The sequence below is a fragment of the Parafrankia sp. EUN1f genome (genome assembly GCF_000177675.1).
Taxonomy (GTDB): Bacteria; Actinomycetota; Actinomycetes; order Frankiales; family Frankiaceae; genus Parafrankia.
Genome location: NZ_ADGX01000041.1, coordinates 1 through 57,671, shown reverse-complemented (window position 1 = coordinate 57,671; position 57,671 = coordinate 1). Strand labels below are relative to the sequence as shown.

Here is a 57,671-nt window from a genome sequence, read left to right as displayed (position 1 = left end):
GGCCTGCATCAGCGGGGACGCCCGCTACGCCGACGTCGCCGCCGCCCACCGGGCCCGCGCGACGATGGTCGTCTGCTCCCGGGCCCTGCTGGGGCTGGCCCGCGGGCTGGAGGAGCGCTACGACATCCCCTGGTTCGAGGGCAGCTTCTACGGCGTCCGGGCGATGAACGACACGCTGCGCCAGTTCGCCCGCCTGCTCGGCGGCGGCGCGCTCGCCGAGCGCGCCGAGGAACTCATCGAGCTCGAGCAGACCGCCGTCGACCTGGCCCTGGAGCCCTACCGGGAGCGGCTCGCCGGCAAGCGCGCCGTCCTCTACACCGGCGGGGTCAAGAGCTGGTCGATCGTCGCCGCGCTGCAGGACCTCGGGATCGAGGTCGTCGCGAACGGCATCACCAAGAGCTCCGACGGGGACGTCGAGAAGATCTCCGAGCTGCTCGGCCCGGATGCGAAGATCGTCTCCGAGGGCAGCCCGCGCGAGCTGCTGCGCATCGCGGACGAGACCCGCGCGGACATCCTGGTCGCCGGTGGCCGCAACATGTACACCGCGCTCAAGGGGCGGCTGCCCTTCCTGGACATCAACCAGGAGCGGCACATCCCCTACGCGGGCTACCGCGGCGCCGTCGAGCTCGCCCGCCGCCTCGACCTGGCCCTGACCAACCCGGTGTGGGAGCAGGTCCGTGCCCCCGCACCCTGGGACGTCGCCAGCACCTCAGCGGGGGTGGCGTGATGGCGCGGGTCGTCACGAGCAGCCGGCGGGCCGGCCTGGACCCGCTGAAGTTCAGCCAGCCCCTCGGCGGCGCCCTGGTCTTCCTCGGCCTCGCCAGCTCCATGCCGGTGATGCACGGCTCGAAGGGCTGCGCCTCGTTCGCCAAGGCGCTGCTCACCCGGCACTTCAACGAGCCCGTTCCGCTGCAGACCACCGGGATCACCGAGGTCACCGCGGTCATGGGCAGCGGTGAGGAGCTCGTGGTGCACCTCGACGCGATTCGCGCCAAGCAGCGCCCCGAGATCATCGGGCTGCTTACCACCGGGGTCACCGAGGTCAGCGGCGAGGACGTCGCCGGCCAGATGCGCCAGTACATCGCGATGATGGAGCACACCACTCCCGAGGGCGCCCCGCTGATCGTGCGGGTGTCGACGCCTGATTTCGTCGGCGGCCTGTCGGACGGCTGGTCGGCCGCGTTGCGGGCGCTCGTCACGACGGTGCCGTTCGACGGCCCCGACCCTGACGGGCCCGACCCTGACGGCCTCGAGCGTGAGACCACGGTCGCGGTGCTCGTCGGCCCGTCCCTGACCGCCGCGGACCTCGACGAGCTGAGCGCGCTGATCCGCTCGTTCGGGCTGAGCCCGATCCTCGTCCCGGACCTGTCGGGCTCGCTGGACGGGCACCTCGCCCCGGCCTGGCAGCCGACGACGACCGGCGGGACGGACCTGACCCGGCTGCGCCGCCTCGACCGCGCGGGCCTGGTGATCACGGCCGGGGCGACCGCGGCCGCCGCCGGTGCCGACCTCGCCGGCCGCACCGACGCCGATCTCCTGCGCTATGACCACCTCAGCGGCCTGCGGGCGGTGGACGGGCTGGTCAGCGACCTGATGGCCCGGTCCGGCCGCGGTCCGTCCTACGAGGTGCGCCGGGCCCGGGCCCGCCTCGCCGACGGCCTGCTCGACACCCACTTCTACCTGGGCGGCGCCCGGGTCGCGCTCGCGATGGAGCCCGAGGCGCTGGTCGCCGTCGGCTCGCTGCTGTGCGACGTCGGCGTCGAGATCGTGGCGGCAGTCTCCCCGACGGACGCCCCCGTGCTGGCCACCGCCCCGTGGGACGAGATCGTCATCGGCGACCTGGTCGACCTGGAGGAGCGGGCGGTCGAGGGCGGTGCGGAGCTGGTCATCGGGTCCAGCCACACCCGGGCGGTCGCCGACCGCATCGGCATCCCGCACCTGCCGGTCGGCTTCCCGATCTATGACCGGCTCGGCGCGGCCCTGCGCACGACCGCCGGGTACAGCGGCAGCCTGCGGCTCCTGGTGGACGCGGCGAACCGGCTGCTCGACCACCACCACCAGCACGCAGAGCACCAACACGCAGAGCACCCGAACGCGGAGCACCAGCACATAGAGCACCAGCACATAGAGCACCAGCACGCCGACCACCGCGCGGAACCGCACCGGGACGACCCGGGCCACCGCGCCGAGCGCAGCGACGTCGACGTCAGCCCGCACCCGATCCACCCGTTCGACGAGCTCGACGTTCTGTGCGAGGAGCCCTCATGTTGAAGATCGCCTTCGCGACCGGCGACGGAAGCGCCGTCGACCAGCACTTCGGCTGGTGCCGCCGGTTCGACGTCTACGAGGTCGGACCGCAGGGCTACCGACTGTTCGAGACCCGTGAGCTCGGGCCCGCCGAGGAGGACGAGGAGGACAAGATCGCCTCTCGGCTGGCCGCCGTCACCGACTGCGCGATCCTCAACGTCTCCGACATCGGAGGGACCGCGGCCGCGAAGGTCATCAAGGCCCAGATCTACCCGATGAAGGTCGCCAAGGGCACCGCGATCGACGGCCTGCTCACCAAGTTCGTCGACGTGCTCGCCGGCAGCCCGCCGCCGTGGCTGCGCAAGATCCTGCGGGCGCACAGCCCCCAGGAAGCTCCCGCCTGGACGCCGGCCACGACCGGTTCGTCCGCCTCGGATTCGGCCACGTCGACCCCGACAACCATGGGAGGAACGGCATGACCGCATCGACATCCGCGGCGAACGGGAAGGTCGAGGGGTTCCTGAAGGACCTCGCAGACCAGCTCCGCGCCGGCGACACCTACGGCAAGCTCGACAAGTTCTCCGACGAGGCGATGCTCGCCCCGTTCGTCCTCACGAAGGAGCAGCGGCGCCAGATCTCGGTGGCCTGCGACATCGACGCGGTCATCGAGGCCCGGGTGCGCTCCTTCTACCAGGCGGTCGCCGCCGCGGTGGAGAAGGCGACCAGGGCAGAGACGACCACGGTGCTCGACCTGAACCACGAGGGGTTCGGCCGGGTCGTCATCTTCGCGGGACGGCTCGTGGTGCTCTCCGACGTCCTGCGTGACGCCCAGCGCTTCGGCTTCAACTCCCTGGAGGACCTCGCCGCCCGCGGCGAGGCCTTCGTGACCGCCGCCGCCAAGTACGTCGACCAGTACCGGGAGGCTGCCCGCGATGACTCCTGACACCAGCGCCGGCACCGACGTCGCCGCCATCCAGACCCGGCTGCGCAAGATGAACAGCAAGGCGTCCCAGCTCAAGCTCGACCTGCACGACCTCTCCGAGGAGCTGCCGCTCGGCTGGGAGGGCATCCTCGACGTCGCCCGCCGCACCTACGACGCCTACGCCGAGGTCGCGGTGCTGGAGAACGAGCTGCGCGCGGCGAAGGAGGCGGCGAAGTGAGCGCCGCCGGCCAGGTCGACGAGCAGCTCGCCGAGTTCCGGCGCTGCTCCACCGCCGAGCAGTACTTCGAGCTGCTCGACGTCGATTTCGACCCGCGGGTGGTGGCCGTCAACCGGCTGCACATCCTGCGCTACTTCGCGGGGGAGATCGCCGGCCTGCATGCGGCGGACGCCTCGCAGTCGCCGGAGGAACTGCTGCGCGACTACCGCCAGGCCCTGATCCGCTCGTACGAGGCCTTCACCACAGCGACGGCGCTGGACCACCGGCTGTTCAAGGTCCTCAAGGACCGCGCGCCGGAGCCGGAGGCGTTCGTCCCGGTTTCAGAGATCACCATCGAGCGTTCCGCGACCGCGGGCCCGCAGGGGAAGGAGCAGAGCTGATGAGGTCGGCCTTCGACGTCGGCGATGTCGTCGCCACCACCAAGGCGCTGCGCCAGGACGGGACCTTCCCGGACCCGGACATCCCCACCGGCCAGATCCTGGTCGAGGAGGGCACCCGCGGCGAGGTCATCAACGTGGGTCTCTACCTGCAGGAGCACATCGTCTACGCGGTCGCCTTCGAGAACGGGCGCGTCGTCGGGGCACTCGAGCGGGAACTGGAGGCCGCGGGCCGCGAGTTCCGGCCCGGCACGCCCGGCCACGCCGACCACACCCAGGACGGGGAAACCGTCCACGCCACGAGTTCCGCGGCTGACAGCAGCGTCGCCGTGACCAGCGGGACCACCGATGAGGAGGAGGGGCTGTCGTGACCAACGAGCCCGTCGCGCTTCCGGTGCTGTCCACCGCGCCGGCGGCGCCCCTGTCGATTCAGCCCGGCTCGGCCGGCCAGGCCGCCGCCGCGCCGGCTACGCCCGGCGGTGGCTGCGCGTCGAAGAAGAGCTGCGGCAGCAGCGCTCCGGCGACCGACCCGGAGATCGCGGAGAAGATCGCGAACCACCCGTGCTACAGCTCCGAGGCGCACCAGTACTACGCCCGGATGCACGTGGCGGTGGCGCCCGGCTGCAACATCCAGTGCAACTACTGCAACCGCAAGTACGACTGCGCGAACGAGAGCCGGCCGGGCGTCACCAGCGACCTGCTCACCCCCGAGGACGCCCTCGCCAAGGTCAAGCTGGTCGCCAGCGAGATCAAGCAGATGAGCGTGCTGGGCATCGCCGGCCCGGGTGACCCGCTGGCCAACCCGAAGCGCACCTTCCGCACCCTGGAGCTGGTCGCCCGGGACTGCCCGGACATCAAGCTGTGCCTGTCGACGAACGGGCTCACCCTGCCCGACCACGTCGACCGCATCGCCGACCTGAACGTCGACCACGTGACGATCACCATCAACATGATCGATCCCGAGGTCGGCGAGCGGATCTACCCGTGGGTCGCCTACAAGGGCAAGAAGTACACCGGCCGGGAGGCGTCGAAGATCCTCTCCGAGCGTCAGCTCGAGGGGCTCGCGATGCTCGCCGAGCGCAAGATCCTCGCCAAGGTCAACTCGGTGATGATCCCCGGGGTCAACGACGAGCACCTCGTCGAGGTCTCGCAGACCGTCCGCGGACTCGGTGCCTTCCTGCACAACGTGATGCCGCTGGTCTCCGCGCCCGAGCATGGCACCGTCTTCGGGCTCGCCGGCCAGCGCGGGCCGACCCCGCAGGAGCTCAAGGCCCTGCAGGACCGCTGCGAGGGCGTCGACGGCGCCGACATGAACATGATGCGGCACTGCCGGCAGTGCCGGGCCGACGCCGTCGGCCTGCTCGGCGAGGACCGCGGCGACGAGTTCAGCCCGGAGACGTACCAGGGCCGCGAGATCGCCTACGACCTCGAGGGCCGCCAGGCCGCGCACGCCCAGATCGAGCGGTGGCGCGAGGAGAACCGCGCCGAGCGCGAGACGCTGAGCATCACCAGCACCGGGAGCAAGCCGGAGGACACCGTCCTGGTCGCCGTCGCGACCAAGGGCAGCGGTGTGGTGAACCAGCACTTCGGGCACGCCACCGAGTTCTGGATCTACGAGGCCGGGCTCAACTGGGCCCGCCTCGTCCAGACCCGTGACGTGCAGCGCTACTGCGAAGGCGCGACCGAGTGCGGGGACGGGGCCTCGGTGCTCGACAAGACCATCGCGATGCTTTCGGACTGCGCCGCCGTGCTGTGCAGCAAGATCGGTCCCGGTCCGTATGACGCCCTCGAGGACGCCGGCATCGAACCGGTCGAGGTCTACGAACTGATCGAGAAGGCTGTCGCCACGACCGGCGCCCGGATCACGGCCCGGGCCGCCGCCGACCAGGCGGCCGGCTCCGACGACGCCGGTACTTCCCCGACCGACGTCGTCGCCGAGCTGGACCTCGACGTGCTGGGGGGCGAGCTGGTCGACGTCGACCTGCTCGACCCGGACCTGATGGACGAGGACCCGTTCGAGTTCGCGGTCACCGTCCGCCCCGGCTCCTGCTCCGGCGGCGCCGGAAAGGGTGGAAAGGGTGGTGGCTGCTCGGGCGGACCACGTCACGCCGAGGCCGGCCCGGGCCAGGCCGTGTCCGGGCGGCTGACCGAGCCCGCTGGCGACGGAAGCGGTCAGACCCGCCCGGACACGGGCTCTCCCGCCGACAGCCCCCGAATCGCCAGCTCCCGAGCCGACAGCTCCCGAGCCGACAGCTCCCGCACAGCTGCCTCACGCAGTGTTGACGCCGACGCCGACCGATCCCACTCGGTCGGTGCCCGCGCCGAAGGTCCCCGTCTCGAAAGCGCCGCCTCCGACGGCGCCGACCTGGAGGTAGCCCGGTCATGACCCTCGCCCCGAGCACCATCGAACTGACCGAGCGCGCCAGGAAGCAGGTGCGCACCCTGATCGGCGGCAGCGCCGAGACCGCGGGCTTCGGTCTGCGGGTCGGGGTGAACCCGGGCGGATGCTCCGGCTTCACCTACACCCTGGCCCTGGCTCCGGGCGCGGAGAGCGACGACATCGTCATTCACGAGGACGGCTTCGACGTGTTCGTCCACACGTCGATGATCGGCCACCTGCGGGGCCTGCTCGTCGACTACGTGGAGTCGCTGACCTCGTCCGGCTTCACCTTCACCAACCCGAACGCCACCAGATCCTGCGGCTGCGGCAACAGCTTCGGCACCCCCGAGGAGCCCGAGCGGGCCGAGGCCGACGCGAAGCTGCGCGCGCAGGTCGAGGACGTCATGGCCGAGATCCGGCCGTTCCTGCAGGGTGACGGCGGCGACGTCCAGGTGGTCACCGTGCTCGCCGGCAACGGGCAGCCCGGCACGGCCGAGGTCCACATCCGCCTCGTCGGGGCCTGCAACGGCTGCTCCAGCGCCTCGGCGACCGTCACCGCGGTGATCGAGAAGCGGATCAAGGAGAGCCTGCCGGAGATCGGGCGCGTCGCGCTCGTTCCCTGACCCGCCTGACGGCAACACCACCAGACCGATCACGCCACCGAGCAGAGGGGGCCTTCATGGACAACGACATGATCGTTACCTCGTGCGAACCTGAGCAGGCGTTCGCCCCAGTGGCGCCGGTGACGCCGGTGGCCCCGGCTCGTCCGGCTCGTCCGGCTCGTCCGGCCGATGTCGGCGGGGCCGCCGCGCGGGCGGAGAACGCGCCGCCGCAGCAGCGGACCGCCCGCCACGACCTGCCAGGCCTGTTCGACCGCCAGCTCGGCATTCCGGGCTTCGGGCCGCAGGCCCAGGAGCGACTGAGCCGGGCGACGGTGCTCGTGGCGGGAATCGGTGGTCTCGGTGGTGCGGCGGCGACCTACCTCGCCGCCGCCGGTGTCGGTCGGCTGCTCCTGGTTCATCCGGGCGTGCTGGAGGAACCCGACCTCAACCGGCAGACCCTCATGCGCCCCGAATGGATCGGTCGCTCCCGGGTGGCCTGCGCGGAGCAGACCCTGCGCGCGCACCACCCGGGAGTCGAGATCGTCGGCTTCGACCGTGAGCTGGCCGACCTGCCCGAGCTGGGTCAGCTCGTCGCCGCGGCGGATGTCGTCGTGGACGCCCGGCACAACTTTCCCGACCGGTACCGGCTCAACGACCTGTGCGTGGCGACCGGAACCCCGGCGGTCATCGCCGCGATGAACGCCACCGAGGGCAACGTGCTGGTCGTCGAGCCGGGGACACCCTGCCTGCGCTGCGTGTTCAGCGAGGGCGACCCCACCTGGGAACCGCTCGGGTTCACCGTGCTCGGCGCGGTGTCCGGGCTGGCCGGCTGCCTCGCGGCGATGGAATCCATCAAGATCATCGCTCGTTTCGGTGAGCCCGCGAGCGGCCGGCTGCTCCAGTACGACCTCTGGGACATGGACTTCCGGTCGCTGCGGGTCCGGTCCGACCCGACCTGCCCAGCGTGCGCCCGGGCCGGGCCCGGCGGCAGCCCGAGGAGCCGAGGTGATCTACCTCGACCACAACGCGACCACGCCGGTGGACCCGCGCGTGCTGGAGGCGATGCTGCCGCTGCTCACCGAGCAGTTCGCCAACCCGGCGAGCAAGCACGGGCCGGGCCAGGAAGTGACCCGCATCGTCGAGCGGGCCCGCCGCGAGGTCGCCACGCTCGCCGGCGCGCGGGCCCGTGACGTGGTCTTCACCTCCGGCGCCACCGAGGCGGCCAACCTGGCCATCGGCGGGGCGCTCGCCGCCCTCATCGCCGCCGGTTCCGACCGGCGCCGGGTGCTCGTCGGGGCGACCGAACACCCTGCCGTGCTCGGCGCCGCCGACGCCGCCGCCGCGGCGGCCGGTCCCGGTGCGGGCTCCAGCACCCTCGCCGAACGCATCGCCGTCCACCCGGACGGCACCATCGACGTCGACGACCTGCGCCGCCGGCTCGGGCCCGACGTCGCCCTCGTCGCCGTCATGGCGGCGAACAACGAGACCGGGGCCGTGAACGACCTGCGGCCCCTGGTCGAACCCGTGCACGCGGCCGGTGCGCTGCTGTTCAGCGACATCACCCAGGCCCTGGGCCGGATCCCGGTCAGCCTCGACCGGACCGGCGTCGATGTGGCCGTCGCGTCCGCGCACAAGCTGTACGGCCCCAAGGGCATCGGTGCGCTGATCGCGTCGAAGGACGCCTGGGCACGCATCGCGCCACAGACACACGGCGGAGGCCAGGAACATGGCCGGCGTCCCGGCACCCTCAACACCGCCGGGATCGCCGGCTTCGGCGCGGCCGCCCGCCTCGCGGCCGCGTCGATGACCGACGACGGAAACCGCCAGCGTGCGCTGGTGGCGCTGCTGACCGAGCTGCTCGTCAAACGGCTCGGCCGGGGCGCCGTCGAACTGAACGGCCCGGTGCGGGCCAGGCTGCCGAACACGGTCAACCTGCGTTTCGTCGGCGCGGGCGCCGACGAGATCCAGGCCTGCCTTCCGCACGTCGCGGTCTCGGCTGGATCGGCCTGCAGCGGCGGTGGGGACACCCCGTCGCACGTCCTGCTGGCCATGGGCCGGACCGCCACCGAGGCCCGGGAGAGCCTGCGCTTCAGCCTGGGCCGCGCCACGACCCCCGAGGAAATCCGCACCGTCGCGGACCAGGTGGCCCGCGCTGTCCAGCGCGTTCGCTCCCTTACCCAGAGCACCCCCATCCAAGACGAGGTTCGCGATGACAACCGAGCTCGAACAGCCCGACCCGCGGGTACGCCGGCTTAAGGGAGTCGTCATCCGGTTCGCCGGTGACTCCGGTGACGGCATGCAGCTCACCGGTGACCGCTTCGGTGCGCAGGCCGCGGAGGCCGGCAACGACGTGGCGACCCTGCCGGACTTCCCGGCCGAGATCCGGGCGCCAGCCGGCACCGTCGGCGGTGTCTCCAGCTACCAGCTGCACGTCGCCGACCACGACATCACCACGCCCGGTGACCAGCCCGACGTCCTCGTCGCCATGAACCCGGCGGCGCTGAAGGCCACCCTCAAGGACCTCCGCCCCGGCGGCGTGCTGATCGTCGACTCCGGCGCGTTCAACGTGCGCGCCCTGGAGAAGGCCGGCTACGACTCCGACCCGCTGACCGACGGCTCACTGAGCAACTACATCCTGCACGCGGTCGACCTGACCGGGCTCGCCGTCGGCGCCACCGAAGGCCTCGGCCTCAAGCGCAAGGACGCCGCCCGGACGAAGAACATGTTCGCGCTCGGCCTGGTGTCCTGGATGTTCAACCAGCCGATCGAGAGCACCGTCGCCTACCTGGAGAAGCGCTTCGCGAAGAAGCCGCCGGAGATCCTCGCCGGCAACCTCGCGTCGCTGCGGGCCGGTGTGGACTACGGCGACACCACCGAGGCGTTCGCCGTCTCCTACGAGGTCAAGCCCGCGCCGCTGCCCCCGGGCACCTACCGGCACATGCGCGGCAACCGGGCCATCGCGTTCGGCCTCGTCGCCGCCGCGCACCAGGCTGGCATGCCGCTGTTCCTCGGCGCGTACCCGATCACCCCCGCCACCGACGTCCTGCACGAGCTGAGCAAGCTCATCTCGCACGACGTCCGCTCGTACCAGGCGGAGGACGAGATCGCGGCGATCGGCGCGGCGATCGGTGGCGCGTTCGCCGGCATGCTCGCCGTCACCGTGACCTCCGGGCCGGGCATGGCGCTGAAGTCCGAGGCGATCGGCCTGGCGATCTCGCTGGAGCTACCGCTGGTCATCGTCAACGTGCAGCGCGGTGGCCCGTCCACCGGCCTGCCGACCAAGACCGAGCAGTCCGACCTGCTGCAGTCCCTGTACGGCCGGCACGGAGAGGCCCCGCTCCCCGTGCTCGCCGCGCAGAGCCCGGCGGACTGCTTCAACGCGGCCTTCGAAGCGGCGCAGATCGCCCTGGAGCGGCGGACCCCGGTCATCCTGCTGTCCGACTCCTACATCGCCAACGGCAGCGAGCCGTGGAAGGTGCCGGACGTCAGCGAGCTGCCTGACCTGGGCATCGAGTTCGCCACCGAGCCCAACGGCGTCGGCAAGGACGGCAAGCCCGCGTTCCACCCGTACAAGCGTGACCCGCGCACGCTGGCCCGTCCGCTGGCCATCCCCGGCACCCCCGGTCTGGAGCACCGCATCGGTGGTCTGGAGAAGGCCGACGGCAGCGGTGAGATCTCGCACGACGCGGACAACCACGACCTGATGGTCCGCACCCGCCAGAACAAGGTCGACGGCATCGAGGTGCCGCCGCTGGAGGTCGACGACCCTTCCGGCCCGCCCGGATTCGGCTCCAAGCTGCTCGTCATCGGCTGGGGCTCCACCTACGGCCCGATCGGCGCGGCCTGCCGGCTCGTCCGCCAGCAGGGGCTCGCCATCGCCCAGGCGCACCTGCGCTACCTCAACCCGCTGCCGGCCAACCTCGCCTCCATCCTGGCGGCCTACGACACCGTGCTCGTCCCCGAGATGAACCTCGGGCAGCTCGGCGGGCTGCTGCGCATGCACTGCCAGATCGAGCCGGTCGGCTACACCCAGACCCGTGGCCTGCCCTTCCGCGCGGTCGAGCTGGCCGCGGTGTTCACCCGGCTCGTCAACGACCTCGAGGACGGCGCCGCGGCGCTGTCCACCGAGGACATCAAGGCCATCGGCGGCACCGGCAAGGTCGGCCGCAGCGAGCTCGGATCGGAGAAGAACAAGTGACCAGCGCCGACGCGGGAGGAAAGCAGCTCACCGCCAAGGACTTCTCCGCGGGCGAGGCCCGCTGGTGCCCTGGCTGCGGTGACCACGCAATCCTCAACAACATGCGCAACCTGATGCCGACCCTCGGCATCCCGCGCGAGAACTTCGTGGTGATCTCCGGCATCGGATGCTCCTCCCGGCTGCCGTACTACCTCGACACCTACGGCATGCACTCGATCCACGGCCGGGCGCCGTCGATCGCGACCGGCGTCTCGATCAACCGGCCCGACCTGTCGGTGTGGGTCGTCACCGGTGACGGTGACGCGCTGTCGATCGGTGGCAACCACCTGATCCACGCGCTGCGCCGCAACGTCAACCTCAAGATCCTGCTGTTCAACAACCAGATCTACGGTCTGACCAAGGGTCAGTTCTCGCCGGCGACCAAGCCCGGCACCATCACCCCGTCCAGCCCGTTCGGCTCGCTCGACCACTCCTTCAACCCGCTGGCGCTGGCGCTCGGCGCGGAGGCGTCGTTCGTCGCCCGCACCGTCGACACCGACCGCAAGCACATGATGGAGATCCTCGCCGCGGCCGCCGCCCACAACGGCTCCGCGCTGGTCGAGATCCGGCAGAACTGCCCCACCTTCAACCACGGGGAACGGGCCGTCACCGCCGACACGTCGGTGCCGACACCGGCCGACGGCCCGATCCGCCTGGAGGCCGGCTCACCGATCCTGTTCGGCGCCGACAGCCAGTGGGCGGTGCTGCGCGACGCCGAGACCGGCGACCTCAAGCTCGGCCGCTCGACGGAGAAGGGCGTCGTGGTGCACAACCCGCGCTCGACCAGCCCGACCTACGCCTACGCGCTGGCCCGGATCGCCGACACCGAGCCGGAGCTCGCCCCGATCGGCGTGTACCGCGCGGTGGAGCGGCCGAGCTTCGACAACCAGTACCAGGACCGGCTCGCGGACGCCCGCGCAGGTGGCCGCGGTGACCTGCAGGACCTGCTCACCGGCAACGACTCCTGGACGGTTCCGGCCCGGTCCTGACCCGGCGACAGACCTGACCTCTCCCCGTAGCTGACCTGGCTGCCCCGACCGGTCGATCTGTCGATCCGGCCGGGGCAGCCAGTCAGGCCAGGGCTTGTCAAACCCGGGCCAGGGCGGTCCGAGCGAACCGCAGGCAACGAGATTCTCCCGGGCCCGACACGGTCCCGTCGACGGAAAGAAGAACTCCGATGCCCTACGTCGTCACGTCCCCCTGCATCGACGTCAAAGACGGCGCATGCCTCGACGAGTGCCCGGTCGACGCCATCTACGAGGGCGCCCGGAAGCTCTACATCAACCCCAACGAGTGCACCGAGTGCGGTGCCTGCGCCTCGGCCTGCCCGATCGGCGCCATCATGCTCGACCTCGAGGTGCCCAAGCCCGAACGGCCGTTCGTGAAGACCGACAAGGAGTTCTTCTCGAAGGCTCTGCCGGGCCGCGACGAGCCGCTCGGTGACCCGGGCGGCGCCAAGGCCGCAGGCAAGATCGGCGTCGACACCCCCTTCGTCGCCGAGTTCCAGGCCGCGGAGTAAGCGGCATCCGCCAGTCCCCGGGACCACACCTCACCTCAGGGACATCGATCCGCGGAACGCCAGGCCCATCCGTCACCGTCGCCGGATGGGCCGTTCGCGTTCCCGGCGGCAGTCATCGTGCGATCCGAGGTGGTGGCACGGCGCCTGGGAACGTGATCTCGTGGCCGGCTGTGGGTGTACGACGTCGTCACACTGGTCGCCGTCCTCGGCCCGGTGTGCGCTGATCGCGTCGAAGGACGCCTGGGCACGCATCGCTCCACAGACACACGCAGGCCCGAGCCGGGCCAACCGCTGACACACAACCCTCAGATCCCTCCGCCGGATGCGGTGGCGCCGAACAGCTCCAGGTATCTCTGCGCCGAGTTCGGGTGCAGCTGCGGGTTGAGCAGCGACGAACGGACGTTGTTCGACTCGGACGTGTTGAAGTAGGCCTCGTAGGCGAGGATGTCCCGGTTCTGGTCGAACAGGTCGTGCATCTTCTCGATGAACAGAGGGTTGTCGCCGCCGCCGTGGCGGTCCGCGCGGGCCAGGCCCCATTCGGGCACCGCGAACTTCTTCCCGTGCGCCCGCGCAAAGTTGATCACCGTGCACGTTCCGGACGGGACGTTGCACTGCTCGTCGAAAAGCTCCGCGGTGGTAGACGGCGGGTACGAGTCGTAGACGTCGCTGCTGACGATGTCCACGTAGCCGTCGCCCGGATAGGCGGCCCAGACGTCGTCACCGTTGGTCATCCGGTCCCGGTGCGCGCTCACGTTGAAGTCGATCAGCACACCCGGGGCCGTTGACCGGATCGCCGTCACCGCGCGCTGGAAGCAGGTCTTCCAGGTCTCGGTGTTGCGCGGATGCCACCAGAACCAGTTCCCGTTGTACTCCCAGCCGAGCCGCACGATCGCGTCCGGCCGCCCGTTGCGGGTCAGCGTCTGCCCGAAAGCCGCCCAGTACTGGTCATACTGGCCGTTCGCGCAGCTGCGTTCGTTCCCGGACTCGGGGAACAGCGGCTGCGCGACGGAGACCTGCCCCGGGAAGACGCTCTTCGGGTAGTTCGAGAGCGGCCAGTCCGAGAACACGATGTGCTGCCAGTTGTTCCGGATGGTGAAGATCACGGCGATGTCGGACGCCCGCCCGGTCCAGCGGTCCCAGGCCCAGATGTCGAGCGGCGGGTTCGCGTTCGTGCCGGACGGCCAGCGGACACCGGGGGCGGCCGGTCCGTCCGAGGTCGGTTCCGGCTCGGCGGGTTCCGGGGCCGGTGGGGCGTCCGCCGTGCCGGTGGCCGTGGCCGGGCGCGGGCTGGGCGCGGCGGTGCCGGAGGTCCGCCGCTGATCGCCGGAGCCGGTGGTGAGCGCCACCAGGCCGAGTGCCCCCAGCATCAGGACCAGGCCGGCGGCCACCGCGCCGATCACGGTCCGGCGCCGGCGCCGGCGTGGGCGCCCGTTCGCCGGCGCGCTGCGATGACTCCCGCGCCGCCGGCCTCCACCGGGCTTCGCGGGCGCCTTGCCGTCCGCACCGTGGGCTTCGCCGCCGTCCGCACCGTGGGTTGTGCCGCCATCCGCACCGTGGGCATTGCCGCTGTCCGCGCCGCCGGGCGTGCTTTCGGGTGTGCCCTCGGCTGTGCCCTCGGCTGTGCCATCGGGGGCGTCGCCGCCGGTGCTCGCGGTCGTGGCTTCGGGCATGCCGTCGACCGTGGGGAGCGGAACCGTGTCACTGATCGTGCGGGTCATCGTCGGGGCCGCCGTGACTGCCGTGGCCACGCCGGCGGCTTCCGTGCCCACGCCGGCGGCTTCCGGCTTCGTCTCCGCCACCGCCACCGCCACCGTCACCGTCGCGCCGTCTGCCTTGCTGGCTGCCTCGTGCCGTCGCACGCACTTCCCCCATCGAGCGCCCCGCCGCACACTCACCGCCCGCCGCCTGAGCCCCGCAGGCCTCGGGCGGGGCGCAACCGTGCGACGCCTATGTCGGCGGACGCCGACCCATCATCCCAACCTTGGTACGGGATCACATGGGTGGACACCCGGCAAATGCCACCGGGGTGCCCTCTGACCAGCGGAAACGAAAGCGGGACAACGGCAGGTGGGAGTCCGGGGAGGGTGCGTGGTCGGGCCGTGGCGGGATCCGGCGGGCGCAGCGATCGGCCGCATCGCGGGCAGTTCCGCTTGCTGCCCCGGGCGGCGCGCGACCACCTACCGGGGATCCCGCACCGTCGCCCAGCGCCAGCAATTCACACCAATAGCGACAAACAGGGCGCAGAGTCGCCTGGCGATCCGCAAGAGTTGACGATTCGGGTCGCCGGAACGACCGCGATCCTCAACTCTTGCCAGGCAGCAGCCGCAGCCCGACGTTCGGGATCTTGCTCCACGCGCTCCAAGCTCCAACCGCCAAAATCCTCAGGTCTTGCTCGGCAGCAGCAGCGGCGGCAGCGACAGCAGCGACAGCAGTGGCAGGAGCGGCGGGAGTTCGAAGGCTTGGCGGACGCGGCTCCGCATGCCCTTGGCGCTAGCTTGCCGCGGTGAAGGTGATCGGCAGGTTGAGCGGGGCCCGGGTCAACGTCGTGTGGTAGTGGATCTCCGTGTCGTCGCGCAGGCGGAAGTCCACCATCCGGCGGAGCAGCTCCTCGAGGGCGATGCGCATGTTCAGCCGGGCGACGTTCGAGCCGAGGCAGCGGTGTGGGCCCGCGCCGAACGCCAGGTGCCGGTTCGTGGTCCGCTCCAGGTCGAACGTGTCCGGATTGGTGAACTCGTCGTCGTCGTGGTTCGCCGACGCCCAGTACATGAGCACCTTGTCGCCCGCGCTGATCTGCTGGTCGCGGAGCTGGACGTCCGTCGTCGCGGTGCGCGCGATGGCGATGAACGGCGCGTCGAGGCGGAGCAGCTCCTCCACGGCGGCGGGAATCCGCTCCGGATGCGCCCGGAGGTAGGCCGGGATCTCCGGCTCTCGGCAGAAGCGCGCCATCATCAGGCCGAGCGCGCCGGCGGTCGTCTCCAGACCGCCCAGAATGAGCAACTGGACGATACCGATGATCTCGCGCTCGGTCAGTGGGCGCTCACCGATCTCGGCGGTGAACAGTGCGTCGACGACGTCACCGCGCGGCGGCCGCCGACGCCTGGACTCGACGAAGCCGGTGATCCATTCGGAGAGCCCGGCCCAGCATTCCTTGCCCTCCGGATCGTTGGGAATGGACGACTTCGACGCGAGGTAGGCGACCTTCTCCAGGTCCTCGACGGGCGCGTCGAGGGCGAAGGTGAAGAAGCTCAGGCTGGGGAACGGGCGGGCGAAGTCGTCCATGAACTCGCATTCGCCCCGGTCGATGAAACCGTCGATGAGCCGGGTGACCAGCTCCCGGGTCGGCTCCGCCCAGCTGGCGATCGCGGCCGGGGTGAAGTGCGTGTTGATGAGCTTCTTGTAGGCCCGCTGCTCCGGTGGATCGACCTCCACCGGAATGTTGCGGACGTGGGTCGTGCTCGGCGGGATGTTGAGGCCCTGGGTCGAGGTGAACGACTGCCAGTCCTGGGCGACGCGCAGGACGTCGTCGTACTTCGTGAGCACCCAGAAGCCTTCATGCCGGTCGCTGTGGGTGACCGGGCACAAGGTTCGCATCCGGGTCAGGGTTTCCGGGAGCGTCGCCGCCAGCTCCGGGGAGAGATGGTCGAAGCTCCGGGTACACCATTCGTCGGGCAGCCGGCCCTCCGGTGCCTGGGCGGCAGCTGTGCCAGTGGCCGTGTTCGGTGTTGTCGGGTCCATCTCAGTCCCTCGGCTCCTCTTTGTTTTGTCCTCGGTTCCTCGTTGCGCTCAGGCCGTGTCAATCCAGACCGATTTGACGTTGAGGTAGTCGTCGAGGGACTGCTGGCCCATTTCCCGGCCCCAGCCGCTGGTCTTGTAGCCGCCGAACGGAACGGCCGGGTCCATCACGTTGTACGAGTTCACCCAGACCGTGCCGGCCTGCAGGTCACGGGCGAACCGGTGCGCCTTGCCGACGTCGCGCGTCCACACCCCGCCACTGAGGCCGAACTGGGTGTCGTTGGACCGTGCCACGACCTCTTCGGCCGTGTCGAAGGGCAGCACGCACGCGACCGGCCCGAAGATCTCCTCCCGGGCGACGCGCATGTCGTCCTCCACGTCGGCGAGCACCGTCGGCGCGACGAAGTAGCCGCGGGCCAGGTCGCCGTCGGTGAGCCGGGCGCCGCCGACGGTGGTGCGCGCACCCTCCTCCCGGGAGAGGTCGAGGTAGCCGACGACCCGCTCGAGCTGCTCCGCGGAGACCAGCGGGCCGATCCTGGTCTGCGGGTCGAGGCTGTTGCCGACCCGCAGCTTCGCCGCCTGCGCCGAGATCCGCTCCACGAACTCGCCGTAGATGGGGCGCTCGACGTAGATCCGGGTGCCGGCGCAGCAGATCTGCCCGGAGTTGAAGAAGACTCCCAGCGCGGCGCCCGGCACGGCCTTGTTCAGGTCGGCGTCGGCGAAGACCACATCGGGGGACTTGCCGCCGAGTTCGAGGGAGACCCGCTTCAGGTTGCCGGCCGCCGCCCGCACGATGTGCTGCCCGACGGCCGTCGAACCGGTGAAGGCCACCTTGTCGACGCCAGGGTGCGCCGCCAGCGCGGCACCGACCGGCTCGCCGAAGCCGGTCACGATGTTCACCACGCCCGGCGGGATCCCGACCTCGTTGATCAGCTCACCGAGGCGCAGCGCGGCGAGGCTGGCCTCCTCCGCCGGCTTGAGCACCATCGTGCAGCCGGTGGCCAGCACCGGGGCGATCTTCCAGATCGCGTTGCTGATCGGGCGGTTCCACGGGACGATCGCCGCGACGACCCCGACCGGCTCCTTCAGGGTGTAGGTGAACATGGAGCCCGGCACCGAGTTCGGGATCGTCTCCCCGTGGATGCCGACCGCCATCCCGGCGAAGTGGCGCAGCACACTGGCTTCCCAGGACGAGCTCGGCCCGGGCCGGCGGCGGCCGATCGGCGTGCCCATGTCGAGGGTCTCCAGCAGCCGGAGCTCCTCGTAGTTCTCGGCGACGGCGTCCGCGAGCGCCCACAGCAGCCGCTGTCGCTCGTCCGGCGTGCTGTTCCGCCACGGCCCCTCGAAGGCGGCGCGGGCCGCCGCGACCGCCTGGTCGACGTCCGCCGCGCCGCCCTGGGCGATCTCGACCAGAGTCTCCCCGGTGGACGGGTTGATGCTGGGGAACGTCGCGCCGTCTGCGGCGGGAACCCACTCGCCGCCGATCAGCAGCCGCCCGGGCCCGGCCGTCAGGAGCGGGATCGTCGCCGCTTCGGGTGGGCTGAGAGTCGACACCGGGGCTCCTTGTCAGTCGATGAGCTCGTAGAAGGACCGGACCGGCGGCGGATCGAACTGGACGGAGCTGCTGCGCCGCACCCGGCCTTCGGCCGACCGGGCCGCCATCTCCAGCAGGGGCGCGCCGAGGTCGTCGGCCTCGATCTCGTAGACCGTCAGGTAGGCGCGCGCCGCCGGGTCCGCCGTGAGGTGCCCGGCGTCGCGCAGCCGGTAGCGCTTCGCGGAGACGAAGCCCGGAATCTCAAGGATGTCCGGGATGTGCTCCTCGGAGTACCACTTGTTGAACTCGTCCTCCCGCTCCGGTGAGACCGGATGGGACTGAACGACGAACACACCCTTGGCCACGCCGGCCTCCCGGTCTCGTCAACGGCTGGGGCAGGAGCCCTGGTCAGTCAGGAGCGCTGGATCAGGGCCGCCGGGTCAGGAGGTCGAGCCGGCGGCGGGCAGCAGCGCCGGGGGAAGCCCGATGCTGCGGGTCTCCAGGAACTCGTGGAGGCCCTCGGGCCCCAGCTCCCGGCCGAGCCCGGACTGCTTGAAGCCCCCGAACGGCACCAGCGGGAACGGCGGGTAGCTGCCGTTGACCGCCACGCTCCCGGTGCGGATCCGCCGCGCGACATCGACAGCGCGCTGCGGGTCCGCGCTCCACACCCCACCGGACAGGCCGTAGTCGGAGTCGTTGGCGATGCGCACGGCGTCGTCGACGTCGTCGTAGGGGATGAAGCACAGCACCGGCCCGAAGATCTCCTCCTGGGCCACCCGCATCGAGTTGTCGACGTCACCGAGGATCGTCGGCTCCACGTACCAGCCGCGGGGCAGGTGGGCCGGCCGGCCGCCGCCGGCGACGATCCGCGCGCCATCGCGTACCGCGCCGGCGATGTAACCTTCGACCCGCTCGCGCTGCCGGGCCGCGACGAGCGGCCCGACGAGGATCGCCGGGTCGTGCGGGTCGCCCACCGGGATCGCGTTGGCAGCCTTCGCGGCGATCTCCAGCGCTTCGGCGTACCGGGAGCGCTGCACCAGGACGCGGGTGTGCGCCCCGCAGACCTGGCCGGACAGATGCATCCCGCCCTTGACCACCGCCGGGACGACGGTCGCCAGGTCGGCGTCGTCGAGCAGGATCGACGCGGACTTGCCACCCAGCTCGAGGGAGACCCGGCGGATGCGCTCCCCACAGAGGCTCATGATCCGCTGGCCCGCGGCCGTCGAGCCCGTGAACGCGATCTTGTCGACGCCCGGGTGTGTCACCAGGTACTCGCCGACCTCCCGGCCGCCCGGGATGACGTTGACGACGCCGGCCGGTACCCCGGCCTCCTCCATCGCCTCGGCGAGCAGGTAGTTGCTCAGCGGGGCCTCCGGCGCCGGCTTGAGCACGACGGTGCAGCCGGCGGCCAGGGCGGGAGCGGTCTTCCAGGCGCCGAGGGTGACCGGGGCGTTCCAGGGGACGATCGCGGCGACCACGCCCACCGGCGCGGTGGTCACCAGACCGCCGCGGTCGGCGGCGGGGGTGACCACGGTGCGCTCGAACTCGTACGTGCGCGCGAGCTCCGCGTAGTAGTCGAAGACGGGGGCTACCAGGCCGGTCTGCGCGGCCCGGGCCTGGCTCGCGGCGCAGCCCATCTCGTCGGTGGTGACCTGGGCGATCTCGGCCTCGTGCTTGCGCAGGGCGTCGGCCACGCGGGCGAGGATGTCGGCCCGCTCGGCGGGTGCCATCCGGGGCCAGGGGCCGTGGTCGAAGGCGTCGCGGGCGGCCCCGACGGCCTGGTCGATGTCGGCGGTTGTCGCCAGCGGGACGCCGCCGACGACCTCCTCCGTGGACGGGGAGACGACCGGGAGGATCTCCGAGCTCGCGGGCTCGGGCCAGGCTCCGTTGATGTAGAACGCATCTCTGTGCATTAACCGATCACGCACAGTGCCTCCCTGGGTAGCTCCCGGCGTGGAGCGTAACAGCATGAGCGAATGCTCGCTAGCTTCAAAAGATCTTCAAGTGCCCACAAGGTGCTGGTAGATCGCCATCCAACGATATGTGAGCACTTACTTGAGAAGCAACGCGTAGGGGCCGGGAGGGCTCGCCGCCGCGCCGGGGGCCCAGCGGCAAGCGCCGGGGACTCAGCGGCAGCGCCGGGGGCCCAGCGGCAGCGCCGGGCGGTAATCGGCGGCGGGGGCTCAGCGGCAGCGCCGGGCGGTAATCGGCGGCGGGGGCTCAGCGGCGGCGGCGGGAGGGCTCCAGCACGGGGAAGAACCCCTTGATCGTGCTCTCGGTGATCAGGGTCACCGCGCGATCACGGTTGAACAGGTCGTTGTGCCGGCTCTCCATCGCGAGGATCAGCGCGATCCCCATGACGGCGCGCGCGGAGAGGTCCGGCGACTCGAACTCGAAGCCGTAGCGGTCCTCGACGTCCCGCCAGGCGTCGGCCAGCCGGTCCATCGCCACCGAGAAGTGCTTGCGGTAGAACTTCCGGCCGACCTTCGGGTCACCGAACAGCACCAGGCCCAGCAGCGGGAGCACTTCCTCCAGGGTCGAGATGAGCTGGCGGTAGAGGCCGTTCATCGTCTGGATCTGGCGCTCCGGAGTGAGCGGCTCCTCCAGGTCGATCACTTCGGTGGCGGCGACGAGCTCGTCGACGGCGTCACGCAGCGGCTCGACGACCGCCTCGTAGAAGAGCTGGTCCTTGCTCTCGAAATGGCGGTAGATGACGCCTTCGCTGATCCCGCCGCGCTCCGCGATCGCCTTGATGGTGGTGCCGTTCATGTCACCGGTCTCGGTGAACGCCTGGCGGGCGGCCTTCAGGATCGAGCGCTTGCGCGCCTCGGCGGTCAGCCGGCGTGGACGTGGTGGCTCCTCGGCCCCCGGGGGATTGACTACCTGTTCGGACATCGTCCCTCCGCGCCTTGTACCACAGATGGTAAATGAACGTACACTACTCCGTCGAATCGACCATCGTCCGCGCGAGCTGCCATGCCGCGATAATTTCCGTGTCGGCTGCGTCACCCGAAGGCGATGCCGGACGGCCGCCGTCCCGGTGCGGGTCGCCGTGATCCCAGGTGCCTTGACGTGGCCTACGGGGCATCCCTAGCATCGATATTAAATGAGGACTTACTCATTTATTGTTCTCGTCGGTGCTGGGTGGATGGGCGGACCGGAGGAACGGATGCCATGCACGACATCGTGATCCACGGCGGTGAGGTGGTCGACGGAACCGGCTCCCCGCCGCGACGCGCCGATGTGGCGATCGACGGGGACCGGGTCGCCGAGATCGCCGAGCCCGGCACGCTCGCTGCATCCGGGCGTCGCCGGATCGACGCCCGGGGCCGCCTGGTCACGCCCGGCTTCGTCGACATCCACACCCACCTCGACGCCCAGCTCTTCTGGGACCCGGTGGCCAGCCCGTCCTGCTGGCACGGGGTGACCAGCATCGTTCTGGGCAACTGCGGTGTCACCTTCGCCCCGGTGCGCCCCGGCGAGCAGCGCTACCTCGCCGAGATGATGGAGGCGGTCGAGGACATCCCGGCCGAGACGATCATGTCCGGGATGGACTGGAACTGGGAGTCCTACGGCGACTACCTGCGCGCGCTGGGGCGCCGCGGCCTCGGCATCAACGTCGGCGGCATGATCGGCCACTGCGCGCTGCGCACCTACGTGATGGGCTCCCGCGCCCTGGACGACGTCCCGGCCTCCGCCGACGACATCGCCCGCATGGCGGAGGTCGTCGGGGAGGCGATCGACGCCGGCGCGCTCGGCTTCTCGACGTCCCGCAGCTTCATGCACACCGTGCCGGACGGCCGCCCGGTTCCAGGCACCTACGCCGCCCAGGCGGAGCTGGCCGCGATCGGCGGCGCGCTCGCGGCACGCGGCCGCGGCACGATCGAGGTCGTGCCCCGCATCGGCGAGCGCGACGGGCCGGACAAGGCGAACTCCGTCGCGGAGCTGGCCTGGATGGAACAGGTCAGCCGGGACTCGGGCCGCCCGCTGACGTTCGCGATGATGCAGAGCGACCGCCGGCCCGGGCTGTGGTCCTGGGTGATGCAGGAGGTGGCGGCCGCCCGCGGCCGCGGCGCCGACCTGCGCCCGCAGACGGCGGCGCGCGGCAGCGGCATCCTGTACGGGCTGGTCGGCCGCACCCCCTACGACGCGCTGCCCGGCTGGGCGGAGCTGATGGCCCGGCCGTGGCCGGAGCGGCTGGCGGCACTCGCGGACGTCGGCCGGCGCGCGGCGCTGGCCACGGAGGCCGAGCGCCCGGTCGAGCTGTCCGGGCCGCTCGCGCCGAAGGACCCCGCCAAGCTGTACCTGCTGCCGCCCGGCTCGGCGCGGTACGACGTCGACCCGAGCAACAGCCTCGCCGCCGAGGCGGCCCGGCGCGGCATCACCCCGGCGGCGGCCTTCCTGGAGTTCACCGTCGAGACCGATGGCCTCGGGCTGCTCTACTACCCGGTGCTCAACCAGGACCTCGACGCGGTCGCCGCGATGCTGACCAACCCGGATGTCGTCGTCGGCGTCGGGGACGCCGGCGCGCACGTCGCCCTGACCATGGACGCCGGCCAGTCGACCTTCCTGCTCCGGCACTGGACCCGCGAGCGGGGCCTGCTCGACATCGGCACGGCCGTGCGCAAGCTGACCTCCGAGGGCGCCGAGCTGTTCGGGCTCGCCGACCGCGGGGTGCTTGCTCCCGGGGCCTTCGCCGACATCAACGTCATCGACCTCGATCGGCTCGACCTCGACGTGCCGCAGATGCGCGCGGACTTCCCGCTCGGCGCGAACCGGTTCGTCCAGCGAGCACGCGGCTACGACTACACCCTGGTCAACGGCCGGGTCCTGATCGAGGGCGACGAGCTCACCGACGAACGCCCAGGCGGAATCCTCACCGCTGGCTGATGTGGCTGCTCCGAGCAAGAAGTGAGGATTTCGGCTGCTGAAGCAACCGAAATCCTCACTTCTTGTTGGCCGTCAAGTGAGCGGATGCCTCATTCGCGGCTATTGGTGTGGTTGCGGGCGGCGGGCGGTGGTGGTTCGGCGTCGGGTCAGGCCTGGTCGATGACGGCGCCGATCCGGCGGCGGGTCTCGGCCTCGCCCAGAGCCTGGGTCACCAGGTTGAAGGCGGGGCTGCGGTTCGAGCCGGTGAGCAGGACCCGGAACACCTGGGCGGCCTCCTTCGTCGACCCGACGAAGGACGCCTTGTCGGCCTTGTATTCCTTCGGGCTGCCGGCGAAGCCGTTCGCCAGCGCGGCGACGCGGATCTGCTCGAACCATGCGTCACTGTCGTTCACGTGCTGGTAGGCCCGCAGGAAGTCGGTGGCGAGCCCGCGGACGACCTCGGCGGGCAGCTCACCGAGCCGCGGGTCGGCGGGATTCGCGACCGGTTCGAAGACCCCGGGGAAGAAGTACCCGTAGACCTGGCGGAAGTCGGACCACTTGTGCAGGTCCTTACGCGGGTTGGCGACCCCCACCCGCTCGATGTCGAGCGCCCGCAGCGCCACGTCCCGGTTCGCGGCGACCGCGGCGGCGAGCTCGGTGTCGTAGACCTGCGCCCAGGCCAGCACCTCCGCCAGGATCGCCTCGCCGCTCATCGTGGCCACCAGGTCGGCGGCGACGTCCGCGAGCTTCACCAGGTCGACGAGCGGCCCCGCGACGCCGCATTCCTCCAGTCGCAGCGGCTCGGCCAGTGCCTGCTCGATCGGAAGGTCCGCGAGGCGGCCGTTCGCGAGGCTGCGCAGGTAGAACCAGAGCGCATCCGTCGGATAGCCACCGGCGACGTAGTACTCGACCGAGGCCTCCGGGTCCTTGCGCTTGGAGAGCTTGCGCTTCGCCTTTCCGTCCTGCTTCATGAGCGGCGCCACATGGGCGTAGGGAATCCGCTCGAAACCGGCCGCGTCGAAGAGCTGGTGATGCACCGGGACGGACGAGATCCATTCGTCGCCGCGGATGACCAGGTTCACCCGCATGAGATGGTCGTCGACCGCGTGCGCGAAATGGTATGTCGGCAGCCGCAGCTCGTTCGCCGAGCTTTTCAGAATGACGACGTCGTTCCGGTTGTCGTCGGCGGAGATCGTGCCGCGGATGACATCGGTGTAGCTGACCCGGCCGGCGGCCTCGCCGGGCGAGCGGAAACGCACCACATACGGCTCGCCGGCGGCCAGCCGGGAGCGCACGGCCTCGGGGTCGGCGTCGCGCCAGGGCGCCCAGCGGCCGTAGTACCCGGTGGGGACCTTCACGGCCCGCTGCTCCTCCGCGAACGCGGTCAGCTCCTCCTTGGAGGCGAAGCAGGGATACGCCGCTCCCGCGCGCATCAGCTCCCGCACATAGCTCAGGTAGATCCGCGAGCGTGCCGACTGCAGGTACGGGCCGTACGCGCCGGCGCCGGCGCCGGCGGGGCCGTCGGCAGCGCCGTCGCGCTCGTCCGAGACCAGGTCGAAGTGGGCGAACGCCCGGTCGAACTCGTCGACCGCGCCGGCGACCTCGCGCTCCTGGTCGGTGTCCTCGATGCGGATCAGGTAGGTGCCGCCGGACTGCCGGGCCACCGCGCGGTCGAGCATGGCGACGAACACGCCGCCCAGGTGCAGTGAGCCAGTCGGGCTCGGGCAGAACCGGGTGACCTGCGCGCCCGGGGCGAGCTGGCGCGGCGGGTACTGCCGCTCCCAGTGCTCGACCTCGGGCAGATCGCTCGGGAAGAGCGCGTCGATCTCCGTGCGGTCAATCGGCAAGGTAACCATTCCCGGTTTGCGTGTGAATTTTCCGTGTGGATTTTCGCTGTGGCTCGGAAGATTCTAGCCCGCGCCACAGCGATGGCCGGCGACCGTCGTGCCACGTCAGGCCAGCTGCTCAGGCCCGCGACTCAGGCCCGCGACTCAGACCCGCCGCTCAGACCCGCCGCTCAGACCCGCCACAGCGGGCTCAGACCCGCCACAGCGGGCTCGGAACGCCCGGCGCCTGGAGCGGCCGGGCGTTCGTGACGGTGACCACGCTGTCGTCGAACCTGTCCAGCAGGTAGGCCTGGGAGGCGACGAGATGCGCGCGGGCGATCCGCTCGGCGGCCGTCGCCCGCCCGGCGGTGATCTCGGTGAGTAGTCGGCGGTGAGCCCGGACGACCTGCTCGGCCTCGACCTCGTCGGGATACTCGCCCCGGCTGGTGACCGACTCCGCCCAGGTCCGTTCCTGCGCCGACCAGAGCGCCACCAGGCTGCCGACGATGTGGCGGATCGTCGCGTTCGGGGTGAGCGCGACGACGAGCTCGTGGAACTCCCGGGCCGCATGCGTGAACGCGCTGCCGTCGCCGCTGCCGACGAGGCTGGTTGTGGCCTCGATGTTCGCCCGCAGCGCGGGCACGATCCGCTCGCTGCGGTCCGCGGCCGTGGCGAGCGCGCACTGGGCCGCGCACTGCGGCTCGAACGTCTGCAGGCCGACCGCGAGATCGCCGAGGGTGACCCGACCGGCCTGCAGCGCGAGCCCGAGATGGTAGGCGGCGGACGTCTCGTCCGGCCGGTGCACGTCGGCCCCGCCGACCTTGCCGCGCCGCACGGTGACCAGGCCTTCGGTCTCCAGGATCCGGATGGCCTCCCGGACGGACGGGTAGCTCACGCCGAACTCCCCGACGAGCTGGTCCTGGGTCGGGAGCTGGTAGTCGCCGGTGAGGATGCGCTCGCGCAGCGCCGCGGCGACCGTCTCGGCGATCCTGACCTGTGAGACTCGTCCCGGGCGGCTGGTAGGCACACCAGGATCATACGCCTCTTTATCTTTATAAGTATTGAAGGTTGAGCGGTTTGCGACTACTGTCTGCCGTTCATGGAATACGACATGGGCGAGGGAGTGGCGGCACTCCGGCGCGACCTGCGTCAACTGGTCCACAAGCACGTGCCGCCCGACTTTCTGGGTGCCTTCACCGACGACCCCGCCGATCTCGAGGTCGCCCAGAGCTTCTGCCGGACGCTCGCCGACCTCGGCCTGCTGTGCATGGCCTGGCCGGCGGCGTACGGCGGGCGTGACGCGACCCCCTGGGAGCAGACCGTCGTCCGCGAGGAGATGTGGGCGCACCACGAGCCCCGCGGCGCGCAGTACATGGGCGTCAACTGGGTGGGTCCGACGATCATGCGGCACGGCACCGCCGAGCAGCAGGCCCAGCACCTCCCCCCGATCGCTCGGGGTGAGGTGATCTGGTGCCAGGGCTTCAGCGAGCCCGAGGCCGGCTCCGACCTCGCATCACTGCGCACCACAGCCGCGCCGGACCCCGAGACCGGCGGCTGGCGGGTCAGCGGGCAGAAGGTGTGGACGTCCTACGCCACCATGGCGCAGTGGTGCTTCCTGCTGGCCCGCACCTCGCGGGAGCAGCGCAAGCAGCAGGGCCTCACGATCTTCCTGGTCCCGATGTCCGACCCCGCGATCGAGGTCCGGCCGATCCCGAGCATGATCGGCCCACACCATCTCAACGAGGTCTTCTTCGACGAGCTGCGGGTCACCGAGGCGGACGTCCTCGGCACCGTCGGCGGGGGCTGGGCCATCGTGCAGGAGGTGCTGGCCTTTGAACGGGTCGGCATCGCCCGGTACGCGCGCTGCGAGCGCCTGCTGCAGGCCGCGCCGGCGGCGCTGGGCGCCGAATGGGACCAGCTGCCCGACGAGCTGCGCAGCCGCTGGGCCCGGATGCTCGTGCACGCCCGCCGCGCCCGGCTGCTCGCCTACCGGGTCGTGTCGCTGCAGTCCGGCGGTCGGATCCGCCCGGAGGACTCGGCGGCCTACCGGATCGCCGTGACCCGACTGGACCAGGAGAGCGCGGAGGTTCTCATGGACATCGTCGCCGGTGCTTCCCTGCCTGACGAGGACGGCCGGCGGTTCCGCCGCGCCGTCGAGGACCACCGCCGCTACTCGGTGTCCGCAACCGTCGCTTCCGGCAGCGTCGAGATGCAGCGGATCCTGATGGCACGCTCCCTGCTGGCGGCGCGGTGAACACCGAGCTGAGCGAGGAGGCCGTCGAGTTCGGCCGGACGGCCCTGCGCGCCTTCGAGGCTGCTGGCGGCGACCAGCTCGTCCAGGACGCCGAGCGGGAACCGGCCCGGCGGGCCGAGCTCGTCGAACCGGTGCTGGACGAACTCGGCGCCTGGGAGCTCGACCCCCGCGGCGGCGCCGACGAGCTCGAGGCGGCGGCCGCGCTGTGCAAGGCCGCCGGCTGGTGGGCGCTGCCGTACCCGGTGGCCGAGCGGCTGTGCCGCCCCACCGACGGCTCCACCGACGCATCCACCGAAGGCCTGGTCGTGATCGCCGGAACCGAGCCGGGGCCGCGCTCCGGCCCCGGGCCGGCGGCACCGGTCGCCGGGCTCGGCCCGCGCTGGTCGACGGTGACCCTCGACGGCCGGCGCGGTCTCGCGACCGCCGCGGAGCCGGTCGGCTCGCCCCGCTACACCGCCTTCGTGACGGAGCTGATCCCCGATCCGATCCCGGCCCCGGTCCCGGATCTCCCGGCCATCGACGGGCCGGCCGACGGCCTCGCCGATCTGGCCCTCGGCCTGGTGCTGCCCTGCTGGACCCTGCTGGGCATGCTCGACCGCGCGATGGAGCTGGCCCGCGCCCACGTCCTGGCCAGGGAGCAGTTCGGCCAGCCGCTCGCCCGGTTCCAGGGCGTGCAGTTCCAGCTGACCGACGCCGAGGTCGAACGGGTCGGCGTCGAGGAGCTGGCGAAATACGCGCTGTGGGCGGTCGCGACCGGCCGCCCGGAGGCGGTGGACGACGCGCTCGCGCTGCGCCTCGCCGCGCTGGAGGCCGCCGACCTGGTGTTCCGGGTGACGCATCAGCTCCACGGCGCGATGGGTTTCTGCGACGAGACGACGCTGTCGTGGATCTCCCGGTACAGCCAGCCGCTGCGCCGCCTCCCACTGGGCCAGGCGGCGACCCGCGACCACCTGACCCAGCGGATCGGCCGGATCGGCCTCGCTGGCCCGTTCGCCACGCAGCTCGAGGTGCAGCCCCGATGACGATCCCAACCGGGAGCGGCGGGAGCACCGGGAGCGGCGGGAGCACGGCGAGTGGCGCGAGTGTGGCTGGCCCCGTGGATCTCGCCGAGTTCCGCGCCGAGGTCCAGCGCTGGTGCCGGGAGAACGTTCCGTCCGACTGGCGACGGGCCCAGACCGGCGCCTCCGCCGAGGAGTTCGCCGCGTTCCAGCAGGACTGGTTCCAGCAGCTGCGCGCCGCCGGCTACGCCGTCCCGCACTGGCCCGCCGAATGGGGCGGTGGGATGCCCGTCGCCCAGCAGGTCGTCCTTTACCAGGAGCTCGCCGCGCACGACGCGCCGCGGCTCGTGCTCGGCTTCGTCTCGATCCATCACGCCGCGTCGACGCTGCTCGTCGCGGGCACCGACGAGCAGCGCCGCCGGCATCTGCCCGCGATCCTCGACGGCGAGATCTGGGTGCAGGGCTTCTCCGAGCCGGAGGCGGGCTCCGACCTGGCCAGCCTGCGCACCGTCGCCCGCCGCGACGGTGACACGTTCGTCGTCGACGGGCAGAAGCTGTGGGCCAGCGGTGCCGCGCACGCCGACTGGTGCCTGCTGCTCGCCCGCACCGATCCCGACGCACCCAAGCGCAAGGGCATCTCGTACTTCCTGATGGACATGCGCTCGCCGGGTGTCGACGTCCGTCCGGTGCGCAACGCGATCGGCGACTCCCACTTCTGCGAGATCTTCCTCAACGGGGTGGTGATCCCGGCCGAGAACCTGGTCGGCCCGGTCAACGCCGGCTGGCAGGTGGCCCAGGCGACACTGGCCGCCGAACGCGGGATGACCATGCTGGAGCTGGCTGAACGGCTCGGCAACGCGGGCTTCCGGTGGCTGGTCGACACCTGCCGCACCCCGGGGCCCGGCGGCGGACGTCCCGTCGACGACCCTCGGGTGGCCGACCGGCTCGCCGAGCTGGAGACCGAGATCACCGGCCTGCGGGCGCTGTGCCGCGGGCTGGTCGAACGGCACGAGGCGGACACCGCCGGCCCGGCGGACGCCTCGGTCGTCAAGCTCTTCTACAGCGAGCTGCTGCAACGGACGATGGACTTCGCCGTAGAGGTCGCCGGACTGCCGGCGCACGCCGAGCTGCGTAAGCCCGCGTCCAGCGGCTGGGAGTCGGGAGCATGGGTGCTGGACTTCATCGGATCGTGGGAGTGGACCATCCCCGGCGGGACCAGCGAGATCCAGCGCACGATCATCGGTGAGCGCGGCCTCGGCCTGCCCCGGGAACCGGCGGCGTCGGCATGAGCGACGTCGCCATGAGCGAAAGCGAGCTGGCGGAGCTGCATCGCGAGCTGCGCGTGGTGGCCCGTGACCTGCTGCGTCGCAACGCGGCGAAGGCCGGGCCGGACCAGACCTACCCCACCGTCGACTGGTCGCTGCTCGTCGACACCGGCTGGCTCGGTCTGGAGATCCCGGAGGAGTTCGACGGGGCGGGCGCGACCTTCGCCGAGGTGGCGGTCGTCCTGCACGAGCTGGGCCGGGCCGCGGCGAGCACGCCGTACCTGGGCACGGCCGTGCTGGGGGTCGGCGCCCTGGGCCTGCTCGAAGCGGGTGCCGCCCGGGACGAGCTGCTGCGCGCGGTCGCCGCGGGTGAGCAGCGCCCTGCCCTCGCGCTGCCCACCGGCGACAGCGACGGCGACGTGACCGCGTTCCGTCTGGCCGCCGCGCCGGTGAGCGAGGGCGACCAGCCCGGGGCCGGTCGAATGGTGGTGAGCGGAAGCGCGGACTTCGTTCCCGATGCGGCCGGCGCCGACCGGATCCTGCTCCTCGCCGCGGACGAGTCCGGGACGCCGGTCGTGGTCGCGGTGCGCCCGACCGATCCCGGGGTTACCGTGTCCGATCGTCCGGTGCTCGACGAGACCCGCCACCTGGGCACCGTAGTGGTGGAAGGCACCGAGGTCGACCCGGGCGCGGTGTGGCGGTTCCGCGGAACCGACCCGGCCGCGTCCGCAGCCTCGGCCCGGCGGCTGCTGGACCGAGCCGCGCTGGCCGTGGCCTGCGACAGCCTGGGGCTGGCGGAGGCGATGCTCGAAGCCACCGTCGAGTACGCCGGCACCCGCCGGCAGTTCGGACGTCCGATCGGCTCGTTCCAGGCGGTGAAGCACGCCTGCGCCGACATGCACGTGAAGATCACGGTGGGGCGGGAGCTCCTCGCCGCGGCGGTGCGGGCGCTGGCAGCGGCGGAGGATCCGGCGGGTCCGCACGATCAGGAGATCAGCGTGGCCGTCTCCCGGGCGAAGTCGTACCTCGGTGCCGCGGCGGTCGACATCGCCGGCGCGGCGATGCAGCTGCACGGCGGCATCGGTTACACCTGGGAGGGCGGGGTCCACGTCTACCTGAAGCGAGCGCTGCTGGGGCGCTCGCTGTTCGGTGCCCCGGCAGCTCACCGCGCCCGGCTCGCCGCCCGCTTCACCGCCCTCTGAGCTTCACCGCCCTCTGAGCTTCACCGCCCTCTGAGGTTCACCGCTCGCTGAGGTTCAGCCGCTCCCTGAGGTTCGGCGAACCGTCTGGAGGCGCGTGCGACTGGCCCGGGTCAGTCGCACGCGACTCCGTCGCCGTCCCAGTCGAGCCAGCGTGAGTAGCCGGGCTGACCCTCGTAGAGCGGAGCCGCCCCGGCGAGACGCGCGGTGAGGCATGAGCCGTAGAAGACGGCCGGTGAACGGGTGGCCTTCGCCGGGCTCCGCGTGGCGCTCGGCGCGGGCTTGGTGGCCTTCTGGGTGGTCTTCTGCCGGCTCGCGGGTGTCGACGCGGCGACCGGCAGCGCCGGTGCCGTGGGCTGCGGCCGGCGGGTCACCGGAGGTGCTGCCGGCGTCGGCGCCGCCTCCTGGACGGACACCACTTCCGGCACTGACGGCGGCGCTGGCGCGGTGGTCGGTGAGCCGCCGCCCGCAGGGCTCGTCGTCGCCGGGGGCAGGTCCGTCCTGGTCGCGGCGGTGCTGGCGTTGCCGGGCCCCTGGGCGGGCACGAGTACGGCGACGACGAGGAGGAGGACCAGGAAGACCCCGCCGATGCCGCTGCTCGCCCGCGGGTGCAGGCGGGCCCATGTGATCGCCTGGGCGCTCCACTCCGCTGGCCTTCTGGCCATCGCACGTGCTCGCATTTGCGGGAGTTTCCTGTTGTTACGTCGTGTATGTCCAGGTATAAGCCTTTCCGGCCTGGACTTCGGTGCGATTCCTGGACTTCGGTGTAACTGGCCGCCTGGCGACCCTCTTCAACGGCTGACGGCCTGGTGGCGCCTGGCGGCGCCCGGCGGCGGCGCGGTTGGGGCTGGCACGGTGAGCGGTTGAGGATCCTGGTCGTTGGAGAGCCTGCCGCGAGATCCCGAGCCTCAGGCAGCCGCAGCTGCCGAGCAAGGTCCGAGGTTTGTGGTCGTTGGAACGACGAAAAGCCTCAATGCTTCGGATGGCTCTGCCTCTCGGGCGGTGCTGACCGCCGGCGGCCAGATCATGCCATCCACTGAGATGCGGCAGGTCGCTACCCGATCCCACCTCGACGGCTACCGAAAGTAGCGACTAGCGGGAGTGGTAGGCGGCACGGAACAGTGACAAAGGAGCAACTGAGTGCGCACCACTGATCCCGCCGGCCGCCTGGTGACCCTCCGCCGCAACGGCCGACGGCCCCGGAGTGAGGCGTGCCAGCCGGTGTGGCTGGTGCCGGGGGCGTGCCGTGGCTAACATATAGGTGAGCGTTCGCTTTCTTACGGGGCGATCGCTCCTGTGACCGTCAGGTGCGTGGCCGTCGAGTGGGTGGCCGTCAGGGAGGACTCGTGACACTGGGCTGGTTCATCTCAGTCGACGACCATCTCATCGAGCCGGCACGGCTCTGGCAGGAGCGGCTCCCGCAGAAGTGGCGCGACACGGGCCCGCGGATCGTGCGCGAGGGCACGTCCGAGTTCTGGGTCTACGAGGACAGGCAGATCGTCACCACCGGCCTCAACGCCGTCGCGGGCAAGTCCCGCGAGGAGTTCTCGCCTGAGCCGATCTCGTATGAGGACATGCGGCCGGGCTGCTACGAGCCGGCGGCCCGGGTGGCCGACATGAACCAGGGGCTGGTGCTCTCCTCGATCCTGTTCCCGTCGTTCCCGCGGTACTGCGGGCAGGTGTTCCACGAGGCGAAGGACAAGGAGCTCGCCCTGCTGGGCGTGCAGGCCTGGAACGACTTCATCCTCGAGGACTTCGCCGCCGCCTACCCAGGGCGCTTCATCCCGATGATGATCATCCCGCTGTGGGATCCGGTGGCCGCCGCCGCCGAGATCCGGCGCACGGCGGCGCGCGGCGCCAAGTCGATCGCCTTCTCGGAGAACCCGACCAAGCTCGGGCTCCCGTCCATCCACACCGACTTCTGGGACCCGATGCTGGACGCCTGCAACGAGACCGGTTTCGTGGTCTCGATGCACGTCGGCTCCTCGTCGAACCTGATCCGCACCTCGCCGGACATGCCGACGCTGGCGTTCATGGCCTACTCGGCGGCGGCGAACCAGGCCGGCACGTTGCTCGACTGGCTGTTCAGCGGCAAGTTCGAGAAGTTCCCGAACCTGAAGATCGCGCTTTCCGAGGGCTCGATCGGCTGGATTCCGTACTTCCTGGAGCGGGCCGAGCAGGTCATCGACAAGCAGCGGTTCTGGGCGTCGCGCTTCGACATCGACATGAACGCGAGCCACGAGCGCGGCGAGGCCAAGGGCGCGGCCAGCTTCAACCTCGACACCGACATCCGCCAGCTCTTCCGCGACCATGTCTTCGGCACATTCATCGAGGACGCGGCCGGCATCCGGCTGCTGGACATCATCGGCGAGGACAACGTGATGCTGGAGTGCGACTACCCGCACTCCGACTCCACCTGGCCGGACACCTCGAAGCTCGCCAGCGGCTGGCTCGCCCACCTCTCCGAGGACGTCCAGCACAAGATCGCGGTCGGGAACGCCTGCCGCGTCTACGACTTCACCCCGGCTGACCCGGCGACGATCGAGGTCTGAGGCGTGGACAGGGAGTCGCTGGACCACAGCCTGGTACGCCGGCTGCTCGACCACATCGAGAACAACACCACCGACGTGGTCGACTCGGTGCTCGAGGTGTCGACCGAGATCTACTCGGACGGGTACTTCTCCGACGAGTTCGAGGCGCTTTTCCGTAACCAGCCGATCGTGCTGTGCCTTTCGGGTGCCCTGCCCGGCCCGGAGACCTACCACACGGTGGACATCTGCGGCACCTCGATCCTGCTGACGAGGGACGCGGGCGGCCAGCTCCGGGCACTGACGAACGCCTGCCGGCACCGTGGTGTGCGGCTGGCGGACGGCACGGGCAAGGCCAAGAGGTTCAGCTGCCCCTTCCACTCCTGGACCTACGACCTGGAAGGCAGCCTGGTCAGCGTTCCGTCCGAGCAGTACTTCGACGGGATGTGCCGGGAGGACAAGGGGCTCGTCGAGCTGCCGGTCGTCGAGGGGTACGGGCTGATCGTCGGCCGGCTGCGGCCGGGCGGCGAGCCGCTGGACATCGACGCCTACCTCGGCCCGCAGCTCGCCGGTGAGCTGGCCATGCTCGACTTCGCCGGGTGGGCGCCGCACAACGCGCCGCACATCCACGAGGTGGGGGCCAACTGGAAGGTCACGCTCGACACCTTCCGGGAGAACTACCACTTCAACTACCTGCACCGGAAGACACTGCGGACCTACGCGTACGGAGGTGTGCTGACCTTCGACGCCTTCGGCGCGCACCTGCGCAACTGCTCCGCGCTGCGCTCGATCGACGAGCTGATCGACCGGCCCGAGGGCGAATGGGGCGACGTCACGCAGCATTTCAGCTACCAGTACTCGCTCTTCCCGAACACCTGCATGACCTTCGACAGCCGGCACATCGAGCTGTGGCAGATCATGCCTACCGGCAGCGCCACCTCCCAGGTCCTGCACTCCGTCTACCTGCGTCCCGGGCTTTCGGAGGCGGAACGCGCCAAGGCCGTCGACATGGCACCGTGGATCTGCGAGACGGTCGTCGACGGTGAGGACTTCTGGGTGGCCGGCCGCACGGAGCCCGGTGTCCGCACGGGCGGATTCGACACGGTCGTGTTCGGCCGCAACGAGCCGGCCCCGCAGCACCTGCACCGTAACTTCGCCGCCGCGGTGGCGGCCTACCGCGAACAGCGGAAAGTCCGGGAGGCGTGAGCGGGAACGCGCTCGCGCGGGAGAGCCCGGCCGCCGTGGTGGAGGAGCTGGCCCGGCGGTTCCTCGCCGGTGACCGGGACGGCGCGTTCGCGCTGTTCGACCCGCAGATCCGCATCCAGCAGCCGGCGTCCCTCCCACACGGCGGCTGGTACTCCGGGCACGCCGGCGCCGAGCAGATGGGCGTCGAGTTCGCCCGCTACTGGAGCCGCACGATCAGCGACACCAGGATCAGCGGCTGCGGTGCCGGCACCGGCACCGGCACCGCAGCCGGCGGTTCCGGGGACGCTGGCGGATCCGGGGAGTCCGGGGACGCCGGTGAGCTGGTCGTCCAGCTCACGACCCAGACCTGGACGGCGACGTCCACCGGCCGCTCGGCGACGGTCGACGTCGTCGAGCTGATCCGGGTGCGGGCGGGTGTGATCCGCGAGATCAGGGTCTTCCAGCAGGACACCGCCCTGCTGCTGGCCACGCTCGACCCGGCCTAGCGGCATCTTGCCTGGCAGCGACAACCTGAGCGCGAGGCGGCCGCCCCCGAGCTGAGAGGGTGGCCGCCTCGGTTTTGCGCTTTGTGTCTGTGAGCCTCAGAAGGTCTCGGCGAGCGCCCAGGGGCCTTCCTGGAAGGGCTGGTCGAGATAGTGCATGCTGTAGACGATCTTTCCGGTCGCGGTCGCCGGGTCCACGCCGCACAGCCGCAGGGCCGCGTCGGCCATCGCACTGTCCGGCTCGACCGGGACGTTGTCCGGCGTGTGCGGGGAGACGACGGCGACGCCCGGCGTCATGACCAGGCCTGCCGTCCCGAGCGCGTTGACGGCGACACCGGTGCCCTCAAGCTCCGCGGCGAGGCCGGTGGAGAGCCGGTCGATCGCTGCCTTGCACATGCCGTAGGGGACGCAGCCGTCGCGCGACCAGTCCGGATAGGGCGGCCCGAGCGGGTGCCGGGCCTGCTTCGAGGTGATGTTCACGATCCAGCCCCGGCCGCGGCTGACCATGCCGGGAACGGCGAGCTGGCAGAGCCGGAAGGGGGCGTGGACCATCATCTGGAACATCAGCGCGTAGCGCCGGGGGGTGATGTCGAGCGCGGGCCCGTAGAAGTTGACCCCCGCGTTGTTGACGAGGATGTCGACCGGACCGAGGGCCGCCTCGGCCCGCTCGATGACCGTCTCGACGTCCGCCGGGTCGGTGAGGTCGGCCCGGATCGCGACGGCCTCGCCACCGCGGGCCCGGATCCGCTCGACGGTCTCCGAGATCGAGCCCGGCAGCGGCGCGGAACCCGCGTCGACGGTGCGGGCGACCAGGGCCACGGCTGCTCCCTCGCCGGCGAGGCGCTCGGCGATGTTCGCGCCGATGCCGCGGCTGGCGCCGGTGACGATTGCTATGCGGCCATCCAGGGACCCCACGAGGACCTCACCATCGTCGGCACCGTTGTCAGGCCGAATGATAACAGAGTGCTCACATACTTACGGCAAATGTGGGAGGTCTTGCGGAGTGAGCGGTTACTGAAATATTGTCGGCGCTGTTGCGCGGACCCGGCGCACGTGTCTCCCCGTGCCGCCGCCTGCCCGTGCCGATAGGAGGATCGTCCGTGCGGGTCGCCGTCGCCTACGAAGCCGAGAAGCCGCTGGTCCTGGAGGATGTCGCGCAGCCCGCGGTCGGCCCGCGGGATGTGCTGGTCCGGATCAGGGCGAGCGGCATTTGCCACACCGACCTGACCGTCATCAACGGTCTCTCGCCGCTGCCGCTTCCGACCGTGCCGGGCCACGAGGCCTGCGGCGTGGTCGAGGAGGTCGGCGCGGAGGTCCGCCGGGTGCGGGTGGGCGACCGGGTGCTCGCCTCCGTCTCGCCGGCCTGCGGTTCGTGCTGGTGGTGCATCAACGGGATGTCGAACCACTGTGAGCTGGGTGGTCCCGTCAAGGCGAAGCCGCGTTTCACGCTGCCCGACGGCCGCCAGGCGCCCGCGGTGTGCGGCTGCGGGACGTTCGCCGAGGCGATGGTGGTCGACGAGGCCTCGGTGATCGCGGTCCAGACCGACCTGCCGGACGAGCACCTCGCGCTGATCGGCTGTGGAGTGACCACCGGGCTCGGTGCCGCGCTCATCACGGCCGGGGTCACCCCCGGCTCGTCCGTCGCCGTGATCGGCTGCGGTGGTGTCGGGCAGTCCGTCATCCAGGGTGCGCGGATCGCCGGCGCGGCCACCATCATCGCCATCGACCTGTCGGCGGGGCGGCGTGAGACGAGCCTGCTCGCCGGGGCGACCCACGTGATCGACCCGGCCGAGGGCGACCCCGTCGCGCAGGTCCGCGACCTGACCGCGGGCCGCGGCGTCGACTACAGCTTCGAGGTCGTCGGGCTGCCCGCCCTGATGGTGCAGGCCTTCGACATGGCCCGGGCCGAGGGCGCGGTGACCCTGGTCGGCATGCCCGCGAAGGACGCCACGCTGACCCTGCCGGCGATCTCCGCGATCTTCTCCGGCAAGCGCATCGCTGGCTCCGTGGTGGGTGGGGCGCAGATTCTCAGAGACATGCCCCGATTCATCCGGCTGGCCGAGAGCGGGCGGCTGGACCTCAGCTCGATGGTCTCGAACAAGATCAGCCTGGACGAGATCAACGACGGGATCGCCCTGCTCAACCGCGCCGAAGGCATCCGAACCGTGATCGTCTGACGTCTGGCGGAGCTGGCGTCTGGCGGAGCTGGGGTTCGGCCGAGCTGGGGTTCGGCCGAGCTGGGGTTCGGCCGAGCTGGAGCTCGGGCGAGTCGGGGTTGGGCGAGCTGGGGTTGGGCGGGTGGCGGCGGGTGAGACCTGTCGCCGACGTGTCGGGAGGGGAACGCGACCATGACCGAGCGCACGCTGATCAGGAACGCCCGGATAGTGACCTGCGCGGAGCAGCCGGCGGGAGTGATCGCCGACGGCGACATCCTGCTCGACGGTGAGCGCGTCGCCCAGGTCAGCGCCGGGCGGCTGGCGGTGGACGAGCACGCGGTGCGGGTCGTCGACGTCCGGGGCGCGGCCGTCCTGCCGGGGCTCGGGGACGCCCACGTGCACCTGAGCTGGCCACTCGACTTCGTCTTCGACCATGTCTCGGTGGCGAACGCCCCCGCGGCGCCGCACGCGCTCGACGTCGCCGCGGTGGCCCGCACCTACCTGGAGAGCGGCTACACCCTCGTCATCGGTGCCGGGGTCTCCCAGCCCTTCGACGACATCCGCACCCGGGACGCGATCGACCGCGGCTACTTACCGGGCCCGCGCATCCTCCCCAGCGGCACGATGATCACCGAGGCGGGCGCGATCAGCGCCGACACCGGGATGACCATCGTCGTCACCGACGCCCGTGACCTGCGCGAGGCCGTCGCCCGGCAGTGCGACACCGGCGTGCGGGTGCTGAAGCTGTTCATCTCCGGCGACGGGATCGTCCCCGAGTACCCCTCCGACGACCTCTACATGAACGACGAGATGCTGGCCGCGGCCGTCGACGAGGCCGACCGGCACGGGGCGTTCATATCCGTCCACGCCCGCGGCTCCGCCAGCGTCGCGATGGCCGCCCGCGCCGGGGTGCGGCTCATCCACCACGCCTGTTTCCTCGACGAGGTCGCGCTGCGCGAGCTGCGGGCCCGGCGCGACGACGTCTGGGTGTGCCCCGGTCTGCACTACCTCTACGCCATGGTCAGCGGCCACGCCGAGCCGTGGGGCGTCACCCCGGACAAGATCGAGCGCGCCGGGTACGAGAAGGAGTTCCACGCCCAGGTCGAGGGCCTGCGCCTGCTGCGCGACGAGGGCATCCGCATCGTCGCCGGCGGCGACTTCGGCCACCAGTGGACCCGGCACGGCACCTACGCCGCCGAGCTGGAGCGCTACGTCGAGCTGGTCGGTATGAGCCCGGTCGAGGCGATCAACACCGCCACCCGCGACCTGGGCCCGCTCGTCGGCCTCGACGTCGGCCAGATCCGTCCCGGCGCGCTCGCCGACCTGCTGATCGTCGACGGTGACCCGACCACCGACATCACCGTCCTGCAGAACCCGGACCGCCGTCGCGCGGTGCTCAAGGGCGGCGAGTTCGCCTACGTCAACCCGAGGCTCTACCCATGACCGCGGTGGTGGGAACGGAAGCCGCCGCGGCGCGCCCCGCCCGGGCGGCGGCGAAGCTGCTGTCGGGCGTCGAGACCCTCGCCCGGTTGCTGGTGGTCCGCGAGCAGGTCGACGCCCGGGACGGACTGACGACCGCGACGATGGTCTCCGGCTACCCGGGCTCCCCGCTGGGCACGTTCGACCTGACGCTGGAACGCCTCGGCGCCACGCTCGGCGAGCACCGGATCGTGCACCGCCCCGGGCTGAACGAGGAGCTCGCCGCCGCGGTGGTGTGGGGCAGCCAGATGGGCGCGGTCAGCGGCTACACCGAGGTCGACGGGGTCGTCGGGGCCTGGTACGGCAAGACGCCCGGCCTCGACCGCTGCGGCGACGTCCTCAAGCACGCCAACGCGATGGGCTCCGGTCCCGGCGGCGGCGTCGTGATGTTCTGCGGCGACGACCCGACGGCCAAGTCGTCCACGCTGCCCTGCGAAAGCCTCTTCACCTTCGAGGACGCCTGCGTGCCGGTGCTGTACCCCGGCGACCAGCAGGAAGTCCTCGACCTCGGCGTCCACGCCTACCGGCTTTCGCGCTACTGCGGCTCCTGGGTCGGGATGAAGATCGTCACCGCGGTGGCGGACGGGGTCGGCAGTGTCGACCTCGACCTGGACCGGCACGACCCGGTGGACCCGCCGGACTCGGACGTGCTCGTCGACGGCGTCGCGTGGCGGCACCGGCCGCAGGTGACGATCGGCCCGCACGCGGTGCCCGGCCAGGAGGCGCTCGTCGTCGACCACCGGCTGCGCGCCGCCGCCGCCTACGCCCGCCGCAACGGCCTCGACCGGGTCGTCGGCGCCGCCCCGGGCGCGCCGCTGGGCGTCGTCTGCGGCGGCAAGACGTACTTCGACGTCGTCCAGGCGCTCACCGATCTCGGTGTGCGTCCCGGCGACCTCGCCGCCGCGGGCGTGCGGGTGCTCAAGCTCGGGATGATGTATCCCCTGGTGGAGAGCACCGTCACCGAGTTCGCCCGGTCCGTCGACGAGATCGTCGTCGTCGAGGAGAAGCGGCCGTTCGTCGAGACGCACCTGCGCTCGGTCCTGCACGAGGCGGGGGTCCTGACGCCGATCCACGGCAAGCGGGCCGTCGGCGGCGGCACGCTGCTCTCCAGCGTCGGCGAGCTGGATCCGGCGGTGATCGCGAAGGCGCTCACCCGGGTGCGCCCGGAGCTGGCCGTACCTGCCGATGCGGATGCGGGTGCGGGTGCCGCCGGGGCCGGGGCGGCGGGCGCCTCCGGTGCCGCCCGGCCACGGCGGGTGCCGGTGCCGCTGCCGCTGATCGACCTGCCCTCGCGGTCGCCCGGGTTCTGCAGCGGGTGCCCGCACAACCGCTCCACCGTCTTCCCGGACGGCGCGCTCGTCGGCGGTGGCGTCGGCTGCCACGGGATCATGTACTTCGAGAGCCGCAACAAGGGCATGACAAGCATGCCGCCGACGCCGATGGGGTCCGAGGGCGTCCCGTGGATCGGGCTGTCGCCGTTCGTCGGCGAGCCGCACCTCATCCAGAACCTCGGCGACGGCACGCTGAGCCACTCCGGGACACTGGCCATCCGGGCGAGTGTCGCGGCCGGCGCCGACATCACCTTCAAGATCCTCTACAACGCTGCCGTGGCCATGACCGGCGGCCAGGACGTCACCGGCCTGATGGACGTCCCGGCGATGACCCGGGCGCTGGAAGCCGAGGGCGTGCGGCGGATCGTCGTCTGCGCGGAGGACCCGAAGCGGTACGGGCGCCGGGCCCGCTGGGCGCGGGGGGTCCAGGTACGCGGGCGCGATGCGCTGCCGCAGGTCCAGGAGGAACTGCGCGACGTCACCGGCGTGACGGTGATCATTTACGACCAGCGCTGCGCGGCGGAGGCGCGACGGCTGCGCAAGCGCGGTGAGCTGCCCGAACCGCCCCGGCGGGTCGTCATCAACGAGGCCGTCTGCGAGGGCTGCGGCGACTGCGGCACCAAGAGCAACTGCCTGTCGGTGCTGCCCGTCGAGACCGAGCTCGGGATCAAGCGGCGTATCGACGATTTGTCCTGCAACCGCGACTACACCTGCCTGGACGGCGACTGCCCGTCGTTCGTCACGGTGCGCCCGAAGCGCCCGTCGCGCCTGCGGCCCGCGCGGCCCGCGCGGCCCGCGCCGAAGGCGGACATCCCGGAGCAGGGGAGCGGTGCGGCAGCGGAAAGTGGTGCCGGTTCGGGGGCTGGTGCCGGTTCGGTGGGCGGCCGGCGCCGGCGTGGCCGGGACGCCCGGCCCGCGCTCCCGGCGGGCACCCTGCCGGTGCCGGACGCCCCGCGCGTCGACGGCCAGTACGGCATCTACCTCACCGGCATCGGCGGGACGGGCATCGTCACCGCGAGCCGGATCATCGCCGCGGCGGCCGAATCGGCTGGCCTCGTCGTCGGTGGCGTCGACCAGACCGGGCTGTCGCAGAAGGCGGGCGCGGTCGTCTCGCACCTGAACCTCGCGACGTCCCGGGCCGAGATCGGGTCCGCCACAGTCGGGTCCGGCGGCGCGGACCTGTATCTCTCCGGAGACATCCTGCAGGCCGCGACCGCCTCCAACCTGGGCCGGACCAGGCCCGGGCACACCATCGCGGTGGTCGAGGCGGAACTCACCCCGACCACCGCGATGCTCCAGGGCAACGCCGCCGCGCCCGATCCCGACGACCTGCGCCGAGCGGTCGAGGGCCGGCTCGGCAGCGAGCGAACGGCGTTCGTGGACGGGCGGCGGATCGCCGAGCGGGTCTTCGCCGACCAGCTCCTCGGCAACGTCGTCCTGCTCGGGGCCGCGTTCCAGCTCGGCGGGCTGCCGCTGACCCTGGACGACCTCGAGGCCGCGTTGCGCCGCCAGGGCCGGGCCGCCGCCGCGAACCGTGAGGCGTTCGAGTGGGGCCGCTGGGCCGCCCACGACCCCGCCGCGGTCGAGGCCTGCCTGGCAGTGGGCCCCGCAGGCCCGTCGGCGGGCGGTTCCGCGGCGGGTGGTTCCGCGGCGGGGGGAAGGGCTTCGGCGAGCGGCCCGGCGTTGCACGATCCATCGCCGGCGGCGCTCGACCGGGCCGCGCCGCTGGTCGACGGTTCGGCCCTGCCGAGCGAGTTGCGTGAGCTGCCTGAACTGCGCGATCTACTCGTCCGCCGGACCGCGCAGGTGATCGACTACTCGGGTCCCGGGCTGGCACGCCGCTTCGTGGGGCTGGTCGAGAAGGCGGCGGCCCGCGACGGAGCCGAGTACGGGTGGGAGCTCACCCGCGCCGTGGCCGAGGCCTGGTTCAAGCTGCTGACCTACAAGGACGAGTACGAGGTCGCCCGGCTGCACCTGAAGGTCGACTATGACCAGGTCGCGAGTGAGCTGGGCATCGACGGCCCGTACCAGGTGACCTACCACCTCCACCCGCCGGTGCTGCGCGCGCTGGGCATGTCGAAGAAGCTCCCGATGGGCCGGCCCTACGCCGCCGCGTTCCGCCTGCTGCGCGCGATGAAGCCGCTGCGCGGGACGCCGTTCGACCCGTTCGGCCTGCTCGCCGACCGGCGGACCGAGCGCGCCGTGATCGAGGAGTTCGAACGGCTCATGACCGAGCTGCTCGAACCGGGGCCCGCGGTGCCGTACGAGGCGCTGCTGCGGGCCGCCCGCTCCCCGCTTGCGGTGAAGGGCTACGGGGAGATCAAGGAGGCCGCCGTGGCGAGATGGCGCGACGAGGTCACCCGGTTGAGAGGCGAGCTCGAGGCCGCCCGTGGCGCTGTTCCGGCCACCGCCGACGGCGACGGAGACGGCGGATCCTCGTGATCCAGGCGCTTCCGGTTCGCATGCGGCCAGCACCCGGGCGTGGAGGCCGGAGGCCGGGGCCGAGGCCGGGGCCGGGCCGTGTCCGGATGGGGCCGGGTCTGGAAGCCGTGTTCGGAGGCCGGGTTCGGGTGGGGCCGGGCGCTGCCCGGCCCGGACACGCGCGTTGGTGATCTGACACTGCTGTCTGGTTTTCGTGGCGGGTTCTGCCGTCGCGTTCGCGGAACTAAAGGGCTCCCTGTGACCTCTTACGGAACACCTGTTGACGTCGCGAGCGGCGCGGGTTCCGCAAGCCACTGAAGGCAAGAGGCCACAAGGACGCCTTTAGTCGCTGCCACCGCCTTACGCGGCCTGCGGCGAGGCAGGGGATGGGGAACACCACCCGGCGGGCTGTCGGTGCTCTGAAGACCCTGGTAGAGGGCGTGGAACCGGTCAGGTGGGCTGTCGGTCGCCCCGTTTCGCCTCGGCGGCATCCACGAGATTCGACGTGAGCCGCGCGCGGACTGGGCGCGGATCGGGCGATGACGATCCGGGACCGCCCGGGCGGCCGCTCGGCGCTGGTGGCCGTGGTCTCGGTGGGGCTGCCCTGCGGCGACCTGATTCGAAGCTCTGACGCTGACGTCAGCTTGTCACTTTCGCTGTCGCGTCGTCCGGCCGGCAGGCCGTCCAGTCGGGATGCCAGCCGGCAGGCCGTCCAGTCGGGATGCCGGCCGGGGGGCTGCGCCCTGCGCCAAGCGGGCCCTGGGCCAAGCGGGCGCTGGGCCGGGCGGGCGCTGGGCCGGGCGGGCACCGCGTCTTGCCGGGTCGCTCGAAAACTAAGTGAGCATTTGCTATCTTCGTGGGGATCGTTGCTCGCTGGTGACCGATCGGAGTCTCGATGGACCTCCTGCTGCGTCAGGCCTCGTTGATCGACGGAACGGGGGCTCCCGCCCGCCCCGCCGAGGTCGCGGTCAGTGGCGGCCGTGTGGTCGCCGTCGCCGCGCCCGGCGAGCTGACCCCCACCGCCGGGACGGAGATCGTCGACCTGGGCGGGCTCACCCTCGCCCCGGGGTTCATAGACGTCCACACGCACTACGACGCGCAGATCCTCTGGGACGGTGACCTCACCCCGTCGAGCTGGCACGGCGTCACCAGCGTGATCATGGGGAACTGTGGCTTCGGGGTGGCCCCCACCCGACCCGAGCACCGCGACACGATCATGCGCATCCTGGAGAACGTCGAGGGGATGTCCCTGGACGCGCTCGACTCCGGCATCGACTGGTGCTTCGAGACCTTCCCCGAGTACCTCGCCGCGCTCGACGCCCGGCCCAAGCGCCTCAACGTCGGTGCCTTTCTCGGGCACTCGCCGCTGCGGGCGTTCGTCACCGGTGGCGAGGAGCGGGCAGCCACGCCCGAGGAGATCGGGCGGATGCGTGAGATCGTCCGTGAGGCGCTCGACGCGGGTGCGCTGGGGTTCTCCACCTCCCGCCAGCCCGCCCACCAGGGTGCCTACGGGCGTCCGGTGCCCAGCCGATTCGCCGAGGTCAGCGAGGTCTACGAGCTGGTCTCGGTGCTCGGTGAGCTGGGCCGGGGCGTCGTGCAGGTCTCCATCGGCCCCGGCCTTTTCGTCGACCAGTTCTCCGAGCTCGCGACCCGCTACAACGTTCCGGTGACCTGGACGGCGCTGGTCGCCCGGGCGGACAAGCCGGGCGCGGCGCTGCGCACCGTCGAGCGCGGCGCGGCGCTGCCCGGCGAGGTCTACCCGCAGATCGCCTGCCGCCCGATCGTCATGCAGATCACGATGGACGACCCGGTGCCGCTCGCCGAGATCGACGAGTGGAAGGAAGTCCTGGCCCGGCCGCGGGCGGAACGCGCCGACCTGTACCGGGACCAGACCTGGCGCGACCGGGCCCGCCCGGCGACGCTGGCCGCGTGGAGCCACCGCTGGCCCAAGATCGACGTCGAGGAGACCGGCGCGCACCACGACGCCGTCGGCATCCCGCTCGACCGGCTGGCCGCCGAGCGGGGCACCACCCCGTTCGACCTGATGCTCGACCTGGCGCTGGGCGACACCGAGCTGACGCGCTTCCGGGTGGTGCTCGACAACGACGGCGATGCCGAGGTCGGCGACCTGCTCGCCGACCGGCGCACGCTGCTCGGGCTGTCGGACGCCGGCGCCCACGCCAGCCAGCTCTGTGACGCCTGCTACTCCACCCACCTGCTCGGCCACTGGGTCCGCGAGCGTGGCGTGCTGTCGCTGGAGGACGCGGTGTGGCGGCTCACCGGCCAGCCGGCGCAGGCGTTCCGCGTCGCCGACCGCGGCCTGGTGCAGGAGGGCTTCCACGCCGATCTGGTCGCCTTCGACCCGGCGACGGTGGGCACGACCCCGGTCGAGCGGGTCCGTGACCAGCCGGGCGGCGCGGACCGCCTGGTGGTGCGCAGCACCGGCATCGAGTACGTCTGGGTGAATGGCGTCGCGACCCGCACCGCCGGCAAGGACCTCCCCGACGCCGCCCCCGGCCGCCTCCTGCACGCCCGCACCGCCTGATCACCGCGCGAGCCGTGTGCCCCGATAGCGGCGATTGCGGTCTCCTTTGCCTTCTGTCCTACTATGGCCTGCTGCGCAGCCGACGGTAGCCAGATCAGCGCATTGGGTGTCAGTTGATTCATGGTGCTGTCCGCCGCCTGACCGCGGCCAGCTGAATGATTCCCTGACCCGAGGAGCCCGCACATGCCCGCCGATGGCATGCCCCCTGACGGTGCCGTTCCCGCCGACGGCACGTCCCTCCCGAAGGATGACGGTGCGCCGCCGGCCGGTGCCGCGGAGCCGGACCCGTTCGCCGGGCTGGTCCTCGACGACGCGTTCGTCGCCGCGGCGACCCGTTACGAGGCACCGGCGCGCACCCGGGATGCGATCGCCCGCTTCGGAGCGGCCGAGGATGAACGGTCGCCGCTGCTGGCGAAGCCGCGGCCTACCCGAGCCAGGCGAGGGCGCTGGGCTGGCTCCGCGGGGCGCACCCCGCGCCCGCCCCGCGGTCGGTCGTTGCTGTCGTCGCCGTCCGCGACTGGCGGTGGATGGACCCGCGGCCGGGTCATTCTCGCCGTGATCAGCCTGACCCTCCTGGTCAGCACCCTGGTGGCGTTCGTCCGCTCGGAGTTCGATCTCGACGACGTACCGCGCACGACGGTGCCCGCCGCCGCGCCGAGTTCGCCGGCCGATCCCACCGGGCCGGCCGCCGGGGAACCGGCCGATGCCTCGGACGAGAGCCTTCCGGAGCTGCATCGGTGGAAGTGGGAATCAGGCCGTTGCTACCGCTGGACACAGGTGCCCGTCGACGTCTCGGTTGACGACGTTCCGTGCGCCACGCCGCACCTGTTCGAGGCGGTCGGGAGGCTCGACCTCGGCCCGGCCTACCCCGATGACGCCCCGTACCCATCACAGTGGAACGACGTCGCGGACCGTCACTGCGGCCCGCTGGTCACGAAATACCTCGGCTATTCGCTCGACCCGTTCGGGCGCTACGCCGCGAGCACGATTCACCCCAGGCGACCGGAATGGGACAGCGGCGGTCGCGAGGTCGTCTGTGGGCTGGTCGTCAAGGGCGAGGCCGATCCGAGTCGGCCGTGGTTCCTCGACACGTTTTCCGGTGGTGTCCGGGGAGCGGACCAGGCGATGATCTTCCCGGCGGGTACCTGCTTTCGGCACGCCGCCGACGAACTCGACGACGTGGTTCCGTGCGAGGAGCCCCATCACACCGAGAGCGTCGGAACGGCCGTCCTGCCAGACACGGTCGATGGCGCACCGCCGTCGGCCGAGCGCTTCGACGAACTCGCCGAGGCTGCCTGCGCGCCGCGGTTCGCGCCCTACCTGGGCCACGGCAACGGCGCCCGTGGCAACGGCGGCGTGGTTGTCCAGGGCAACTGGCACCTGATCCGTCCCGAGAGCTGGCGCGCGGGCACCCGCTCCACCACCTGTCTGGTCGGCCTGGTGGATGACATGGGGCAAGCCGTGGCGACCACCGGCCGGCTCGACCCGGCGAATCCAGCGGCCGGGGCGGGCACGGCCGACGTCTGAGCACCGCCAACCGATGCCGTCGGCGCAGTCCCGGTGCGTCGACCCTCTACCGTGGTCCGCCGGGCCCGGCCGGGAATTCTTTCCTTTGGTAGAGAGTGATTCTTCCTCTGCCGCCGCTCTGGGTAGCCAGTCCCCGGTCGCGGAGGCCGCGTAGTGCCTTGCGGATACTCGGGGCGGAAAGCGCGAGTTCTTCGGAGAGCTCACGGACCGTCTTTCCGTTCTGGGTCAGCGCCTGGTGAACGCGACGTTCCGTGATACCCAGAGAAGTCTCGGCAGTCGTACGTTCGGCGGGCCCGGGCGGTGCGGTCGCGTGCTGGTGGAGGACCACGGTGAACCGGATGCCGCTGTCGATGTAGTGGGCGGGAGGCAGCCCCTGGTCGGCGAGGGATTCGGTCACGGTGGGTATTCCACTGGCGAGGGCCTCGATCACCCGAGCCCCGGTCTCTGGTGATCGCACATGCTGGCAGATGGCGACGAGCCGGGCGTTGCGTGCGGAGGTCACGGCGTCGCGGCCGAGCCGGTCGACGGTGATCCCGTAGAGTCCGCCGGGATTGGCCACGATCAGGCGGTCTCGCAGGAGCCGAACCTCGACGGCGAGCCCGGCGGACCAGTGGTCGAGGTCGCGGTGGACCAGCGCGTTGGCGACCAGCTCGCGGAAGGCGACGAGCGGATAGCTCGGCCGGTCGTGGACGGATCCGTCCGGCTCGGCGACGATCGCGGTGTCGAAGGTCCGACGTGCCCACAGCAGTGCGGCGTCGAGCATCCGCGGGATGGGTCCGCTGATGACGACCTGGTTGCGGGCCCGGGTGGCGGCCGAGTCGGTGGGGAGGCGCTGCGCGGCGGCCTGGATGACATAGCGAGGGAACCACTGCTGAGGATGGACCCCGAGGGCGAGGATCCCGGCGACAGTCGGCTGCCCACCGTCGCGGGTGACACCCGCGCGGCGGAGGAGTTCGTCATCGTCGGGGAAGCGGCCGAGTCCGAGCGGGTCGCGGTCGCGCACGGCGGACAGGTACGCGTCGACAAGCTCGGCGTCGAGGTCGTCGATGGTGGCGTCCTCGACGGGGGACCGGTCGAACAGGGGCGGTTGACGGGCCGCGAGAAAACCCTGTTCGTCCAGGTCGGAAAGTGCGTAGTCACCGTCGTAGCCACGGAGGTACGCCGTGCCGGTCGCCGCCACGCGACATGGTTTGGCCGACCGGTCGCACTCGTGGACCTGGGCGACTATGACAGCGGTGCCGTCGACCTCCGCGTCGTCGATGGTCAGGCGGACCGGCGGGGTGAATGCTCGGGCCTTGGCAGCCAGACCCTGCTTGAGGACCTGTGGATCGGGAAGCCTGACCGGGCGGAACCCCGCCTGCTCGTCGAGACCCAGGATGACAGTCCCACCGCCGGGCTGGTTCGCCAACGCGCTCAACGTTGCGGTCAGCGAGGCAGGCAGGCCACCTGCCGCGGACTTGACCTCGACGTCGGTTGTGTCGCCACCTGAGCGGCGGAGATGATCGATCAGCTGGCTCACGTCGCGTGGCACACCCAAATGTAACCACGGGGCGGTTACATTTGGCGTGGGGGTTATATTTGACACCCCGAGATCGGGGCCGAGGCGGCTGAAGTCCGCTGCAGCGCCTGGCATGACCTGCGGCGTCGCGTGGCCCGCGAAATGTAACCAGGCGTGGTTACATTTCGCGGTGCGGTGCGGTGCGGTGCAGGCCGGCTCAGTTGTGCGCCTGACCCGTTGTCAGCCCAGACGGGCTCGATGCGAACTTTTTCACAGCTTGTCCTAGGATGGCCTGCTGCGCTGCCGGTGGTGGGTGCCGCCGGTGGCAGGGGCGAGGCGAGACCCCGCAGATTCACGAACACGCGGGTCGGTGGCTCGAACCGTCGCGGCGCGTACTGATCCTCGTGCCCAGGGAGTGGGAGCCGTCATGCCCGTCAACCGAGAACGTGCCAACAGGTGGCGACGGGGCTGGCGTGGGCACGCGGTGACCATCGCGATCAACGTCGTGCTTGCCGGCGCGGTCGTCTACGCCCTGGTGGAGGTTCGCTCCGACGACTCCTCTCAGGACGACTCCGCTGCCGCGACGGGGATCGACGCGCCGGTGGGCGGGAAGCCGCTCCCATCGTCGTCACCCACCAGCGCAGGCGCGGACCGGAACGTCGAGCTCGAGCAGTACATCTATGCGACCGGGCACTGCTACACCTGGGAGCAGGATCTCGCCAGGTCGTATGTGAAGGACGTCCCCTGCGCGGATCGCCACCTCTTCGAGGCGGTCGACCGGGCGGACCTCAGCGGGGAGTATTCGGGCTCGGCTTTCTTTCCCAGGCCCGAGGAGTGGTCCGATATCGCCGGCCGGTACTGCTCGGAGATGATCGGTGAATACCTCGGCTATCCCCTCGACCCGTACGGGCGCTTCGGTCCCGCCGTGATCCATCCGGAGCAGCTGGGATGGGAGGAAGGCGACCGGTCGATCACGTGCGGGATCGGGTCGAGCGCCTCCGAGACGGACCCTTCGCCGGTCGCCTTCCCGCCGTTCGAGGGCGCCGTCCGGGGCGCTGACCAGACCCGGGTGCGCGCTGTCGGAACCTGCTTCAGTGACGACGCGGACCACATGATCGAGACGCCCTGCGGCGCCCCCCACAATCTGCAGAGCATCGGGGCCGTCACCGTGCCGGGCACTCCGCCGGGAGGCGGCCCGCCGTCCGACAGCTGGCTCGACGAGCAGGTGGGCCCGCGGTGCGCCGAACTGGCCGCGCCCTACCTGCGGACGGAGCGTTTCGAGTCCGCCTTGCTGACGCCGCAGTGGAACACCATCGAACCGGAGAGCTGGCGCGCGGGCACCCGCCGGACGAACTGCTATGTCGGTTTCGTCGACGGGAACGGAACACCGGTGCCGGTCCACGCGGCCCTGCCCGTGCCGGCGGCCTGACCCGGACCGGCCACCTGGGCGGGCCCGCGTGATGCGTCCGGTTCCGTGGAACCGCGGGCGGCCGGCCGGTGATTACTGCGACGGTGAGATTCTGCCACCGACCGCGGTGCCAGCAATCATGCCAATAGCCGCAAACAAGACTTGGCAATCAACAAGAAGTGAGGATTTCGGTTGTTTTAGCAGCCAAAATCCTCACTTCTTGCTCGGCGGCGGCGGCGGCATCAGCGGAAGCCCGAAGCCCGAAGCCTGGAGCCCGAAGCCCGGGATTCCGTTACACGCTTCGGGGTTCGCGGTGGCCACAATCCTCAGGTTTTCGTCCGGCGGCTGCCAGTTGCCGGATGCCGGCGCCAGTCCGTTCAGACCTGCGCCGTTCAGACCTGCGCCGTTCAGACCTGCGCCGTTCAGACCTGCGCCGTTCAGACCTGCGCCGTTCAGGCCTGAACAGCGGCCTGTGCCTGGCGGGGCCGCTCTGAGCCGGTGTCGGGGATGCGCAGCAGCTCCGCCGTGTTGCCGCGCAGGATCTTGCGGGCCACCGCCGGCTCACAGGTGTCCAGGCGCTCCACGTAGTCGACCGGCTGGCGCAGGCCTTCGGGGTGCGGGTAGTCCGAGCCGAAGAGGACCTGGTCCGGGCCGAGGATGTCGATCAGGTCGTGGACGTCGTCCTCCGGGAACGGGCAGACCCACAGATGCTCGGTGAGCATCTCGCTCGGGCGGGCGCTGAGCGCGCCGCCGATCATCGGGCCGCGCCGGCCCAGGGCCGCCGCCTTGTCGACGGTCTTGAGCAGGTGCCGGACCCAGTTGCTGCCGTTCTCGATCGAGACGATCTTCACGCCGGGGTGGCGGCCGAAGAGATTGTGCAGGGTCAGGGCGGTCAGGGTGTCGACGATCGGGCGCTCGGTGTTGCACAGCGCCCACTGCAGCGGTGACTGGCGATGGGACGGGTTGCCTGCGTCCTCCGACCACAGGCTTCCGTAGGCCAGGTTGTAGCCGCTGTTGGAGACGTGGAAGACGACCCCGACGCCGGCCTCGGCGACCGTCGCCCAGAACGGGTCGAACACCGGGTCGGCGGGGGAGCGCCCCCCGACCGGGCCAGGGCGCAGGTGCACCAGGCGGGCCCCGGCGTCGAGCACCCGGCGTAGCTCGACCAGGCAGTGGTCGAGGTCGAGCAGGGAGAGCATCGGCACGGCGAAGATCCGGTTCTCCGCCGCGTAGCCCCAGTCCTCCTCCAACCAGCGGTTGAACGCCCGCAGGCTCGCGTAGGTGAGCTCGATGTCATCCACCATGTCCTGCTCGACGGCCACGCCGAGCGTCGGCAGCATGATGCTCGCCTCGACGCCCTGGTCGTCCATCAGGCGCAGCCGGGCGGGCCGCTCGATGAAGGCGGGGTGGTCCTTGGCGTTGAGGACCTCCCGGTGGGTGAAGCCGTCGGCGACCTCGCCGACGAACAGCCCCTGCAGCGCTCCGGGGGCGGAGGCGTAGTCACCGGGCATGACGCTCATGAAGGTGCGGCGGTCGCCGATGAAGACCCGGCCGAGACCGTCCGTGCCGCGTTCCACCCGCACGGTCTCGTTCTTCCAACGGGACTCGATGTGTCGGGAGAAGCAGTCATCCGGTTCGTAGTAGTGGCCGTCGGCATCGATCAGCTCGTAGTCCACCGATCCACCTCCACAAAGATAGTGAACACCCGCTCATTATAGGACCTGGCCCGCCTGGTGGATGCTCTTGCTGGCCAACAGGCTGTTGATCTCCTCCGCGGAGAAGCCGAGCGCGGTCAGGACGTCCGTGCTGTGCTCGCCGATACCGGGGAGCGTCGGCCGGGGTGCCTCCGGAGTGCGCGGGCCGTATCGCAGCAGCGGCCCGATCTGCTCGAACCAGCCCCAGTCCGCCACGTCGTAGGATGCGACCCGCCCGAGCTGGCGGTTCACCGGATCGTCCAGCACCGCGCGGCGGAACCCGTCCCGGTCGGGCTCGTCGACCAGCTCGGCCGCCACGCCGTGCGCACGCAGGTGCGCCACCCACTCGGCCGCGGTCGCGGTCGCGAACGTCGCCTCCAGCGTGGCCTCCGCCTGGCGGGCGAGCGCGTCCTGCGCGCCGCCGCGCAGCGGGACGTACACCTCGGGCAGGGATTCACCGCCGGTTACCGGCGTGCCGGTGCCGGTGCCGGTGCCGCTTCCGCCGCTGACGCCCACGCCGGCGGGCGGTGGCAGGGCGCGCAGGCGCTGCCAGGCGTCCCGGTCCGGCACGACGAGCGCGAACCAGCGGCCGTCCCGGGCCGGGTAGATGCGGTAGCCCGGGCCGTAGCCCGTCTGGGCGGCGTCCAGGGTGGGGGTGGCCACGGGTTCGCCGTCCCGGAAGAACACGCCGCTCTGCAGGAGCATCCCGGCACCGAGCAGGCTGGTATCGACCCGCTGCCCGCGCCCGGTGGCCTCCCGCGCGTACAGCCCGGCGAGGATCCCGGCCGCGGCGACCCAGCCACCCGTCATGTCCAGCGGGATCCAGGTCGGGGCCACCGGGTCGTTCCCGGCGCCGCCGACGGCCTGCTCCAGCCCGGTCAGCGCCTGCATCAGCGCGTCGTTGCCGGGGTGCTTCGCCCGCGGCCCGGACGGCCCGAAGGCGCTGGCGTGGCAGTAGACGGCGCTCGGGTTGAGCGCGGCGACGGTGTCGGCGTCGATGCGCAGCCGCTCGGCCACGCCGACGCGGAAGTTGTGCAGGACGACGTCGGCCCAGCGGATCAGCCGCTCGACGACCGGCCTGGTCTCGGCGGCGCCCAGGTCCATGGCGAGGCTGCGCTTGCCGCGCTGGCAGGCGGCCACCGCGTAGGCCGCGGCCCGCATCGCCTCACCGCCCGGCGGCTCGACCTTGATGACGTCCGCGCCCAGGTCAGCCAGCACCTGGGCGGCGAGCGGGCCGGCCACGAAGGCCGAGAAGTCCAGGACCCGCACGCCGTGCAGCGCGAGCCCCGGCGCCCCTCCCGCCTGTGGGCCACGCCTGCCCGCGGCGCTGTCGGCGCCGGCGTCGGTGCCGGTGGCCGGCTCCACTGACTGGACGGAGATCGGCGAGCCGACGACGACGTCCTCGTGGCCCGCCTCGGAACGGGTTACGGCGAGGCCGATCTCGGTCAGGTGTGGGTCGGCGAGCGCCTCACCGGGGCGCAGCACCGGCTCACAGGCGATCCCGGCGGCCCGCAGCCGGGTCAGCCAGTCCGCCCGCGGCCGCAGCGCGAACGGGGACCGCCAGCGCCGGGCGCGCTCGTTCAGCGCCCCGGTCATCTGGTCGGCGTAGTAGCCCTCCGCGCTGGGGGTGTCGCCGAGCACCTCGATGAGGCGCGCGTACATGCCCTTGCCGCCGAACCAGACCTGGAGCAGCTCGCCGTCCGCGCAGCGGTAGAGGAAGTTGGGGAAGGTCGAGCCCTTCTCCCAGTACGACTCGATCTCCGTGGCGGCCCGCTCGGAGCGCCCGATCATGCAGCCGAGGGTGGCCAGCAGACCGTCGTAGAGGGACGTCTCGGCCCAGCCGCCGTGGCCCGTCGCGGCCCGGCGGCGCAGCAGCGCGAGCGCCGAGGTCGTGAGCAGGAACGCCGTGCCGCTGCCTGACGCCTGCGCGTCGACGAAGATCGGGCCCGGGCGGTGCCCGGCCAGCTGGGTGCAGAAGCCGGCGCGTGCCTCGACGAGCAGTCCGAAGTCCGCCGCGGTGCCCTTGGACGTCCGGCTGGGCCGGCAGCGCAGGTAGACCAGGCCCGGGTGGGCGGTGGTGAGCTCGAGGCAGCCCAGTCCGCGCTCCTCGACGAGCTGCTCGGGGCCGTAGACGATGGCCACGTCCGCACCGAGCAACAGGTCACGGATCCGCGCCGGGTCGTCGGTGACGACCAGGTGCTTGTCGCGGTGCCAGACCTGGCCCCAGGCGACCTCCTCGTCGAGCTCGGGTGTCGCCGTGCCCACCACGCGCACGACCCGAGCGCCGAGGTCGGCGAAGATCATGCCGGGCACGCCGCCGGCGAGCCCCAGCCCGAGGTCGCTGGTGCCGACGGCGACCTCGACGACGGTCAGCCCCGCGCACGGGCGCTGCGCCCCGGCGGCGGCGACGGCCGCGCTCATGAGGCGCTCCCGGCGGCCGACGTGGACAGCCCGCTCGCGGCCGCGGACGGTTCGACGGCGGCCCCGCCGGGTTCGGCCCCGCCGGGTTCGGGCCCGGCTTCGGGTGCCGGTGGGGCGACCAGCCTCGGCAGCACCTCCTCGGCCGCGAGGGTGATCACGTCGAGGGTGTCCTCGTGCGCGGCGGGTGAGATCACAAAGTGGCGCACACCGGCGTTGACGTACTCCTGGAGGCGGGCTGCGACGTCCTCGGGCGTGCCGGCGGGGGCGATGCGGTCCAGCATGCTGCCCGGCTTGTCTCCGTAGGCCTTGCCGAGGAACTTCGCGACGTCGTCCCGGGCGCGGTCCCGGTCGCGGCGGATCGAGCAGTACAGGAAGATCATCCACTCGAAGCCGCTCGCGTCGAGGTCACGACCAGCGGATTCGGCGTGCTCGCGGACGGTCTTGACGGTCCGGGCGTAGGCGTCCGGGGAGACGAGGTACGGCATCCAGCCGTTGCCGAGGCGGGCCGCGCGGCGCATCGCGGCGCCCTTGCGGCCGGAGACCAGCAGCGGCGGCCCACCGGGCCGGGCCGTCCGGGGCGCGGCACCGGCTGTGTCCCTTAACGCCACCGGGTGCAGCTCGACGTCGTCGAAGTGGAAGAACTTGCCGTGGTGGCTGACCGGGCCCCCGCTCCACAGCGCGCGCAGGATCTCCAGGGTCTCGTCGGTGCGCGGCCCGCGCTCGGCGACCGGCACGCCGACGGCGTCGAACTCGTGCGGGAACTCGCCGCCGACCCCGACCCCGATCGAGAGCCGCCCGCCGCTGTGCACGTCGAGATCGGCGATCTGCTTGGCGAGCACGACCGGCTGGTAGAGCGGGGCCAGCAGGACGGCGGTGCCGACGCGGACCCGCTCGGTCCAGGCCGTCATCAGCGCGAGCCGGGTGAGCGCCTCACCGGTGCCCGTCCGCGGCAGGACGTGCCCGCCATGCCAGACGGACTCGATCGGGAGGCGCTCGGCGGCGGCGAGCCACGCCCGGTCCGGCTCGGGAATCGCCGCTGCTCCGAAGACGATGTGGTTGTCTGGCAACAAGGGCTCCTTCGCGGACGACCAGTCGAGCGCGTGCACTGGCCGGCTGGCCGGTTGGCCGGCTGGCCGGTCGGCCGGGTCCGAACCCGGCCGAGGGCGCCGGCCCCGCCCGAGGCTGCGGGCCGCAGGCTGCCGGCGCCCCGCGTTCGGACCGGTGCGGGCCGTGACCTCGGCTCTTGCCGGCGTCAGTCGCGGAATGTCGGCACGCACGGCCGAGCTTGCGTGGCAGAATAGCGGAGTGAGCGTACACTTTTTAGTGGTTCGAGGGGAAGCTCGACCAGACCCGTCGACGGGTCTGGCGTCTGCACCGGCCCCCGGTCCGGAGCCGGTCAGACCGGGGCGCGTGGCGTGACCAGCCGAGGTAGCGCGCAGGCTCCGTCCTTCAGGGTGGGGCCAGCGCATCACTCCGCCGTCACGGTAAGTGGCGTGTTGTATTCTTCCGGTTATGGGGAGTCGGGTGGTGAAGCGGGCATACAGGTACCGTTTCTACCCGAATCAGGAACAGGTCGAGAACCTCGCGAGAACCTTCGGTTGTGTGCGCTATGTGTACAACCGCGCGCTGGCCGAACGGCACCGCGCCTGGGTCGGGGAGCAGCGCCGGATCAGTCATGCCGAGACCGACAAAATGCTCTGGTGGTCCGGAACATGGTCCGAAATCGTTCCCTTGCCCGCGCGATCTCGGACGCGTCGTGGTCGGAGTTGCGGCCGGATGCTGGAGTACAAGGCCGGCTGGTATGGCCGGACGGTCATCGCCGTCGACCGCTGGTATCCGAGCTCGAAGACCTGTTCGTCCTGCGGGGCACAGGTCGAATCCCTGCCGCTGAACATCCGGGGGTGGACCTGCCGTTGCGGCGTGGTGCACGACCGGGATGTGAACGCGGCACGGAACCTTCTGGCCGTGGGGCTCACGGTGTCAGCCTGTGGAGACGGAGTGAGACCACCCCGTTCCTAGAACAGGGAGGCGTCTGTCAATGAAGCAGGAAAACCTGCCCGCGAGGGCGGGAATCACCGGACTTCAGGACGGGGAGAATGTCAAGGCGCCGGTCGGCATTCCGCCGGCGGTGACGGAGGAGACCGAACCGTTCTGGGCCGCCGCCGCGCAGGGTCGCCTCCTCGTCGAGCACTGCGGCGCCTGCGGCGCCGAGTCGTTCCCGCCCTACGGGGTCTGCCGGACCTGCCGCCACCGGCCGGTCGAGTTCGTGGAGATCACCGAGCGGGGCCGCGTCTACAGCTTCACCGTCAACCACCAGCGCTGGCTGCCCGGGCTGGAGGTGCCCTACGCGATCGTCCTCGTCGAGTTCCCGGGGCATCCCGGAGTGCGGGTCGCCGGCCGGCTGCGCGGCTGCGCCCCCGAGGAGGTGGCCATCGGCGCCGAGGTCGAGGTCGGCTTCGAACCAGGACCAGGCGGCTACGCCGTCCCCAGCTTCGTCGCCGTGCCCGGCGCCGTGAATGCCCCCGGCGACGCGGACGCCCCTGGTGACGCGGACCACTCCGGCGCGGCGGGCGGTGCGGGGTCATGACCGGCGCCGACCACTTCGAGCGGCGGGCCGTCATCTCCGGGATCGGGCAGTCCGCTGTCGGGCGGCGCCTCGACCGGTCCGGGTTCCAGCTCACCCTCGACGCCGTGCTGGCGGCGATCGCCGACGCCGGGCTCACCGTCGACGACATCGACGGGCTCGCCATGTTCCCCGGCGGGGGCAAGGCCAACCTGCCCGGCTACGCGAACGGCAACCTGTACGAGATCCAGGACGCGCTGCGCATCACGACGTCCTGGCGGCAGGGCCAGGTCGAGGGCATGAGCCTGCCGTTCTACGGCCCCGCGCAGGCCGTAGCCACCGGGCAGGCCAGGCATGTCGTCATCTGGCGGACGGTGAAGGAGGGCAGCGCGGCCCGCAACGCCGGTGGCCGGCCCGCCTACGGCTCGATCCATCCGGCGGCCGAGGGCCCGCTCGCCTGGCTGCTGCCGATCGGCGCGCTCTCCCCGGTGTGCCAGGTCGCCCCATACGCCACCCGCTACATGCACGACTACGGCGTGACCCGTGAGCAGCTCGCCTGGATCCCGGTGACCCAGCGCGCGCACGCGGCGCTCAACCCGGACGCCGTCTACCGCGACCCGCTCACCGTGGACGACTACCTGGCCTCCCGCATGATCTCCACGCCGATCTGCCTGTACGACTGCGACGTGCCCGTCGACGGCGCGACCGCGATCGTCATCTCCACCGCGGACGCCGCCGCGGACCTGCGGGCACCGGTCGCCATCGAGGCGATGGCCGGGGTGGTGGACGGACGTCCGTCCTGGGAGCAGTGGGAGGACATGAGCCGGGTCGGCTACGCCACCGCGGCGGCGATGTGGAACCGGACGAGCCTGCGCCCGGCCGACGTCGACGTCGCCCAGCTCTACGACGGCTTCATGATCGAGGCGGTGTGGTGGCTGGAGGCCATGGGGTTCTGCGGCACCGGCGAGGCCGGCGACTTCGTCGAGGGCGGGAAGCGGATCGGGCTCGGCGGTGAGCTGCCGCTCAACACCTGGGGCGGGCAGCTTTCCGGCGGTCGGCTGCACGCGTCCTTCGGGCACACGGCGGAGGCCGTCCGCCAGCTGCGGGGTGAGGCGGGTGCCCGGCAGGTCGCCGGCGCCGAGGTGGCGGCGGTGACCAACGTGGGCGGCTTCGAGGCCGGCGCGGCCCTGCTGACCCGCTGGCGCTAGCCGCGCTGACCCGCTGGCGCTAGCCGCGCTGGCCGCACTGACCAGCGAACGAGCTGTACCGAAGCTGTACCGACACACACCGGGTACGAGGCGGGGCGAGAGCAAGGAGACGGCGATGCCACGTGGAACTGGACGGGTCGAGGGAAAGGTCGCCATCGTCACGGGCGCCGGCTCCACGCCGGGTCCCGGGATGGGGACCGGCAAGGCCAGCGCGGTGGTGCTCGCCCGGGAAGGCGCGAGCGTCCTGCTCGTCGACCTGCATCCCGAGCGGGCCGAGGAGACGTTACAGATGATCGAGGACGAGGGCGGCAAGGCCCGGGTCTTCGGCGCCGACGTGACCAGCGCGGCCGACTGTGAGGCGATGGTCGACGCCGCCGTCGACACGTTCGGCACGGTGGACATCCTCGTCAACAACATAGGCCTGGCCTCGGTCGGGACCGTCGTCGACACCACCGAGGAGGCGTGGGACCGCAGCCTCAACCTGAACCTGCGCACGGTCTTCCTCGCGTCGAAGTACGCGGTTCCGGTGATGGCCGCGAAGGGAGCCGGTTCGATCGTCAACATCTCGTCGATCTCCGCGCTTCGCGGTGACGGCACCATCGCCTACTCCGCCGCCAAGGGCGCGATCCTCGCGATGACGGTCGACATGGCCTACTCCCACGGCCGGGACGGAATCCGGGTGAACGCGATCGCGCCCGGCCACATCACGACTCCGATGGTCAACTCGGTGTCGGGCCAGGACGCGGCCGCCGACTTCCGTACCCGGCTCCGCAACGAGGCGGGCCTGCTGGGCACGCCCGGCACCGGCTGGGATGTCGGCTGGGCGGTCGGCTACCTCGCCTCCGACGAGGCGCGCTGGGTGACCGGGGTGACACTGCCGGTGGATTCCGGTGTTCTCAGCGTCACCCCGCTGATGATGGCCCCGCACCTGCGCGGCGTGCAGGAATAGCCCGAACAGCGAACAGCGAACAGCGAAAATCTGGGCTGAACAGCGGATGTACTTCG

Annotated in this window: 45 protein-coding genes and 3 pseudogenes (1 of these 48 running past the window's edge); 34 read left to right on the top strand and 14 right to left on the bottom strand. The window is 71.5% G+C overall.

Translation table 11 applies throughout. The features are described from left to right. From nifE to fdxA, 14 genes and pseudogenes are all read left to right on the top strand, one after another. Positions 1–727, top strand: partial view of a nitrogenase iron-molybdenum cofactor biosynthesis protein NifE gene (gene nifE / locus FREUN1FDRAFT_RS14735; protein ID WP_035951652.1) — the 3' portion only. It extends 659 nt beyond the left edge of the window; 727 of the gene's 1,386 nt are visible here — the last part of the coding sequence; its start codon lies off the left edge, out of view; it ends in the stop codon at positions 725–727. Further along, positions 727–2,271, top strand: coding sequence for a nitrogenase iron-molybdenum cofactor biosynthesis protein NifN (nifN, locus tag FREUN1FDRAFT_RS14730; protein WP_006540885.1), 1,545 nt, complete (start codon positions 727–729; stop codon positions 2,269–2,271). Before nifE ends, nifN begins: the two co-directional genes overlap by 1 nt. After that, on the top strand, positions 2,265–2,726 hold the full coding sequence (gene nifX / locus FREUN1FDRAFT_RS14725) for a nitrogen fixation protein NifX (protein ID WP_006540884.1): 462 nt from the start codon (positions 2,265–2,267) through the stop codon (positions 2,724–2,726). The genes nifN and nifX overlap by 7 nt, the downstream gene beginning before the upstream one ends. Then, entirely contained in the window at positions 2,723–3,190 is a 468-nt protein-coding gene (locus FREUN1FDRAFT_RS14720; protein ID WP_006540883.1) for a NifX-associated nitrogen fixation protein, read from the top strand. The genes nifX and FREUN1FDRAFT_RS14720 overlap by 4 nt, the downstream gene beginning before the upstream one ends. Continuing rightward, positions 3,180–3,407, top strand: coding sequence for a CCE_0567 family metalloprotein (locus FREUN1FDRAFT_RS14715; RefSeq protein ID WP_006540882.1), 228 nt, complete (start codon positions 3,180–3,182; stop codon positions 3,405–3,407). Before FREUN1FDRAFT_RS14720 ends, FREUN1FDRAFT_RS14715 begins: the two co-directional genes overlap by 11 nt. Continuing rightward, positions 3,404–3,787, top strand: a complete 384-nt coding sequence (gene nifW / locus FREUN1FDRAFT_RS14710) for a nitrogenase-stabilizing/protective protein NifW (RefSeq protein WP_006540881.1) — start codon at positions 3,404–3,406, stop codon at positions 3,785–3,787. Before FREUN1FDRAFT_RS14715 ends, nifW begins: the two co-directional genes overlap by 4 nt. Further along, positions 3,787–4,155, top strand: a complete 369-nt coding sequence (locus tag FREUN1FDRAFT_RS14705; RefSeq protein ID WP_006540880.1) for a nitrogen fixation protein NifZ — start codon at positions 3,787–3,789, stop codon at positions 4,153–4,155. The genes nifW and FREUN1FDRAFT_RS14705 overlap by 1 nt, the downstream gene beginning before the upstream one ends. Next, positions 4,152–6,170: a nitrogenase cofactor biosynthesis protein NifB gene (nifB, locus tag FREUN1FDRAFT_RS14700; protein ID WP_006540879.1), complete on the top strand. Its 2,019-nt coding sequence runs from the start codon at positions 4,152–4,154 to the stop codon at positions 6,168–6,170. The genes FREUN1FDRAFT_RS14705 and nifB overlap by 4 nt, the downstream gene beginning before the upstream one ends. Further along, positions 6,167–6,787: an iron-sulfur cluster assembly accessory protein gene (locus FREUN1FDRAFT_RS14695; RefSeq protein WP_006540878.1), complete on the top strand. Its 621-nt coding sequence runs from the start codon at positions 6,167–6,169 to the stop codon at positions 6,785–6,787. The genes nifB and FREUN1FDRAFT_RS14695 overlap by 4 nt, the downstream gene beginning before the upstream one ends. Before the next feature lie 56 nt (positions 6,788–6,843). Then, positions 6,844–7,668, top strand: a pseudogene (locus FREUN1FDRAFT_RS14690) (ThiF family adenylyltransferase); the annotation flags it as partial. Positions 7,669–7,771: 103 nt separating this feature from the next. Beyond that, complete coding sequence (locus FREUN1FDRAFT_RS14685; RefSeq protein WP_006540875.1) at positions 7,772–9,022, top strand: cysteine desulfurase family protein; 1,251 nt, start codon at positions 7,772–7,774, stop codon at positions 9,020–9,022. After that, on the top strand, positions 8,976–10,964 hold the full coding sequence (locus tag FREUN1FDRAFT_RS14680; protein ID WP_006540874.1) for a 2-oxoacid:acceptor oxidoreductase subunit alpha: 1,989 nt from the start codon (positions 8,976–8,978) through the stop codon (positions 10,962–10,964). The genes FREUN1FDRAFT_RS14685 and FREUN1FDRAFT_RS14680 overlap by 47 nt, the downstream gene beginning before the upstream one ends. Beyond that, positions 10,961–11,992 carry a 2-oxoacid:ferredoxin oxidoreductase subunit beta gene (locus tag FREUN1FDRAFT_RS14675; protein WP_006540873.1) on the top strand — a complete coding sequence of 344 codons (1,032 nt, stop codon included), beginning with the start codon at positions 10,961–10,963 and terminating at the stop codon, positions 11,990–11,992. The genes FREUN1FDRAFT_RS14680 and FREUN1FDRAFT_RS14675 overlap by 4 nt, the downstream gene beginning before the upstream one ends. A 188-nt stretch (positions 11,993–12,180) precedes the next feature. After that, positions 12,181–12,522 carry a ferredoxin gene (gene fdxA / locus FREUN1FDRAFT_RS14670; RefSeq protein WP_006540872.1) on the top strand — a complete coding sequence of 114 codons (342 nt, stop codon included), beginning with the start codon at positions 12,181–12,183 and terminating at the stop codon, positions 12,520–12,522. A 305-nt stretch (positions 12,523–12,827) separates the two neighbouring features. Here fdxA and FREUN1FDRAFT_RS14665 read toward each other — a convergent pair whose 3' ends face one another. From FREUN1FDRAFT_RS14665 to FREUN1FDRAFT_RS14640, 6 genes are all read right to left on the bottom strand, one after another. After that, entirely contained in the window at positions 12,828–14,381 is a 1,554-nt protein-coding gene (locus FREUN1FDRAFT_RS14665; RefSeq protein ID WP_232295201.1) for a glycoside hydrolase family 26 protein, read from the bottom strand. A gap of 631 nt (positions 14,382–15,012) precedes the next feature. Continuing rightward, entirely contained in the window at positions 15,013–16,257 is a 1,245-nt protein-coding gene (locus FREUN1FDRAFT_RS14660; protein WP_006540868.1) for a cytochrome P450, read from the bottom strand. 48 nt (positions 16,258–16,305) lie between these two features. Beyond that, a complete protein-coding gene (locus tag FREUN1FDRAFT_RS14655; protein ID WP_006540867.1) occupies positions 16,306–17,808 on the bottom strand; it encodes an aldehyde dehydrogenase family protein in 1,503 nt (500 codons plus the stop codon). Positions 17,809–17,820: 12 nt separating this feature from the next. Beyond that, entirely contained in the window at positions 17,821–18,153 is a 333-nt protein-coding gene (locus FREUN1FDRAFT_RS14650) for a DUF4286 family protein (RefSeq protein WP_006540866.1), read from the bottom strand. Between the two features lie 75 nt (positions 18,154–18,228). Beyond that, positions 18,229–19,716: an aldehyde dehydrogenase gene (locus tag FREUN1FDRAFT_RS14645; protein WP_006540865.1), complete on the bottom strand. Its 1,488-nt coding sequence runs from the start codon at positions 19,714–19,716 to the stop codon at positions 18,229–18,231. A gap of 292 nt (positions 19,717–20,008) precedes the next feature. Continuing rightward, the gene (locus tag FREUN1FDRAFT_RS14640) at positions 20,009–20,683 is read right to left on the bottom strand and encodes a TetR/AcrR family transcriptional regulator (protein WP_006540864.1); all 675 of its coding nucleotides are present in this window, start codon (positions 20,681–20,683) and stop codon (positions 20,009–20,011) included. Between the two features lie 279 nt (positions 20,684–20,962). On the opposite strand from FREUN1FDRAFT_RS14640, the gene FREUN1FDRAFT_RS14635 reads away from it, so the two are divergent. After that, positions 20,963–22,678 carry an amidohydrolase family protein gene (locus tag FREUN1FDRAFT_RS14635; RefSeq protein WP_006540863.1) on the top strand — a complete coding sequence of 572 codons (1,716 nt, stop codon included), beginning with the start codon at positions 20,963–20,965 and terminating at the stop codon, positions 22,676–22,678. Positions 22,679–22,824: 146 nt separating this feature from the next. On the opposite strand, the gene FREUN1FDRAFT_RS14630 is transcribed toward FREUN1FDRAFT_RS14635, so the two are convergent. Both FREUN1FDRAFT_RS14630 and FREUN1FDRAFT_RS14625 read right to left on the bottom strand, forming a co-directional pair. After that, positions 22,825–24,513, bottom strand: coding sequence for a glutamate--tRNA ligase (locus FREUN1FDRAFT_RS14630; protein ID WP_006540862.1), 1,689 nt, complete (start codon positions 24,511–24,513; stop codon positions 22,825–22,827). Positions 24,514–24,694: 181 nt separating this feature from the next. Next, the gene (locus FREUN1FDRAFT_RS14625; RefSeq protein ID WP_006540861.1) at positions 24,695–25,510 is read right to left on the bottom strand and encodes a FadR/GntR family transcriptional regulator; all 816 of its coding nucleotides are present in this window, start codon (positions 25,508–25,510) and stop codon (positions 24,695–24,697) included. An 84-nt stretch (positions 25,511–25,594) separates the two neighbouring features. Here FREUN1FDRAFT_RS14625 and FREUN1FDRAFT_RS14620 point away from each other — a divergent pair, with 84 nt between their 5' ends. The 4 genes from FREUN1FDRAFT_RS14620 to FREUN1FDRAFT_RS14605 are packed head-to-tail and all read left to right on the top strand — an operon-like array spanning position 25,595 to position 30,202. Continuing rightward, a complete protein-coding gene (locus tag FREUN1FDRAFT_RS14620) occupies positions 25,595–26,737 on the top strand; it encodes an acyl-CoA dehydrogenase family protein (protein WP_006540860.1) in 1,143 nt (380 codons plus the stop codon). Further along, positions 26,734–27,759: an acyl-CoA dehydrogenase family protein gene (locus tag FREUN1FDRAFT_RS14615; protein ID WP_006540859.1), complete on the top strand. Its 1,026-nt coding sequence runs from the start codon at positions 26,734–26,736 to the stop codon at positions 27,757–27,759. The genes FREUN1FDRAFT_RS14620 and FREUN1FDRAFT_RS14615 overlap by 4 nt, the downstream gene beginning before the upstream one ends. Then, the gene (locus FREUN1FDRAFT_RS14610) at positions 27,756–29,024 is read left to right on the top strand and encodes an acyl-CoA dehydrogenase family protein (RefSeq protein ID WP_006540858.1); all 1,269 of its coding nucleotides are present in this window, start codon (positions 27,756–27,758) and stop codon (positions 29,022–29,024) included. Before FREUN1FDRAFT_RS14615 ends, FREUN1FDRAFT_RS14610 begins: the two co-directional genes overlap by 4 nt. Then, positions 29,021–30,202, top strand: coding sequence for an acyl-CoA dehydrogenase family protein (locus FREUN1FDRAFT_RS14605; protein ID WP_006540857.1), 1,182 nt, complete (start codon positions 29,021–29,023; stop codon positions 30,200–30,202). The genes FREUN1FDRAFT_RS14610 and FREUN1FDRAFT_RS14605 overlap by 4 nt, the downstream gene beginning before the upstream one ends. Before the next feature lie 110 nt (positions 30,203–30,312). Here FREUN1FDRAFT_RS14605 and FREUN1FDRAFT_RS42995 read toward each other — a convergent pair whose 3' ends face one another. Continuing rightward, entirely contained in the window at positions 30,313–30,864 is a 552-nt protein-coding gene (locus FREUN1FDRAFT_RS42995) for an excalibur calcium-binding domain-containing protein (RefSeq protein ID WP_006540856.1), read from the bottom strand. Between the two features lie 681 nt (positions 30,865–31,545). Between FREUN1FDRAFT_RS42995 and FREUN1FDRAFT_RS14595 the strand changes: the two genes are divergently transcribed. The 3 genes from FREUN1FDRAFT_RS14595 to FREUN1FDRAFT_RS14585 are packed head-to-tail and all read left to right on the top strand — an operon-like array spanning position 31,546 to position 34,418. Further along, a complete protein-coding gene (locus FREUN1FDRAFT_RS14595) occupies positions 31,546–32,751 on the top strand; it encodes an amidohydrolase family protein (RefSeq protein WP_006540855.1) in 1,206 nt (401 codons plus the stop codon). A gap of 3 nt (positions 32,752–32,754) precedes the next feature. After that, positions 32,755–33,933, top strand: a complete 1,179-nt coding sequence (locus FREUN1FDRAFT_RS14590) for an aromatic ring-hydroxylating dioxygenase subunit alpha (RefSeq protein ID WP_006540854.1) — start codon at positions 32,755–32,757, stop codon at positions 33,931–33,933. Further along, a complete protein-coding gene (locus tag FREUN1FDRAFT_RS14585) occupies positions 33,930–34,418 on the top strand; it encodes a nuclear transport factor 2 family protein (protein ID WP_006540853.1) in 489 nt (162 codons plus the stop codon). Before FREUN1FDRAFT_RS14590 ends, FREUN1FDRAFT_RS14585 begins: the two co-directional genes overlap by 4 nt. A 96-nt stretch (positions 34,419–34,514) precedes the next feature. On the opposite strand, the gene FREUN1FDRAFT_RS14580 is transcribed toward FREUN1FDRAFT_RS14585, so the two are convergent. Further along, complete coding sequence (locus tag FREUN1FDRAFT_RS14580; RefSeq protein ID WP_006540852.1) at positions 34,515–35,330, bottom strand: SDR family NAD(P)-dependent oxidoreductase; 816 nt, start codon at positions 35,328–35,330, stop codon at positions 34,515–34,517. 185 nt (positions 35,331–35,515) lie between these two features. Between FREUN1FDRAFT_RS14580 and FREUN1FDRAFT_RS14575 the strand changes: the two genes are divergently transcribed. From FREUN1FDRAFT_RS14575 to FREUN1FDRAFT_RS14555, 5 genes are all read left to right on the top strand, one after another. Continuing rightward, positions 35,516–36,592, top strand: a complete 1,077-nt coding sequence (locus FREUN1FDRAFT_RS14575) for a Zn-dependent alcohol dehydrogenase (protein WP_006540851.1) — start codon at positions 35,516–35,518, stop codon at positions 36,590–36,592. Between the two features lie 171 nt (positions 36,593–36,763). Continuing rightward, entirely contained in the window at positions 36,764–38,014 is a 1,251-nt protein-coding gene (locus FREUN1FDRAFT_RS14570) for an amidohydrolase family protein (protein WP_006540850.1), read from the top strand. Continuing rightward, entirely contained in the window at positions 38,011–41,823 is a 3,813-nt protein-coding gene (locus FREUN1FDRAFT_RS14565) for an indolepyruvate ferredoxin oxidoreductase family protein (RefSeq protein ID WP_006540849.1), read from the top strand. The genes FREUN1FDRAFT_RS14570 and FREUN1FDRAFT_RS14565 overlap by 4 nt, the downstream gene beginning before the upstream one ends. A gap of 874 nt (positions 41,824–42,697) precedes the next feature. Continuing rightward, the gene (locus tag FREUN1FDRAFT_RS14560) at positions 42,698–44,347 is read left to right on the top strand and encodes an amidohydrolase family protein (RefSeq protein WP_006540848.1); all 1,650 of its coding nucleotides are present in this window, start codon (positions 42,698–42,700) and stop codon (positions 44,345–44,347) included. A 183-nt stretch (positions 44,348–44,530) separates the two neighbouring features. Next, a complete protein-coding gene (locus FREUN1FDRAFT_RS14555) occupies positions 44,531–45,874 on the top strand; it encodes a septum formation family protein (protein ID WP_006540847.1) in 1,344 nt (447 codons plus the stop codon). Between the two features lie 46 nt (positions 45,875–45,920). Here FREUN1FDRAFT_RS14555 and FREUN1FDRAFT_RS14550 read toward each other — a convergent pair whose 3' ends face one another. After that, positions 45,921–47,405, bottom strand: a complete 1,485-nt coding sequence (locus tag FREUN1FDRAFT_RS14550; RefSeq protein WP_232295199.1) for an ATP-binding protein — start codon at positions 47,403–47,405, stop codon at positions 45,921–45,923. 394 nt (positions 47,406–47,799) lie between these two features. Between FREUN1FDRAFT_RS14550 and FREUN1FDRAFT_RS14545 the strand changes: the two genes are divergently transcribed. Then, a complete protein-coding gene (locus FREUN1FDRAFT_RS14545) occupies positions 47,800–48,801 on the top strand; it encodes a septum formation family protein (RefSeq protein ID WP_006540845.1) in 1,002 nt (333 codons plus the stop codon). Between the two features lie 338 nt (positions 48,802–49,139). Beyond that, positions 49,140–49,274: a pentapeptide repeat-containing protein gene (locus tag FREUN1FDRAFT_RS48025; RefSeq protein ID WP_083828688.1), complete on the top strand. Its 135-nt coding sequence runs from the start codon at positions 49,140–49,142 to the stop codon at positions 49,272–49,274. On the opposite strand, the gene FREUN1FDRAFT_RS14540 is transcribed toward FREUN1FDRAFT_RS48025, so the two are convergent. The 3 genes from FREUN1FDRAFT_RS14540 to FREUN1FDRAFT_RS14530 are packed head-to-tail and all read right to left on the bottom strand — an operon-like array spanning position 49,233 to position 53,962. Further along, positions 49,233–50,456, bottom strand: coding sequence for an amidohydrolase family protein (locus tag FREUN1FDRAFT_RS14540; protein ID WP_006540844.1), 1,224 nt, complete (start codon positions 50,454–50,456; stop codon positions 49,233–49,235). The genes FREUN1FDRAFT_RS48025 and FREUN1FDRAFT_RS14540 overlap by 42 nt on opposite strands. A 36-nt stretch (positions 50,457–50,492) precedes the next feature. Further along, positions 50,493–52,895, bottom strand: a complete 2,403-nt coding sequence (locus FREUN1FDRAFT_RS14535; protein ID WP_006540843.1) for a CoA transferase — start codon at positions 52,893–52,895, stop codon at positions 50,493–50,495. Further along, positions 52,892–53,962 (bottom strand): LLM class flavin-dependent oxidoreductase, encoded by a 1,071-nt coding sequence (locus FREUN1FDRAFT_RS14530; protein ID WP_006540842.1) that lies wholly within the window; start codon positions 53,960–53,962, stop codon positions 52,892–52,894. The genes FREUN1FDRAFT_RS14535 and FREUN1FDRAFT_RS14530 overlap by 4 nt, the downstream gene beginning before the upstream one ends. 445 nt (positions 53,963–54,407) lie before the next feature. Here FREUN1FDRAFT_RS14530 and FREUN1FDRAFT_RS48020 point away from each other — a divergent pair. The 5 genes and pseudogenes from FREUN1FDRAFT_RS48020 to FREUN1FDRAFT_RS14510 all read left to right on the top strand — a co-directional run. Continuing rightward, positions 54,408–54,533, top strand: a pseudogene (locus FREUN1FDRAFT_RS48020) (helix-turn-helix domain-containing protein); the annotation flags it as partial. Positions 54,534–54,592: 59 nt separating this feature from the next. Next, positions 54,593–54,914 (top strand): annotated as a pseudogene (locus FREUN1FDRAFT_RS48015) (RNA-guided endonuclease TnpB family protein); the annotation flags it as partial. 19 nt (positions 54,915–54,933) lie between these two features. Continuing rightward, complete coding sequence (locus FREUN1FDRAFT_RS14520) at positions 54,934–55,482, top strand: Zn-ribbon domain-containing OB-fold protein (protein WP_006540840.1); 549 nt, start codon at positions 54,934–54,936, stop codon at positions 55,480–55,482. Next, on the top strand, positions 55,479–56,666 hold the full coding sequence (locus FREUN1FDRAFT_RS14515; protein WP_006540839.1) for a thiolase family protein: 1,188 nt from the start codon (positions 55,479–55,481) through the stop codon (positions 56,664–56,666). The genes FREUN1FDRAFT_RS14520 and FREUN1FDRAFT_RS14515 overlap by 4 nt, the downstream gene beginning before the upstream one ends. 115 nt (positions 56,667–56,781) lie before the next feature. Continuing rightward, entirely contained in the window at positions 56,782–57,615 is an 834-nt protein-coding gene (locus FREUN1FDRAFT_RS14510; RefSeq protein WP_006540838.1) for an SDR family NAD(P)-dependent oxidoreductase, read from the top strand. Positions 57,616–57,671: the final 56 nt, after the last annotated feature.

Coding starts and splice junctions, on each gene's coding strand:
- nifN (WP_006540885.1), top strand. CDS start 727: ATGGCGCGGGTCGTCACGAGCAGCCGGCGGGCCGGCCTGGACCCGCTG.
- nifX (WP_006540884.1), top strand. CDS start 2,265: ATGTTGAAGATCGCCTTCGCGACCGGCGACGGAAGCGCCGTCGACCAG.
- FREUN1FDRAFT_RS14720 (WP_006540883.1), top strand. CDS start 2,723: ATGACCGCATCGACATCCGCGGCGAACGGGAAGGTCGAGGGGTTCCTG.
- FREUN1FDRAFT_RS14715 (WP_006540882.1), top strand. CDS start 3,180: ATGACTCCTGACACCAGCGCCGGCACCGACGTCGCCGCCATCCAGACC.
- FREUN1FDRAFT_RS14705 (WP_006540880.1), top strand. CDS start 3,787: ATGAGGTCGGCCTTCGACGTCGGCGATGTCGTCGCCACCACCAAGGCG.
- FREUN1FDRAFT_RS14695 (WP_006540878.1), top strand. CDS start 6,167: ATGACCCTCGCCCCGAGCACCATCGAACTGACCGAGCGCGCCAGGAAG.
- FREUN1FDRAFT_RS14680 (WP_006540874.1), top strand. CDS start 8,976: ATGACAACCGAGCTCGAACAGCCCGACCCGCGGGTACGCCGGCTTAAG.
- fdxA (WP_006540872.1), top strand. CDS start 12,181: ATGCCCTACGTCGTCACGTCCCCCTGCATCGACGTCAAAGACGGCGCA.
- FREUN1FDRAFT_RS14660 (WP_006540868.1), bottom strand. CDS start 16,257: ATGGACCCGACAACACCGAACACGGCCACTGGCACAGCTGCCGCCCAG.
- FREUN1FDRAFT_RS14640 (WP_006540864.1), bottom strand. CDS start 20,683: ATGTCCGAACAGGTAGTCAATCCCCCGGGGGCCGAGGAGCCACCACGT.
- FREUN1FDRAFT_RS14635 (WP_006540863.1), top strand. CDS start 20,963: ATGCACGACATCGTGATCCACGGCGGTGAGGTGGTCGACGGAACCGGC.
- FREUN1FDRAFT_RS14630 (WP_006540862.1), bottom strand. CDS start 24,513: ATGGTTACCTTGCCGATTGACCGCACGGAGATCGACGCGCTCTTCCCG.
- FREUN1FDRAFT_RS14620 (WP_006540860.1), top strand. CDS start 25,595: ATGGGCGAGGGAGTGGCGGCACTCCGGCGCGACCTGCGTCAACTGGTC.
- FREUN1FDRAFT_RS14610 (WP_006540858.1), top strand. CDS start 27,756: ATGACGATCCCAACCGGGAGCGGCGGGAGCACCGGGAGCGGCGGGAGC.
- FREUN1FDRAFT_RS14605 (WP_006540857.1), top strand. CDS start 29,021: ATGAGCGACGTCGCCATGAGCGAAAGCGAGCTGGCGGAGCTGCATCGC.
- FREUN1FDRAFT_RS42995 (WP_006540856.1), bottom strand. CDS start 30,864: ATGGCCAGAAGGCCAGCGGAGTGGAGCGCCCAGGCGATCACATGGGCC.
- FREUN1FDRAFT_RS14570 (WP_006540850.1), top strand. CDS start 36,764: ATGACCGAGCGCACGCTGATCAGGAACGCCCGGATAGTGACCTGCGCG.
- FREUN1FDRAFT_RS14565 (WP_006540849.1), top strand. CDS start 38,011: ATGACCGCGGTGGTGGGAACGGAAGCCGCCGCGGCGCGCCCCGCCCGG.
- FREUN1FDRAFT_RS14560 (WP_006540848.1), top strand. CDS start 42,698: ATGGACCTCCTGCTGCGTCAGGCCTCGTTGATCGACGGAACGGGGGCT.
- FREUN1FDRAFT_RS14555 (WP_006540847.1), top strand. CDS start 44,531: ATGCCCGCCGATGGCATGCCCCCTGACGGTGCCGTTCCCGCCGACGGC.
- FREUN1FDRAFT_RS14545 (WP_006540845.1), top strand. CDS start 47,800: ATGCCCGTCAACCGAGAACGTGCCAACAGGTGGCGACGGGGCTGGCGT.
- FREUN1FDRAFT_RS48025 (WP_083828688.1), top strand. CDS start 49,140: ATGCCGGCGCCAGTCCGTTCAGACCTGCGCCGTTCAGACCTGCGCCGT.
- FREUN1FDRAFT_RS14535 (WP_006540843.1), bottom strand. CDS start 52,895: ATGAGCGCGGCCGTCGCCGCCGCCGGGGCGCAGCGCCCGTGCGCGGGG.
- FREUN1FDRAFT_RS14520 (WP_006540840.1), top strand. CDS start 54,934: ATGAAGCAGGAAAACCTGCCCGCGAGGGCGGGAATCACCGGACTTCAG.
- FREUN1FDRAFT_RS14515 (WP_006540839.1), top strand. CDS start 55,479: ATGACCGGCGCCGACCACTTCGAGCGGCGGGCCGTCATCTCCGGGATC.
- FREUN1FDRAFT_RS14510 (WP_006540838.1), top strand. CDS start 56,782: ATGCCACGTGGAACTGGACGGGTCGAGGGAAAGGTCGCCATCGTCACG.